This window comes from Acidovorax sp. PRC11 (assembly GCF_031844105.1).
Taxonomy (GTDB): Bacteria; Pseudomonadota; Gammaproteobacteria; order Burkholderiales; family Burkholderiaceae_C; genus Paracidovorax.
Genome location: NZ_JAUZUQ010000006.1, coordinates 222,429 through 276,507 on the forward strand (window position 1 = coordinate 222,429; position 54,079 = coordinate 276,507).

General features: G+C 69.5%; 47 protein-coding genes (1 of these 47 running past the window's edge). 36 read left to right on the forward strand and 11 right to left on the reverse strand.

What is annotated here, in order from left to right:
- From Q9R47_RS09300 to dgoD, 13 genes are all read left to right on the forward strand, one after another.
- Nucleotides 1-1,336 carry the 3' portion of an aldehyde dehydrogenase family protein gene (locus Q9R47_RS09300; protein WP_311232920.1) on the forward strand. 107 nt of this gene lie to the left of the window's left edge, so 1,336 of the gene's 1,443 nt are visible here — the last part of the coding sequence; the start codon falls outside the window, past its left edge; it ends in the stop codon at nucleotides 1,334-1,336.
- A 68-nt stretch (nucleotides 1,337-1,404) separates the two neighbouring features.
- Nucleotides 1,405-2,373, forward strand: a complete 969-nt coding sequence (locus Q9R47_RS09305; protein ID WP_311232921.1) for an ABC transporter substrate-binding protein — start codon at nucleotides 1,405-1,407, stop codon at nucleotides 2,371-2,373.
- Between the two features lie 115 nt (nucleotides 2,374-2,488).
- Nucleotides 2,489-3,559, forward strand: coding sequence for a multiple monosaccharide ABC transporter substrate-binding protein (chvE, locus tag Q9R47_RS09310; RefSeq protein ID WP_311232922.1), 1,071 nt, complete (start codon nucleotides 2,489-2,491; stop codon nucleotides 3,557-3,559).
- 147 nt (nucleotides 3,560-3,706) lie between these two features.
- Nucleotides 3,707-5,224, forward strand: a complete 1,518-nt coding sequence (gene mmsA / locus Q9R47_RS09315; protein ID WP_311232923.1) for a multiple monosaccharide ABC transporter ATP-binding protein — start codon at nucleotides 3,707-3,709, stop codon at nucleotides 5,222-5,224.
- A gap of 1 nt (nucleotide 5,225) precedes the next feature.
- On the forward strand, nucleotides 5,226-6,458 hold the full coding sequence (gene mmsB, locus Q9R47_RS09320) for a multiple monosaccharide ABC transporter permease (RefSeq protein WP_311232924.1): 1,233 nt from the start codon (nucleotides 5,226-5,228) through the stop codon (nucleotides 6,456-6,458).
- Nucleotides 6,459-6,463: 5 nt separating this feature from the next.
- Nucleotides 6,464-8,035, forward strand: coding sequence for a sugar ABC transporter ATP-binding protein (locus Q9R47_RS09325; protein ID WP_311232925.1), 1,572 nt, complete (start codon nucleotides 6,464-6,466; stop codon nucleotides 8,033-8,035).
- Nucleotides 8,028-9,083, forward strand: coding sequence for an ABC transporter permease (locus tag Q9R47_RS09330; protein WP_311232926.1), 1,056 nt, complete (start codon nucleotides 8,028-8,030; stop codon nucleotides 9,081-9,083). The genes Q9R47_RS09325 and Q9R47_RS09330 overlap by 8 nt, the downstream gene beginning before the upstream one ends.
- Nucleotides 9,080-10,099, forward strand: coding sequence for a galactofuranose ABC transporter, permease protein YjfF (gene yjfF, locus Q9R47_RS09335; protein WP_311232927.1), 1,020 nt, complete (start codon nucleotides 9,080-9,082; stop codon nucleotides 10,097-10,099). Before Q9R47_RS09330 ends, yjfF begins: the two co-directional genes overlap by 4 nt.
- Nucleotides 10,100-10,151: 52 nt before the next feature.
- Entirely contained in the window at nucleotides 10,152-11,885 is a 1,734-nt protein-coding gene (locus tag Q9R47_RS09340) for an IlvD/Edd family dehydratase (protein WP_311232928.1), read from the forward strand.
- Nucleotides 11,886-11,905: 20 nt separating this feature from the next.
- Nucleotides 11,906-12,844 carry a dihydrodipicolinate synthase family protein gene (locus Q9R47_RS09345; RefSeq protein WP_311232929.1) on the forward strand — a complete coding sequence of 313 codons (939 nt, stop codon included), beginning with the start codon at nucleotides 11,906-11,908 and terminating at the stop codon, nucleotides 12,842-12,844.
- A 10-nt stretch (nucleotides 12,845-12,854) separates the two neighbouring features.
- On the forward strand, nucleotides 12,855-13,919 hold the full coding sequence (locus Q9R47_RS09350) for a 2-dehydro-3-deoxygalactonokinase (RefSeq protein ID WP_311232930.1): 1,065 nt from the start codon (nucleotides 12,855-12,857) through the stop codon (nucleotides 13,917-13,919).
- The gene (locus tag Q9R47_RS09355; protein WP_311232931.1) at nucleotides 13,916-14,647 is read left to right on the forward strand and encodes a 2-dehydro-3-deoxy-6-phosphogalactonate aldolase; all 732 of its coding nucleotides are present in this window, start codon (nucleotides 13,916-13,918) and stop codon (nucleotides 14,645-14,647) included. Before Q9R47_RS09350 ends, Q9R47_RS09355 begins: the two co-directional genes overlap by 4 nt.
- A gap of 13 nt (nucleotides 14,648-14,660) precedes the next feature.
- The gene (gene dgoD / locus Q9R47_RS09360) at nucleotides 14,661-15,809 is read left to right on the forward strand and encodes a galactonate dehydratase (RefSeq protein ID WP_311232932.1); all 1,149 of its coding nucleotides are present in this window, start codon (nucleotides 14,661-14,663) and stop codon (nucleotides 15,807-15,809) included.
- Nucleotides 15,810-15,819: 10 nt separating this feature from the next.
- Here the strand turns inward: dgoD and Q9R47_RS09365 are convergent, their stop codons facing one another.
- From Q9R47_RS09365 to Q9R47_RS09380, 4 genes are all read right to left on the reverse strand, one after another.
- Nucleotides 15,820-18,135, reverse strand: coding sequence for an FUSC family protein (locus Q9R47_RS09365; RefSeq protein WP_311232933.1), 2,316 nt, complete (start codon nucleotides 18,133-18,135; stop codon nucleotides 15,820-15,822).
- 98 nt (nucleotides 18,136-18,233) lie between these two features.
- On the reverse strand, nucleotides 18,234-19,895 hold the full coding sequence (locus Q9R47_RS09370; RefSeq protein WP_311232934.1) for a methyl-accepting chemotaxis protein: 1,662 nt from the start codon (nucleotides 19,893-19,895) through the stop codon (nucleotides 18,234-18,236).
- A 196-nt stretch (nucleotides 19,896-20,091) separates the two neighbouring features.
- The gene (locus Q9R47_RS09375) at nucleotides 20,092-20,817 is read right to left on the reverse strand and encodes a response regulator (protein WP_311232935.1); all 726 of its coding nucleotides are present in this window, start codon (nucleotides 20,815-20,817) and stop codon (nucleotides 20,092-20,094) included.
- A 56-nt stretch (nucleotides 20,818-20,873) separates the two neighbouring features.
- Nucleotides 20,874-21,500, reverse strand: a complete 627-nt coding sequence (locus Q9R47_RS09380; RefSeq protein ID WP_311232936.1) for a response regulator — start codon at nucleotides 21,498-21,500, stop codon at nucleotides 20,874-20,876.
- 127 nt (nucleotides 21,501-21,627) lie between these two features.
- Here Q9R47_RS09380 and Q9R47_RS09385 point away from each other — a divergent pair, with 127 nt between their 5' ends.
- The 14 genes from Q9R47_RS09385 to tolA all read left to right on the forward strand — a co-directional run bounded on the left by Q9R47_RS09385 (nucleotide 21,628) and on the right by tolA (nucleotide 34,429).
- Entirely contained in the window at nucleotides 21,628-22,011 is a 384-nt protein-coding gene (locus Q9R47_RS09385) for a response regulator (RefSeq protein ID WP_311232937.1), read from the forward strand.
- Nucleotides 22,011-22,850: an ABC transporter substrate-binding protein gene (locus tag Q9R47_RS09390; protein ID WP_311232938.1), complete on the forward strand. Its 840-nt coding sequence runs from the start codon at nucleotides 22,011-22,013 to the stop codon at nucleotides 22,848-22,850. Before Q9R47_RS09385 ends, Q9R47_RS09390 begins: the two co-directional genes overlap by 1 nt.
- The gene (locus Q9R47_RS09395; protein ID WP_311232939.1) at nucleotides 22,847-25,378 is read left to right on the forward strand and encodes an ATP-binding protein; all 2,532 of its coding nucleotides are present in this window, start codon (nucleotides 22,847-22,849) and stop codon (nucleotides 25,376-25,378) included. The genes Q9R47_RS09390 and Q9R47_RS09395 overlap by 4 nt, the downstream gene beginning before the upstream one ends.
- A 123-nt stretch (nucleotides 25,379-25,501) precedes the next feature.
- Nucleotides 25,502-25,783, forward strand: a complete 282-nt coding sequence (locus Q9R47_RS09400) for a DUF427 domain-containing protein (RefSeq protein ID WP_311232940.1) — start codon at nucleotides 25,502-25,504, stop codon at nucleotides 25,781-25,783.
- Between the two features lie 403 nt (nucleotides 25,784-26,186).
- Nucleotides 26,187-26,489 carry a 2Fe-2S iron-sulfur cluster binding domain-containing protein gene (locus Q9R47_RS09405; RefSeq protein ID WP_311232941.1) on the forward strand — a complete coding sequence of 101 codons (303 nt, stop codon included), beginning with the start codon at nucleotides 26,187-26,189 and terminating at the stop codon, nucleotides 26,487-26,489.
- 90 nt (nucleotides 26,490-26,579) lie between these two features.
- Entirely contained in the window at nucleotides 26,580-28,136 is a 1,557-nt protein-coding gene (locus tag Q9R47_RS09410) for a DUF2235 domain-containing protein (RefSeq protein WP_311232942.1), read from the forward strand.
- A gap of 98 nt (nucleotides 28,137-28,234) precedes the next feature.
- A complete protein-coding gene (gene ribBA / locus Q9R47_RS09415) occupies nucleotides 28,235-29,356 on the forward strand; it encodes a bifunctional 3,4-dihydroxy-2-butanone-4-phosphate synthase/GTP cyclohydrolase II (protein WP_311232943.1) in 1,122 nt (373 codons plus the stop codon).
- 6 nt (nucleotides 29,357-29,362) lie between these two features.
- Nucleotides 29,363-29,827 (forward strand): 6,7-dimethyl-8-ribityllumazine synthase, encoded by a 465-nt coding sequence (ribH, locus tag Q9R47_RS09420; protein WP_019701156.1) that lies wholly within the window; start codon nucleotides 29,363-29,365, stop codon nucleotides 29,825-29,827.
- Complete coding sequence (gene nusB, locus Q9R47_RS09425; RefSeq protein WP_311232944.1) at nucleotides 29,824-30,381, forward strand: transcription antitermination factor NusB; 558 nt, start codon at nucleotides 29,824-29,826, stop codon at nucleotides 30,379-30,381. Before ribH ends, nusB begins: the two co-directional genes overlap by 4 nt.
- 110 nt (nucleotides 30,382-30,491) lie before the next feature.
- Nucleotides 30,492-31,679 carry a pyridoxal phosphate-dependent aminotransferase gene (locus Q9R47_RS09430; RefSeq protein ID WP_311232945.1) on the forward strand — a complete coding sequence of 396 codons (1,188 nt, stop codon included), beginning with the start codon at nucleotides 30,492-30,494 and terminating at the stop codon, nucleotides 31,677-31,679.
- A gap of 25 nt (nucleotides 31,680-31,704) precedes the next feature.
- Nucleotides 31,705-32,127, forward strand: a complete 423-nt coding sequence (gene ybgC, locus Q9R47_RS09435; protein WP_311232946.1) for a tol-pal system-associated acyl-CoA thioesterase — start codon at nucleotides 31,705-31,707, stop codon at nucleotides 32,125-32,127.
- Entirely contained in the window at nucleotides 32,124-32,831 is a 708-nt protein-coding gene (tolQ, locus tag Q9R47_RS09440) for a protein TolQ (protein ID WP_311232947.1), read from the forward strand. The genes ybgC and tolQ overlap by 4 nt, the downstream gene beginning before the upstream one ends.
- Before the next feature lie 40 nt (nucleotides 32,832-32,871).
- A complete protein-coding gene (locus tag Q9R47_RS09445) occupies nucleotides 32,872-33,297 on the forward strand; it encodes an ExbD/TolR family protein (RefSeq protein WP_311232948.1) in 426 nt (141 codons plus the stop codon).
- Nucleotides 33,298-33,373: 76 nt separating this feature from the next.
- Nucleotides 33,374-34,429, forward strand: a complete 1,056-nt coding sequence (gene tolA / locus Q9R47_RS09450) for a cell envelope integrity protein TolA (protein WP_311232949.1) — start codon at nucleotides 33,374-33,376, stop codon at nucleotides 34,427-34,429.
- A 225-nt stretch (nucleotides 34,430-34,654) separates the two neighbouring features.
- Here tolA and Q9R47_RS09455 read toward each other — a convergent pair whose 3' ends face one another.
- Nucleotides 34,655-35,989, reverse strand: a complete 1,335-nt coding sequence (locus tag Q9R47_RS09455; RefSeq protein ID WP_311232950.1) for an MFS transporter — start codon at nucleotides 35,987-35,989, stop codon at nucleotides 34,655-34,657.
- Between the two features lie 277 nt (nucleotides 35,990-36,266).
- On the opposite strand from Q9R47_RS09455, the gene cyoA reads away from it, so the two are divergent.
- The 8 genes from cyoA (at nucleotide 36,267) to Q9R47_RS09495 (ending at nucleotide 43,756) form a co-directional block, all read left to right on the forward strand.
- Complete coding sequence (gene cyoA, locus Q9R47_RS09460) at nucleotides 36,267-37,313, forward strand: ubiquinol oxidase subunit II (protein WP_311232951.1); 1,047 nt, start codon at nucleotides 36,267-36,269, stop codon at nucleotides 37,311-37,313.
- A gap of 56 nt (nucleotides 37,314-37,369) precedes the next feature.
- Nucleotides 37,370-39,376, forward strand: a complete 2,007-nt coding sequence (gene cyoB, locus Q9R47_RS09465; protein WP_311232952.1) for a cytochrome o ubiquinol oxidase subunit I — start codon at nucleotides 37,370-37,372, stop codon at nucleotides 39,374-39,376.
- Entirely contained in the window at nucleotides 39,369-40,001 is a 633-nt protein-coding gene (gene cyoC / locus Q9R47_RS09470; RefSeq protein ID WP_311232953.1) for a cytochrome o ubiquinol oxidase subunit III, read from the forward strand. Before cyoB ends, cyoC begins: the two co-directional genes overlap by 8 nt.
- Before the next feature lie 2 nt (nucleotides 40,002-40,003).
- On the forward strand, nucleotides 40,004-40,438 hold the full coding sequence (gene cyoD / locus Q9R47_RS09475; RefSeq protein ID WP_311232954.1) for a cytochrome o ubiquinol oxidase subunit IV: 435 nt from the start codon (nucleotides 40,004-40,006) through the stop codon (nucleotides 40,436-40,438).
- A 64-nt stretch (nucleotides 40,439-40,502) separates the two neighbouring features.
- Nucleotides 40,503-41,315 (forward strand): SURF1 family protein, encoded by an 813-nt coding sequence (locus tag Q9R47_RS09480; protein WP_311232955.1) that lies wholly within the window; start codon nucleotides 40,503-40,505, stop codon nucleotides 41,313-41,315.
- The gene (locus Q9R47_RS09485; protein WP_311232956.1) at nucleotides 41,281-42,693 is read left to right on the forward strand and encodes an ATP-binding protein; all 1,413 of its coding nucleotides are present in this window, start codon (nucleotides 41,281-41,283) and stop codon (nucleotides 42,691-42,693) included. The genes Q9R47_RS09480 and Q9R47_RS09485 overlap by 35 nt, the downstream gene beginning before the upstream one ends.
- Nucleotides 42,683-43,216 (forward strand): response regulator transcription factor, encoded by a 534-nt coding sequence (locus Q9R47_RS09490; RefSeq protein ID WP_311232957.1) that lies wholly within the window; start codon nucleotides 42,683-42,685, stop codon nucleotides 43,214-43,216. Before Q9R47_RS09485 ends, Q9R47_RS09490 begins: the two co-directional genes overlap by 11 nt.
- A gap of 48 nt (nucleotides 43,217-43,264) precedes the next feature.
- Nucleotides 43,265-43,756, forward strand: a complete 492-nt coding sequence (locus tag Q9R47_RS09495; protein WP_311232958.1) for a hypothetical protein — start codon at nucleotides 43,265-43,267, stop codon at nucleotides 43,754-43,756.
- Nucleotides 43,757-44,189: 433 nt separating this feature from the next.
- Here Q9R47_RS09495 and Q9R47_RS09500 read toward each other — a convergent pair whose 3' ends face one another.
- The 4 genes from Q9R47_RS09500 to Q9R47_RS09515 are packed head-to-tail and all read right to left on the reverse strand — an operon-like array spanning nucleotide 44,190 to nucleotide 51,784.
- Entirely contained in the window at nucleotides 44,190-44,567 is a 378-nt protein-coding gene (locus Q9R47_RS09500; protein WP_311232959.1) for a hypothetical protein, read from the reverse strand.
- A gap of 7 nt (nucleotides 44,568-44,574) precedes the next feature.
- Complete coding sequence (locus tag Q9R47_RS09505) at nucleotides 44,575-49,365, reverse strand: RHS repeat-associated core domain-containing protein (protein ID WP_311232960.1); 4,791 nt, start codon at nucleotides 49,363-49,365, stop codon at nucleotides 44,575-44,577.
- An 8-nt stretch (nucleotides 49,366-49,373) separates the two neighbouring features.
- Entirely contained in the window at nucleotides 49,374-50,495 is a 1,122-nt protein-coding gene (locus Q9R47_RS09510) for a 3-oxoacyl-ACP synthase (protein ID WP_311232961.1), read from the reverse strand.
- On the reverse strand, nucleotides 50,492-51,784 hold the full coding sequence (locus Q9R47_RS09515; RefSeq protein WP_311232962.1) for a hypothetical protein: 1,293 nt from the start codon (nucleotides 51,782-51,784) through the stop codon (nucleotides 50,492-50,494). The genes Q9R47_RS09510 and Q9R47_RS09515 overlap by 4 nt, the downstream gene beginning before the upstream one ends.
- Before the next feature lie 71 nt (nucleotides 51,785-51,855).
- Between Q9R47_RS09515 and Q9R47_RS09520 the strand changes: the two genes are divergently transcribed.
- Entirely contained in the window at nucleotides 51,856-52,848 is a 993-nt protein-coding gene (locus tag Q9R47_RS09520; RefSeq protein WP_311232963.1) for a DUF2169 domain-containing protein, read from the forward strand.
- Between the two features lie 7 nt (nucleotides 52,849-52,855).
- Here Q9R47_RS09520 and Q9R47_RS09525 read toward each other — a convergent pair whose 3' ends face one another.
- Both Q9R47_RS09525 and Q9R47_RS09530 read right to left on the reverse strand, forming a co-directional pair.
- Complete coding sequence (locus Q9R47_RS09525; RefSeq protein ID WP_311232964.1) at nucleotides 52,856-53,305, reverse strand: hypothetical protein; 450 nt, start codon at nucleotides 53,303-53,305, stop codon at nucleotides 52,856-52,858.
- A gap of 29 nt (nucleotides 53,306-53,334) precedes the next feature.
- Nucleotides 53,335-54,079 (reverse strand): bacteriophage T4 gp5 trimerisation domain-containing protein (locus Q9R47_RS09530; protein WP_404977121.1); only part of this gene is annotated, 745 nt, incomplete at its 5' end.

Consider the following 54,079-nt stretch of genomic DNA (forward strand, 5'->3'; position numbering starts at 1 on the left):
GGTGGCCGAATATGCGCGTGCCGACCGCAACCAGGCCGGCCAGGCGGTGCGGGCCGCCGCGGATGCGCTGCGCCACTGGGGCCGCACCGCGCCCCGGCGCCGCGCCGACGTGCTCGACTTCGTGGGCAGCGAGCTGCTGGCGCGCAGGGACGAGCTGGGCACGCTCCTGGCGCGCGAAGAGGGCAAGCCCCTGTCCGAGGCCGTGGCGGAAGTGGTCCGCAGCGGCCACATCTTCAAGTTCTTCGCGGGCGAGGCGCTGCGCGCCCCTGGCGAGCTGGCGGCGTCCATGCACCAGGGCGTGCAGGTGGAAATGACGCGCGAGCCGGTGGGCGTGGTCGGCGTGCTCTCGGCCTGGAACTTCCCCTTCGCCATTCCCGCCTGGAAGATCGCGCCGGCCCTGGCCTTCGGCAATGCGGTGGTGTTCAAGCCGGCCGAACGGGTCCCGGCCTGCGGCTGGGCGCTGGCCGAGATCATCGCCCGCAGCGGCCTGCCGGCGGGTGCGTTCAATCTCATCATGGGCAGCGGCCGTGAAGTCGGCCAGACCCTGGTCGACCACCCCCTCGTCGATGCCGTGAGCTTCACCGGCTCGGGCCCGGTCGGCGCACGCATCCTGCGTTCGGCAGCCGCTCGCGGCGCCCGGGTGCAGCTGGAGATGGGCGGCAAGAACCCGCTGGTGGTACTGGCCGACGCAGACCTGGAGCACGCCGCGGAATGCGCGCTGCAGGGTGCCTACGGCTCGGCAGGACAGCACTGCCAGGCCTCCAGCCGCATCGTGGTCGAGGCCCGCGTGCACGACGACTTCGTGGACCGCCTGCACCGGCGCTTGGCGGCCCTGCCGGTGGGCCACGCACTGGAGCGTGGCACCGGCATGGGGCCGGTGGTGGACGAACGCCAGCTGGCGCAGGATCTCGAGCACATCGCGAGAGCCCGCCAGGAGGGCGCGGAGCAGGTCTTCGGCGGAGAGCGCATCGAACGCCCCACGCCGGGCCACTACCTGAGCCCGGCGCTGTTCCTCGCGCGCCCCGAGCACCGGATCGCCCGCGACGAAACCTTCGGCCCGATGGCCTGCGTGCTGCGCGCGGACGATTACGAACACGCCCTGGCGCTCGCCAACGACACGCCCCGCGGCCTGTGCGCGGGCATCTGCACGACCTCGCTGAAGCATGCCATGCACTTCAAGCGGCATGCCCGCGCGGGCATGACCATGGTGAACCTGCCCACGGCCGGCGCGGACTTCCAGGGCGATCGCCGGGAGCCGGGCCACAGCCCGCGCGAGCGGGGCCGCCATGCGGCGGAGTTCTTCACCACGGTCCGCACGGGGTACATGCTGGCCTGAGCCGCCGGCCCCGCCCCTCCCCTTTTTCTACGGTTCCCCTCACAACACCACAAAGACAGGAGACGAAGATGACGAAACTGACCCGACGGACACTGGCCGCGGCCCTCGCATGCGTGCCCGCCGCCACCCTGCTGCCCTCGGCCGCCTGGGCGCAGAAGCCCATCGTGCTGGGCTTCAGCCAGGTCGGCGCGGAAAGCGAATGGCGCACCGCGAACACCGAATCGATCAAGTCCGCGGCCAAGGACGCGGGGATCGAGCTGAAGTTCTCGGATGCCCAGCAGAAGCAGGAGAACCAGATCAAGGCCCTCCGCTCGTTCATCGCCCAGCGCGTGGACGTGATCGCGTTCTCGCCGGTCGTCGAATCGGGCTGGGAGCCGGTGCTGCGCGAGGCCAAGGCCGCCAAGATCCCGGTGGTGCTCACGGACCGCGCCGTGAACGTCAAGGACACCTCGCTCTACGTCACCTTCATGGGCTCGGACTTCGTGGAAGAAGGCCGCAAGGCCGGCCGCTGGCTGGTCAAGAAGATGAAGGACAGCAAGGGCGACGTGAACATCGTCGAGCTGCAGGGCACGGTGGGCTCGGCCCCGGCCATCGACCGCAAGAAGGGCTTCGAGGAAGTCATCAAGGCCGACGCGAAGTTCAAGATCATCCGCTCGCAGACCGGCGACTTCACCCGCGCCAAGGGCAAGGAAGTGATGGAGGCCTTCCTCAAGGCCGAGGGCAAGAAGATCAACGTGCTGTACGCGCACAACGACGACATGGCCATCGGCGCGATCCAGGCCATCGAGGAGGCCGGCCTGAAGCCTGCCAAGGACATCACCATCATCTCCATCGATGCCGTGAAGGGCGCCTTCGAGGCCATGATGGCCGGCAAGCTCAACGTGACCGTCGAGTGCAGCCCGCTGCTCGGCCCGCAGCTGATGGCCGCCGTGAAGGACATCAAGGCCGGCAAGCCGGTGCCCAAGCGCATCGTGACGGAAGAAGGCATCTTCCCCATGGAAACCGCCGCCCAGGAATTCCCCAAGCGCAAGTACTGAGGGCGACAGAACCCCGACCTGTCCGCCCCCCAGTGTCCCACGGGCCTGCCGGCGCCACGCAGGCGGCCCGCCCTTTCCCCGATCCGCCACACCCATAAAAACCAGGAGACCACCCGTGAAAAGAAACTTTCTGAAGACCGCCGCCGCCGTCCTCGCCCTGTGCGCCGCCGGCAGCATCACCGCTGCACATGCCGAGGACAAGGGCAGCATCGGCATTTCCATGCCCACCAAGTCCTCGGCCCGCTGGATCGCGGACGGCGACAACATGGTCCGGGTGCTCAAGGAGCGCGGCTACAAGACCGACCTGCAGTACGCCGACGACGACATCCCCAACCAGCTCGCCCAGATCGAGAACATGGTCACCAAGGGCGCCAAGGTGCTGGTGATCGCCTCGATCGACGGCACCACGCTCTCGCGCGTGCTGCAGAGCGCGGCCGACAAGGGCGTGAAGGTCATCGCCTACGACCGCCTCATCAAGGGCTCGAAGAACGTCGACTACTACGCCACGTTCGACAACTTCCAGGTCGGCGTGCTGCAGGCCCAGTCCATCGTGGACAAGCTGGGGCTGAAGCAGGGCAAGGGCCCGTTCAACATCGAACTCTTCGGCGGCTCGCCCGACGACAACAACGCCTTCTTCTTCTACGACGGCGCCATGAGCGTGCTGCAGCCCTACATCGACAGCGGCAAGCTCGTCGTGCGCAGCAAGCAGACCGGCATGAACAAGGTCGGCACGCTGCGCTGGGACGGCGCGACGGCCCAAGCCCGAATGGACAACCTGCTGTCGGCCTACTACGGCAAGGACAAGCTGGACGCCGTGCTCTCGCCGTATGACGGCATCTCCATCGGCATCCTCTCGTCCCTCAAGGGAGTGGGCTACTGCACGGCCCAGCAGCCCTGCCCCATCGTCACCGGGCAGGACGCCGAGGTGCCCTCGGTCAAGTCCATCCTGAAGGGCGAGCAGACCTCCACCGTGTTCAAGGACACGCGCGAGCTCGCCAAGGTCGCCGCCAACATGGTGGACGCCGTGCTCACGGGCAAGCAGCCCGAGATCAACGACACCAAGACCTACAACAACGGCGTGAAGGTCGTGCCCTCGTACCTGCTCAAGCCGGTGCTGGTCGATCAGTCGAACTGGAAGAAGGTCCTGGTGGACAGCGGCTACTACAAGGAATCGCAGATCAAGTAACGGGCTGGAGCGCCACCCTTTTTGGAAGGGGTGGCGCCCTCAGGCGTGGTGCAGCAGGCAGTGGCGCCCTCCAGCCGGGGAGCGCCGCCGCTGCATCAGGCCGCCCCGACGATTTACCTTCAGCGATGTCCATCGGACGGCAAGACCATGCTTCTTGAAATGCGGAACATCCGCAAGACCTTCCCCGGGGTGGTGGCCCTGGACCGCGTGAACCTGCGCGTGCAGGCCGGCGAGATCCACGCCATCGTGGGCGAGAACGGCGCGGGCAAATCCACGCTGATGAAAGTGCTCTCCGGCGTCTATCCGCACGGCAGCTACAGCGGCGAGATCGTCTTCGATGGCGAGGAACGGCGCTTTTCCGGCATCCGCGACAGCGAGCACCAGGGCATCATCATCATCCACCAGGAACTGGCCCTGGTGCCCCTGCTCTCCATCGCCGAGAACATCTTCCTGGGCAACGAGACCGCCCGCCACGGCATCATCGACTGGATGGAAGCGCACGCCAGGACGCAGGCGCTGCTGCGCAAGGTGGGCCTGCAGGAATCGCCCGAGACCCTGGTGGGCCAGCTGGGCGTGGGCAAGCAGCAGCTCGTCGAAATCGCCAAGGCGCTGTCGCGCCAGGTGCGCCTGCTGATCCTGGACGAACCCACCGCCAGCCTGAACGAGAACGACAGCCAGGCCCTGCTGGACCTGCTGCTGGAGCTGAAAAGCCAGGGCATCACCTGCATCCTCATCTCCCACAAGCTCAACGAGATCTCGCGTGTGGCCGACTCCATCACCGTGCTGCGCGACGGCAGCACGGTGGAGACCATGGACTGCCGCGCCGCGCCCATCAGCGAGGACCGCGTCATCCAGGCCATGGTCGGCCGCGAGATGGCCGACCGCTATCCGCCGCGCACGCCCGAGATCGGGCCCGTGGCCTTCGAGGTGCGCGGCTGGCAGGCCTACCACCCGCAGCGGCCCGAGGCGCCCTTCCTCAAGGGCATCGACCTGCAGGTGCGGCGCGGCGAGATCGTCGGCATCGCCGGCCTGATGGGCGCGGGCCGCACCGAGCTGGCCATGAGCCTCTTCGGCCGCTCCTGGGGCCGGCGCATCAGCGGCGAGGTGCTGATGGACGGGCGCCCCGTGGACGTGGGCACCGTGGAAAAAGCCGTGCGCCAGGGCCTCGCCTACGTGACCGAAGACCGCAAGGGCAACGGCCTGGTGCTGAACGAGGACATCCAGTTCAACATCTCGCTGGCCCACCTGCAAGGCGTTTCCACCGCCGGCGTGATCGACGCCGGCGCGGAGTATGCGGTGGCCCAGGGCTTCCGCGAGCGCCTGCGCATCCGCTCCTCCGGGGTGGACCAGAGGACGCTCAACCTCTCGGGCGGCAACCAGCAGAAGGTGGTGCTGGGCAAATGGCTCTTCACCCGCCCCGAAGTCCTCATCCTCGACGAGCCCACGCGCGGCATCGACGTGGGTGCCAAATACGAGATCTACACCCTCATCGCGCAGCTCGCCGCCGAAGGCAAGTGCGTGATCGTGATCTCCTCGGAGATGCCCGAGCTGCTGGGCATCACCGACCGCCTCTACGTGATGAACGAAGGCCTCTTCGTCGCCGAGATGCCCACGGCCCGGGCATCGCAGGAAAAGATCATGAGCGCCATCGTGAAAGCCCACTGACATGTCTTCCATGACCTCTACGCCCTCCCCCTCCTCCACCGCGGCCGAAGCATCGGCCGGGCCCGCGCGCGCCGCCCGTTCGCCGCTCGACCACGCCCGCCACCACCTGCGCGAATACGGCATGCTGATCACGCTGGTCGCCATCATGGGCTTCTTCCAGTACATGACCGACGGCACCCTGATGGAGCCGCTGAACCTCACCAACCTGCTGCTGCAGAACAGCTACATCGTCATCATGGCGCTGGGCATGCTGCTAGTGATCGTCGCCGGACACATCGACCTGTCGGTAGGCTCGGTCAGCGGCTTCATCGGCGCGCTGGCGGCCGTGCTCATGGTGCAGTACCAGTGGCACTTCGTTCCCGCCACGCTGGTCTGCCTGCTGTGCGGCGGCGTCATAGGCGGGCTGCAGGGCTGGTTCGTGGCGTTCTCGCGCATCCCGTCCTTCATCGTCACCCTGGCTGGCATGCTGGTCTTCAAGGGGCTGGCGCTGGCGCTGCTGGCCGGGCAGTCCGTGGGGCCGTTCCCGGAATCCTTCCAGCGCCTGAGTTCCGGCTTCATCCCCGACTTCTTCAACATGCAGGGCCTCAAGGTGACCTCGCTGCTGCTGGGCGTGGCCGTGGCCGCCGCGCTGGTGGTGGCGGGCATCCGCGCGCGGGCCAACCGCGTGCGCCATGGCGTGCAGGTGGAACCCGCAGCGTTCTTCGTCGCCCGCAATGCGGTGTTCGCCACGCTGATGGTGTATTTCAGCTACCTGCTCGCCTCCTACAAGGGCCTGCCGAACGTGCTGATCGTGATGGCGCTGCTGGTCGTGCTGTTCGACTTCGTCGCCAGCCGCACCACCATCGGCCGGCGCATCTACGCCATGGGCGGCAACGAGAAGGCCGCCAAGCTCTCGGGCATCAAGACCGAGCGCCTGTCGTTCTACGCCTTCGTGAACATGGGCGTGCTGGCGGCGCTCGCCGGCCTGGTGTTCGCGGCCCGGCTGAACACCGCCACGCCGAAGGCGGGCCTCGGCTTCGAGTTGGACGTGATCGCGGCCTGCTTCATCGGCGGGGCTTCGGCCTCGGGCGGCGTGGGCAAGGTCATGGGTGCGGTGATCGGCGCTTTCATCATGGGTGTGATGAACAACGGCATGTCCATCCTGGGCATCGGCATCGACTACCAGCAGGTCATCAAGGGCGTGGTGCTGCTGGCCGCCGTGCTGGTGGACGTGTACCACAAGAACAAGGCCTGACCGCCATGGACCCGATCCTGCAAGCCCCCGCCACGGCAGCCACCGCAGCTGCTGCAGCGCCGGCGCCGGTGCTGGAACTGGCGGGCATCCGAAAGCAGTTCGCCGGCGTGCCGGTGCTGCAGGACGTGCAGCTGCGGCTCTACCCCGGCGAGATCCACGCGCTCATGGGGCAGAACGGCGCGGGCAAGTCCACGCTGATCAAGGTGCTCACGGGCGTGCTCAAGGCCAGCGGCGGCGAGATGCGCCTGGCCGGCCAGCCGGTGTGGCCCGACTCGCCGCTGGCGGCCCAGCGCCTGGGCATCAGCACGGTCTACCAGGAGGTCAACCTCTGCCCCAACCTGTCGGTGGCCGAGAACATCTTCGCCGGCCGCTATCCGCGCCACGGGCTGGCGCAGGGCTGGCGGATCGACGGGGCGCGGATGCAGCAGCGCGCACACGAACTGGTCGCCCGCATCGGGCTGGACATCGACGTGACGTGCCTGCTGTCCGACTATCCCGTCGCCGTGCAGCAGCTGGTGGCGATCGCGCGGGCGCTCAGCATCGATGCGCGGGTGCTGATCCTGGACGAGCCCACGTCGAGCCTGGACGACGACGAGGTGCGCAAGCTGTTCGAGGTGCTGCGCCGCCTGCGCGCCGAGGGCCTGTCCATCGTCTTCGTCAGCCATTTCCTGAACCAGGTCTATGCCGTGTCCGACCGCATCACCGTGCTGCGCAACGGCACCTGGGTGGGCGAATGGCTGGCCGCGGACCTCGGCCCACAGGCGCTGATCGCCGCCATGCTGGGCCGCGAGCTGGTCGCGCAGGCCGCCCATGCGCCGGCGCCGCAGGATGCGGGGGCCACGCCGGCGCCCGCGCTGCTGCAGGCCGAGGGGCTGGGCCAGGCGGGGCAGCTGCAGCCGCTGGACCTGCAGATCCGGCCCGGCGAAGTCGTCGGGCTGGCCGGGTTGCTGGGCGCGGGACGCACCGAGCTGGCGCGCCTGCTGTTCGGGCTGGAGCAACCCGACCGCGGCATGCTGCGCATCGACGGCCGCGCCGTGGCCTTCGCCAACCCCATGGACGCCATCCGGCAGGGCCTGGCCCTGTGCCCCGAAGAGCGCAAGACCGACGGCATCGTGGCCGAACTCTCGGTGCGCGAGAACATCGCGCTGGCGCTGCAGGCGCGCATGGGGGTGGGCCGCTTCCTCTCGCGGCCCGAGCAGGCCGCCCTGGCTGAGCGCTACGTGCAGCTGCTGGGCATCAAGACCGCCAGCATCGAAACGCCCATCGGCCTGCTGTCGGGAGGCAACCAGCAGAAGGCCATCCTGGCGCGCTGGCTGGCGACCGAGCCGCGCCTCCTGATCCTCGACGAGCCCACCCGCGGCATCGACGTGGCCGCCAAGCAGGAAATCATGGACCAGATCCTGCGCCTCGCGCGGTCCGGCATGGCCGTGCTCTTCATCTCGTCCGAAATGAGCGAGGTGGTGCGCGTGGCCCACCGCATCGTGGTGCTGCGCGACCGCCGCAAGGTGGGCGAGCTGCCCGCCGGCAGCAGCGAGGACGTCATCTATGCACTCATCGCAGACCACGAGCATGCCTGATTCGCGCCCTTCCCCCTTCCACCCCGCCGCGCTGCTGCGCCACCGCCTCGCCTGGCCGGTGATCACGCTGCTGCTCCTGCTGGCCGTCAACACGGCCTTCAACCCGGGCTTCCTGCACATCGAATGGCGCGACGGCCATTTCTACGGCAGCCTGATCGACATCCTCAACCGCGCCGCGCCCCTGGTGCTGGTGTCGCTGGGCATGACCATGGTGATCGCCACGCGCGGCATCGACATCTCGGTGGGCGCCACGGTGGCCATCGCCGCGGCCGTGGCGGCCTGGCTGATCGGCGGATCGGTCTCGGCCACCGAAAGCCACTTTCCGCTGCCGGTCGCCATCCTGGGCGCGCTCGGCGTGGCGCTGCTGTGCGGCCTCTGGAACGGCGTGCTGGTGGCCAGGGTGGGCATGCAGCCCATCATCGCCACGCTGATCCTGATGGTGGCGGGCCGGGGCATCGCCCAGCTCATCACCGACGGGCAGATCATCACCATCTACTACACGCCCTATTTCTTCATGGGCGGCGGCTACCTGGCCGGGCTGCCGTTCTCGCTCTTCGTGGCGGGAGCGGTGTTCGCGGTGCTGTATCTGGCCGTCACGCGCACGGCCCTGGGCCTCTTCATCCAGGCCGTGGGCGTCAACCCGACGGCGGCGCGGGTGGCCGGAGTGCAGGCGGGCCGGCTCATCCTGGCGGCCTATGTGTTCTGCGGCGTGTGCGCGGGCATCGCGGGCCTGCTCATCAGCTCCAATGTGAAGAGCGCGGACGGCAACAACGCCGGCCAGTTGATGGAACTGGACGCCATCCTGGCCGTCACGCTGGGAGGCACGGCCCTCACCGGCGGCCGCTTCAGCCTCGCCGGCAGCGTGATCGGCGCGCTCATCATCCAGACGCTCACCTACGCCATCTATTCGCTGGGCGTGCCGCCCGAAGTCAACCTGGTGGTCAAGGCCGTGGTGGTGTTCGTGGTCATGCTGCTGCAGTCGCCCGAATTCCGCGCCCAGGCGGGACTGCTGGTACGCCGCCCCGCTGCCCGGAGGGCCCTGCCATGAGCGCCGTCATGCCCCCCGCCACGACCGCCGCATCATCCGGCGCACGCGGCCCGCGCCTGAACGCCCGGTACCTGCCGCTGGCCGCCACCATCGCGCTCTTCGTGGCCATGGCCACGCTGGGCTCGGTGCGCTACACGGGCTTTTTCTCGGCCCAGGTGTTCCTCAACCTGCTGATCGACAACGCCTTCCTCATCATCGTCGCGGTGGGCATGACCTTCGTGATCCTCTCGGGCGGCATCGACCTGTCGGTGGGCGCCGTGGTCGCGCTGACCACCATGGTGTTCGCATCGCTGGTGGAGCGCCACGGCTGGAGCCCCGCGGCGGCCGTGCCCGTGGTGCTGGCGATGGGCCTGGGCTTCGGCGCGTTCATGGGGCTGCTCATCGAGCGCTTCCGCCTGCAGCCCTTCATCGTCACGCTGGCCGGCATGTTCCTGGCCCGGGGCCTGTGCTACCTCATCAGCATCGACTCCATCAGCATCACGCACGAGGGCTATTCGGAACTCGCGCAATGGCGCCTGCAGCTGACCGAGACCGCCTCCCTCTCGCTGGGCGCGCTGATCGCCATCGCCGTGGTGCTGGCCGGCATCTTCGTCGCGCACTGCACGCCCTTCGGCCGCGCGGTCTACGCGGTGGGCGGCAGCGAGCATTCGGCGGTGCTGATGGGCCTGCCCGTGCGCTCCACGCTGGTGGGCGTCTATGCCCTGTCGGGCCTGTGCTCGGCCCTGGCCGGCGTGGTCTTCACCTTCTACATGCTCTCGGGCTACGGCCTGCATGCCGTGGGCATGGAGCTGGACGCCATCGCCGCCGTCGTCATCGGCGGCACGCTGCTCACCGGCGGCGTGGGCTACGTGGCCGGCACGCTGTTCGGCGTGCTGATGCTCGGAATCATCCAGACGCTCATCTCCTTCGACGGCACGCTCAGCTCGTGGTGGACACGCATCGCCGTCGGCGTGCTGCTGTTCGTCTTCTGCCTGCTGCAGCGCCTGCTCACGCGCCGCTCCGGCCGGCGGCGATGACCGCCGCCGCCTTTTTCCGCTTCCTTTCCCCGCATCCCTCCCGAGCCCCAAGATGACTACTCCCCCGCGCAAACTCCGCTCCGCCGAATGGTTCGGCACGGCCGACAAGAACGGCTTCATGTACCGCAGCTGGATGAAGAACCAGGGCATCCCGGACCACGAATTCGACGGCCGCCCGATCATCGGCATCTGCAACACCTGGTCCGAGCTCACGCCCTGCAACGCGCACTTCCGCAAGATCGCCGAGCACGTCAAGCGCGGCATCTACGAAGCGGGCGGCTTCCCGGTCGAATTCCCGGTGTTCTCCAACGGCGAATCCAACCTGCGCCCCACCGCCATGCTCACGCGCAACCTGGCCAGCATGGACGTGGAGGAAGCCATCCGCGGCAACCCGATCGATGCGGTGGTGCTGCTCACCGGCTGCGACAAGACCACGCCCGCGCTGCTGATGGGCGCGGCCAGCTGCGACGTGCCGGCCATCGTGGTCACGGGCGGGCCCATGCTCAACGGCAAGCTGGCGGGCAAGGACATCGGCTCGGGCACGGCCGTGTGGCAGCTGCACGAATCGCTGAAGGCCGGCGAGATCACCGAGCACCAATTCTTCGCGGCCGAGTCCGGCATGTCGCGCTCGGCCGGTACCTGCAACACCATGGGCACGGCCAGCACCATGGCCTGCATGGCCGAATCGCTGGGCACCTCGCTGCCGCACAACGCCGCCATTCCGGCCGTGGATGCGCGCCGCTACGTGCTGGCGCACATGTCCGGCAAGCGCATCGTCGAGATGGCGCACGAGGGGCTCACGCTCTCGAAGATCCTCACGCGCGAAGCCTTCGAGAACGCCATCCGCACCAATGCCGCCATCGGCGGCTCGACCAATGCCGTCATCCACTTGAAGGCCATCGCCGGCCGCATGGGCGTGCAGCTCGACCTGGAGGACTGGACCCGCATCGGCCGCGGCACGCCCACGCTGGTGGACCTGCAGCCCTCGGGCCGCTTCCTGATGGAAGAGTTCTACTACGCGGGCGGCCTGCCCGCCGTGCTGCGCCGCCTGGGCGAGAACGGCCTGCTGCCCCATCCCGGCGCGCTCACCGTCAACGGCAAGAGCCTCTGGGACAACGTGCGCGAGGCGCCCCAGTACAACGACGAGGTGATCCGCCCGCTCGACAACCCGCTGATCGCGGATGGCGGCATCTGCATCCTGCGCGGCAACCTCGCGCCGCGCGGCGCGGTGCTCAAGCCCTCGGCCGCCACGCCCGAGCTGCTCCGCCACCGGGGCCGCGCCGTGGTGTTCGAGAACCTGGAGCACTACAAGGCGCGCATCGTCGACGAGGACCTGGACATCGACGAGACCTGCGTGATGGTCATGAAGAACTGCGGCCCCAAGGGCTACCCCGGCATGGCCGAGGTGGGCAACATGGGGCTGCCGCCGAAGCTGCTGCGGCGCGGCGTGAAGGACATGGTCCGCATCTCCGACGCCCGCATGAGCGGCACGGCCTACGGCACCGTGGTGCTGCACGTGGCGCCCGAGGCCGCGGCCGGCGGCCCGCTGGCCGCCGTGCGCGACGGCGACTTCATCGAGCTGGACTGCGAACAGGGCCGCCTGCACCTGGACATCAGCGACGAGGAACTGGCCGCGCGCCTGGCCGAGCTGGCCGCCATCGACCACGGCGGGCGCGGCGGCTACCAGCGCCTCTACGTCGATCACGTGCTGCAGGCCGACGAGGGCTGCGACTTCGATTTCCTGGTGGGGTGCCGCGGTGCTGCCGTCCCTCGCCACTCACACTGACCATTGCGCCCATAGATTCCATGCCAGCAACACACTCTGCCCAATCCCCCCGCTACCGCGGCATCTTCCCGGTCGTGCCGACCACGTTCCACGAGGACGGCGGCCTCGATCTGGAGAGCCAGAAGCGCTGCCTGGATTTCATGATCGATGCCGGCGTCGATGGCCTGTGCATCCTGGCGAATTTCTCCGAGCAGTTCTCGCTGTCGGACGCGGAGCGCGAGACGCTCACGCGCACGTCGCTGGAGCACGTGGCCGGCCGGGTGCCGGTGATCGTCACCACCACCCACTACGGCACCCGGGTATGCGCCGAGCGCAGCCGCGCCGCGCAGGACATGGGCGCCGCCATGGTCATGGTGATGCCGCCCTACCACGGCGCCACCTTCCGCGTGCCCGAGGCGCAGATCCACGCGTTCTACGCCCAGGTGTCCGACGCGATCGACATTCCCATCATGGTGCAGGACGCCCCGGCCAGCGGCACGGTGCTGTCCGCCCCGTTCCTCGCCTGCATGGCGCAGGAGATCGAGCACCTGGCCTACTTCAAGATCGAGACGCCCGGTGCCGCCAGCAAGCTGCGCGAGCTGATCCGCCTGGGCGGCGACGCCATCGAAGGCCCCTGGGACGGCGAAGAAGCCATCACCCTGCTGGCCGACCTGGACGCGGGCGCCACCGGCGCGATGACGGGCGGCGCCTTCCCGGACGGCATCCGTCCCATCATCGAGGCCCACCGCCAGGGCGACATGGACCAGGCCTTCGCGCTCTACCAGCGCTGGCTGCCGCTCATCAACCACGAAAACCGCCAGGGCGGCATCCTCACGGCCAAGGCACTGATGAAGGAAGGCGGCGTGATCGCCTGCGAGGCCGGCCGCCACCCGTTCCCGCCCATGCACCCCGAGGTGCGGCGCGGCCTGATCGACATCGCGCGCCGGCTCGATCCGCTGGTGCTGCGCTGGGCCCGCTGAGCTGCAAGCCATGAACGGCTCCGCCGCCGACCTCCAGGGCACCCGCCTCGTCGCGCTCGACTGGGGCACCAGTTCGCTGCGCGCCTACCGCCTGGGCGACGGGGCCCGCGTGCTGGAACTGCGCCATCGTCCCTGGGGCATCATGCATCTGCCCCCGGCGCCGGCCGGCGCCGACGCCAGCCCCGAAGCCGCCTTCGAGCGCGCCCTGCAGGACACCTGCGGCGACTGGCTCGCCGCCGCGCCGCACCTTCCGCTGCTGGCCTGCGGCATGGTGGGCAGTGCCCAGGGCTGGCGCGAGGCGCGCTACCTGCACACCCCCACCTCGCTCGACGCGCTGGCCCAGGGCCTGACCCGCGTGGAGCGCCCCGGCGGCCAGCCGCTGCACATCGTGCCCGGCCTGCTGCAGCCCGGCGAGCTGCCCAACGTGATGCGCGGCGAAGAGACCCAGGTGCTGGGCGTGCTGGCCCTGCGGCCTGCCGAGGACGCCTGCCCCTGGCTGGTCGGCCTGCCCGGCTCCCACAGCAAATGGGTGGTGGCGCAGCATGGCGGCATCGCGGGCTTCCACACCTTCATGACCGGCGAGGTCTTCGCCGCCCTGCGCAGCCACACCATCCTGGGCAAGACCATGGCCGCAGCCGCGGCACCAGGCGCGCAGGACGGCGCCGTGCCAGACGACGCAGCCTTCGTGCGCGGCCTGCAGGTGGCGAGCGGCAGCGATGCCGGCCTGGGCCTGCTCTCTCACATCTTCAGCACGCGCACGCTGGGCCTCACCGGCGTGCTGCCCGCCGGCGCCCAGGCCGACTATCTCTCGGGCCTGCTGATCGGCCACGAGGTCGCGGCACTCGCCCGCGTGCATCCGCCGGGCGGCTCGGCGGCGCCTGTCCAGTCCCTGCTCTGCGGCGAGCCCGACCTGTGCCGCCGCTACGCCCTGGCCCTGCGGCTGCAGGGCTTCGCGGAGCCCGCCATCGCCGCGCAGGCCACGCCCACCGGGCTCTGGCAGATCGCCCAGGCCGCCGGGCTGCCGGCCCCGGGCGCGCCGCAGCAACCATCTTCCGCAGAAAGCCTTGCCGCATGACCCCCATCGACCACACCCTGTTCCACGCCCTGCAGCGCTGCGGCCTCATCGCCATCCTGCGCGGCATCCAGCCCCATGAGGCCGAGCCCATCGGCCAGGCCCTCTACGACGCGGGCTTCCGCATCATCGAGGTGCCGCTCAACTCGCCGGAGCCACTCTCCAGCATCCGCGCGCTGCGCAACGTCCTGCCGGCCGACTGCGTGGTGGGAGCGGGCACCGTGCTGTCAGCCCAGGACTGCGCCGACGTGGCCGAGGCCGGCGGGCAGATCATCGTCATGCCGCACAGCGATGCGGCCGTGATCCGCGCCGCGCGCGCGGCGGGTCTCGCCTGCGCGCCCGGCGTGGCCACGCTGACCGAGGCCTATGCGGCGCTGGCCGCCGGCGCCAGCCTGCTCAAGCTCTTTCCGGCCGAGGCCCTGCCCCCGTCCGTGCTGAAAGCCTGGCGCGCCGTGATCCCGCCCAGCGTCGCGCTGGCGCCCGTGGGCGGCATCGCGCCCGAAAGCATCGCGGCCTATGCGGCCGCGGGCGCCAGCGGCTTCGGCCTGGGCTCGGCCCTGTACCGCCCCGGCAACGGCGCCGCCGACGTGGCCCGCAAGGCCGTGGCCTTCATCCAGGCCTGGCACGAGGCCTACGGCATGGCGCGCACCTGCGGACAGGGCACCGCGCCCGGCGCCGCGGCGGCGGCCCCGGCCGCCCGCCCCCCGCTCAACGCCGCCACGGTTTCCTGACATTTCCCCCACCATGAAGATCACCCGACTGACCACGTTCCTGGTGCCCCCGCGCTGGTGCTTCCTGAAGATCGAGACCGACGAGGGCATCGTCGGCTGGGGCGAGCCCGTGCTCGAAGGCCGCGCCCACACCGTGGCCGCCGCCGTGGAGGAACTGGCCGACTACCTCGTCGGCAAGGACCCCCGCCACATCGAAGACCACTGGACGGTGCTCTACCGCGGCGGCTTCTACCGCGGCGGCGGCGTCCACATGAGCGCGCTGGCCGGCATCGACCAGGCCCTCTGGGACATCAAGGGCAAGGCCCTGGGCGTGCCGGTGTCCGAACTGCTGGGCGGCCAGGTGCGCGACAGGATCCGCGTCTATAGCTGGATCGGCGGCGACCGGCCGGCGGAGACCGCGCGCCAGGCCCGTGATGCGGTCGGCCGCGGCTTCAGCGCCGTGAAGATGAACGGCACCGAGGAGATGCAGTACGTGGACAGCTTCGACAAGGTGGAACGCTGCCTGCAGAACGTGGCCGCAGTGCGCGAGGCCGTGGGTCCCCACGTGGGCATCGGCGTGGATTTCCACGGCCGCGTCCACCGGCCCATGGCCAAGGTGCTGATCAAGGAACTGGAGCCCTACAAGCTCATGTTCATCGAGGAGCCGGTGCTCAGCGAGCACGACGAGGCGCTGAAGGAGATCGCCCGCATCTCTTCCACGCCCATCGCGCTGGGCGAGCGGCTCTATTCGCGCTGGGACTTCAAGCGCGTGCTGCAGGAGGGCTATGCCGACATCGTGCAGCCCGACCCTTCGCACGCCGGCGGCATCACCGAGACGCGCAAGATCGCCTCGATGGCCGAGGCCTACGACGTGGCCCTGGCCCTGCACTGCCCGCTGGGCCCGATCGCGCTGGCGGCCAATCTGCAACTCGATGCCGTCTGCTACAACGCCTTCATCCAGGAGCAGAGCCTGGGCATCCACTACAACCAGGAAAACGACCTGATGGACTACGTGTCCAACCCCCAGGTCTTCGCCTACCAGGACGGCATGGTCACCATTCCGCGCGGGCCCGGCCTGGGCATCGAGGTCAACGAGGACTACGTGCGCGAACGCGCCCGGCAGGGCCACCGCTGGCGCAACCCGGTCTGGCGCCACCGGGACGGAAGCTTCGCCGAGTGGTAGGCCGCCGCGCCTAGTGCCCCGGCGCGTCCGGGGGCGCCGGGGAACCGGCGGGCGCCATGGCGTCGAGTGCCGCCACCCGCACCTGGGCCGCACGCTCCGTCGCAAGCCCCAGCCGGCGGATGAGCCACGGCCCGAGGTCACCGTCCTGGGGGTCGGGCCAGCCTTGCGCGTCGCCGGACACCAGGGGGCCCGGCACCGGGAGCGGAGCGGCATCGGGCGCGCCCTCCAGCCACTGCGTGACCGCCAGCGCGGTCTGCGCGAGGGGTGCCTGCAGCGCCTCGGCATCGAGCCGGCCGCGCCGCAGCAGCAGCATGGTCTTGATCGCCGTCAGCTGCGCCAGCAACTGGTAGCAGCGTGCCTGCAGCCGCTCCAGCGCGGCCACCGGCGGCTGCACCGCGCGCGGCTCGGCCATGGCGCGCTGGGTGGCCTGCACCAGGGCCGACAGGCTGTCGTACGCCTCCCGCCGCGCGAGCCGCCACGCCAGCTCCGGAGCGTTGTCCACCGCATGCAGCTGCCCGAGGGCCAGCGCCTCGCGGGCGTGCCGGGCCTGGGCCGCGAGCGTCCGCTGCACCAGCGCCGGGATCTGGGAGCGCTCCCACGACGGCAGCACGTAGGCGAACGCCCAGGCGATGCCGGTGCCGATCAGCGTGTCCGCCAGCCGCTCCAGCAGATCGATGGCGGTGCTGCCGCTGCCGCCGCCATGCAGCATGTGCGACTGCACCAGCCCCAGCACCGTGGCCGCCACGGCGGTGACGAGGTAGCGGCGCACGGCGAACCCGTGCGCCACCGCCTGCGCGATCGTCAGGCACAGGATGAGCTGCCAGGCGGAGAGATGCGAGGCCAGCACGCCCGCCGCCAGCACGCAGCCCAGCAAGGTGCCGGCCACGCGGCTGTTGCGGCGCTCCAGCGTCTGCGCCAGGCTGCCGCGCAGCACCACGACGATGGTCAGCAGGATCCAGTAGGCGTGCGTCCCCCACGGCAGCGACTGGGCCACCACGAAGCCGGCGGCCAGGGCCAGGGCCGCGCGCACGGCATGGCGCAAGGGCGGCGCATCCCAGCGCCAGAGCGTCGCCAGGGGCGCCCACGACCAGGCCGTGGGGCTCACGAACATCTGCCAGCTGGCGCGCACCACCGCCAGGTTCGGCGGCGCGTCGCCCCGCGCGAGCGCGTTCAGGCGCAGCGCCTCGTCGTTGATATGGCCCACGCGGTCCGCCAGGCCCCGGGCCAGCGCATGCGGAGACGGCCCGCCCACGGCCTGCGCGGGCAGCGGATCGCTCCAGCGCAGTCGTGCGAGCGCGGGCCGCGCGTCGGTGAACGGGTCCGGCCGGCCGCCCCGCAGCAAGGCGTCCGCCATGTGGGCCAGCTCCCTGGCCACGTCGTGCAGCACCCCCCGCAGCGCATGCAGCACCGGGACGTGGCCCGGATGGGCCTTGAGCGTTTCCACGTCGAGTTCGCAGGCCAGCAGGTGGTCGCGCATCTCCAGCACCAGCAGCAGCATGCCCGCCAGGCGCTGGCGCCGCGGCGTGGTGGGAGACTCCAGCACGATGTTGCGCGCGGCCTGCAGCTGTTCGGCCAGCGCGGCCTGGCGCTGCAGCAGCAGGCCGGTGAGCGCATGCGGCTCTTCGGCCCCCGCGGCACGCACCCCGGCTTCCTCGTCCGCATGCGCCGCGCCGTGCGCCGGGGCGGTGGCATCCGCCGCCGCCGTGCCGGCATGCGCGCCGTCGAACAGCCGCGCCTGCGCGCGCATCAGGGCCGCCAGCGACAGCAGGGTATCGGCCACGAACTGCACGCGGTAGCGCGCGTTCAGCAGCCGATTGGCCGCCACGGCATAGAGCACGTACAGCCCCGCGCCCAGCGCGAAATGCGCCGTGATCGCCAGCGCCGCGGGCAGCGGATCGGCGCCTGCCGGCACCCGCGACGCAGCCGCCATCGAGAAGATCATCGAGAACATCACCGCCACGGCGATGGGAATGCCGCGGCGGCCCCAGGCCATCGCGAGGAACGCGAGGAAGGTGCCGGGCACCAGCAGCAGGCCCAGATGCAGCGGATCGCCATGCAGCCACTGCACCGCGAAAAAGAGGGGGATGCCCAGCAGCGGCGCCGGCAGCATCTGCCACAGCTTGCCGCGGCGCGGCCCGGGCAGATCGGGCGGCGAACAGACGACCACGCCGACCGAGGCGGCCGCGGCCGCCGCGGGACCGAGCCAGGCATGCACCAGCACGGAGATGAGCAGCAGCCCGAGCGCCACGGACAGGCCGTTGGCCACGTAGTGGCTCAGGGCCACGCGCAGGGCCGAACGCAGACGGTGATTCGATAGACGCCTCATAGCCCGCCGAGGTTACTGCAGCGCGGCACGCCCCGCGGGCCCCTGCCCGGGATCCGGCAGTGCGGTGCCCGGAGCCGCGCGCGCCGCTGCGGCATGCGCTAAGCCAGCGCGCCCGCGCCGAGGACGAGGCGCGGCGCCGCCGGTGTGCGCGGCGCCGCCATGCGCGGAACGTCCGCCGCCGGCGCGTGACCGGATCCGGGCATTTCCCCGCCCTGCAGCCGGAACACCGCCACCGCGGCCACCAGCCGGTCGGCCTGGGCCCGCAGCGCATCGGCGGCCGCGGCGCTCTGCTGCACCAGTGCCGCGTTCTGCTGCGTGACCTGGTCCATCTGCGTCACCGCCTCGCCCACCTGCCCGACGCCCGCGCTCTGCTCGCGGCTCGCCACGCTGATCTCGGAGACCACCTCCGTCACGCGGCGGATGGAATCGACCACCTCGGTCATGGTCTCGCCGGCCTGGTCCACCAGTTCCGAGCCCTGGCGCACCCGCTCCACGCTGGCGGTGATGAGGCCCTTGATTTCCTTGGCGGCCTCGGCGCTGCGCTGCGCCAGGCTCCGCACTTCCGACGCCACCACCGCGAAACCGCGGCCCTGCTCGCCGGCCCGCGCGGCCTCCACGGCGGCATTCAACGCCAGGATGTTGGTCTGGAACGCGATGCCGTCGATCACGCCGATGATTTCCGCGATCCTGCCGCTGCTCTCGTCGATGCCGCGCATCGTGCGCACCACCTGCGCCATCACCGCGCCGCCGCGCGCGGCGACGTCGGAGGCGCTCTGCGCGAACCGGCTCGCCTGCTGCGCATGGTCGGCGTTCTGCCGCACGGTGGCGCCCAGCTCGTCCATCGACGCCGCGGTCTCCTCCAGCGCACTGGCCTGCTGCTCGGTGCGTGCGGAAAGGTCGTTGTTGCCCTGCGCGATCTCGGCCGAGGCCGTCGCCACGCTGTCGGACCCTTCGCGCACGGTGGACACCACGCGCGTGAGGGCCCGCTGCATCTCGGCCATGGATGCCAGCAAGGGGCTGAATTCGTCCCGCGCACCGTCCACCACCGGCACGGTCAGGTCACCATCCCGCACGCGCTCGACCACCCGGCGCGAATCCGCCACGCGGCGCTTGAGCAGATGCGCCATGTAGCCGGAGAAGACCATGAGGCCCAGCGCGATCGCCACCACCAGCACCAGCAGTTGCCGGCGGGTCTTCAACGCATCCGCCTGGACGCTGGTGATTTCCGAGCGCAGCATGGCGGTCTGCCGCTCGCGCTCCTTGCCCAGCCAGGCCAGGAGGCGGTTGCGCATGGGAATCGTCTCGCCCACGAGCACCGCCACCGCCTCCTCGGTGCGGCCTTCGACGGCCAGCTTCAGGTTGCGGTCCGCGATGGGTTTGAACTCCTGCTCCAGCGCCTGCCAGACGTGGATGAAGTCATCGCGCGCCTTCGGGTCCTGCAGGTCTGCGAGGAACGCGGCATCGTTGTCGGCGATGCGCTGGTATTTCGTGTCGATGTCGGCCAGCGTCGCCCTGATCGCCTCCGGCGACCGCACCAGCATGGCGTGGCGGATCTGCAGGGAGATCTGCGTGATGCTCAGCTCGATGGCGGCGATGCGCGTGAGCTGGGGCACGCGCACATGCTCTGTGGCATGGGCCAGCGCCCCCACGTTGCCGAGCTGCACCCAGGCCATCGCCGCGGCGCCCGTCAGCGCCAGGATGAGAATGATGCTGACTGCGTACAGCCGTTTTGCGATGCCTATGCGAGAAAAAGCGGTCATGTTGGAATACTTCTGGTGTGCGGGGGCAGGCTGCGCCGCAGGGGCAGCGGTGGCCGGAAATGCATGCAAATGATATGAACGATCGGTCACGCAGGTAATTACATCCATCAATTCCGTGGCATCAGTCGGAGATGAATCCAACCAGGATTTCTCCATATTCCCCAGCATGGAACACCGGCCTGCATGCCGGCTGCGCTCAGCGCGGAGCCAGCAGTCGCTCGCGCAGGAGGCCCCAATGGCCGCGCAGCGCGTCGGCCCGTCCTTGAAGAGCAGCCTCTTCCATGAGACGGGCCAGCGCGGCGTCCTCCGCCCGGCCCAGAGCGCGCAGAACGCCCGCCAGGCTGTGGCCCAGACGGCGCAATGCCTTCAGGTCGGCGGTCTGCAGCGCGCGCTCGCCGTCCGCGGCATCGCGGACGAACTGCGCCAGGCAGGCGGTGCGGTACTGGTGGAACAGCACGGAATCGCCGCCGAAGTATTCCCGGATCGCGGCCTGCACCGCGTCGGCGGACGCCGCGTCCTGCGCACCGTCCACGGTGTGGATGGGCGGTTCGGCGGGAGCCGCCGCGGCCAAGTGGTCCGCCAGCGCTTCCCGCACGCAGCCTTCGAGCACCGCGACGGCCACCGGCTTGTCGAGCGCGCGCCAGGCGCCACAGTCGAGCAGATCCTGCCGCACCGCATGGTCGAGCCCGGCGCTGAGCACCACCACCCGCGCGCCGGCAGCCAGTGCGGGCGTGGCCTGCAGGCGGTGCAGCAGTCCGACGCCCGACTCCCCGGGCATCATCAGATCGGTGATCACCAGCGCCGCACGGTTCGCCTTCAGCCACGCGAGCGCCGACTCGACGCACGGGCACACGTGCACCGACACGGGCAGCCGGTCGAGCGCCATCTCCACGAAGCGCGCGACCGAGGGGTCGTCTTCCACCAGAAGAACGACCGGTGTCGGCGAAGCCGCTCCCGGGCCCATGGGATGGCGGCCGCTCAGCCCCGGACCGCGGCCGACAGGCAGTCGCGCAGGGCGCCCGGCAGTTCCGCCACCAGGGCGGGCTTCTGGATGACCGGCAGCCCCTGCAGCGCGAACGCGTAGGGCGCGCGCTCCTCTTCGGTGAGCGACGTCACCACGACGAGCTGCACGCGGGCGAACTGCGCGTGCGAGCGCAGGCTGGTGATGAGCGCGGCGCCGTCCAGTCCCGGCAGCAGGATGTCGACGATCAGAACGTCCGGCTCGAGCTTGCCGCACATGGCCAGGCCGGCGATGCCGTCGCTGGCGATGTGCAGCGCGACCTCCGGGAACTGCTGCTCGAGCAGCAGCCGGATGAGGTTCTGGTAGTGGACCGAATCCTCGATGAGCAGCACCTTCGGCCGGCCCGAGAAGCCGCCGCGCATCGGCGCCGCGCCCGGGGACGATGCCGCCCCGCCCACCTCCCGGCTGCGCAGCCAGCGCTCGACCGAATCCCGCGAGATGCGGCGGTGGCCGCCAGGGGTCTTCCACGCTTCCAGTTCGCCCCGGTCCACCATCAGCTGAATGGACCGGACGGCCATGCCTAGCAATTTGGCGGTTTCCAGGGTGGTGTAGTGGTCTGGCAGGGGTACTTCGGAATTCGGCATAGTTGACATTGTGCCCGTGCGCGGTGCTCAACAGGCTCTGCCGTGGCACAACTATATGAAAGCAGCACTTGCATACGTCAAATCTAATAAATATGATTCACGCTTTGCTTGCGCACTTGCGTATTTCATGAAAACTGTCCTGATCGTCGACGACCACGCGGAAATCCGCCGCCTGCTGCGCATGACGCTGGAAGACCAGGGGCTGACGCTGCACGAGGCCGACAGCGGCATGGCGGCCCTGGCCATGGCGCACACCCAGCGTCCCGACATCGTGCTGCTCGACGTGATGATGCCCGGCGGCATCGACGGCCTGGAAGTCTGCCGCCGCATCCGCAGCACGCCGTCGCTCGCGCACATGCAGGTGATCATGCTCAGCGCCCGCGACAGCATGCGCGACCGGGACGCCGGACTGCAGGCCGGCGCCGACGAATTCATCGCCAAGCCGTTCAGTCCTGCACAGATCGCCGAGAAGGTGCTGTGCCCGCGGCGCTCCCCGGTCGCGGCCCGTTGATGGAGCCCTACCCCAGCGGCACTGCGCGCCTTCGCCGCGGGCACCGTGCCGCGGCGTGGGCGCGCTCCCTGCTCGTGGCCGCCGTCCTGGCCTGCGCGGGGTCCGCCGCGCCCGCGGGACCGGTCGCCGACCGCGTGCGGGCCACCGGCGTGGTGCGGGTCTGCATCTGGCCCAGCTACCACGGCGTGAGCTACCGCAATCCGCGCACGCTGCAGCTGACCGGCATCGACATCGATCTGTCGCGGCAGTTCGCCGCCGACCTCGGAGTGCGGCTGGATTACGTGGATTCCACCCACGAGACCCTCGTGGAAGACCTGACGGAGCACCGCTGCGACGTCGGCATGGCGGGCATCGGCATGCTGCAGCCGCGCATGCAGGCACTGGGGTTCAGCCGGCCCTACCTCCAAAGCGGCCTGCTGGCCGTCACCACCAAGAGCAACCCCGTGGTGCGGGACTGGGACGACATCGACCAGCCCGGCGTGGCCATCGGCGTGCAGAACGGCGCATCGATCCTGCCGACCGTCCAGGGGTACTTCCGGCGCGCCACCGTGGTGCGCGTGCCCGCGTCCCGCACGCGGGAGCGCGAGCTTGCTGCGGGCCGCATCGACGTGTTCCTGACCAACGACATCTACGCGCGCCAGCTCGTGGAAAGCGCCGACTGGGTGCGGGTGGTGACGCCGCCTTCGGAGGTGCTGCGCATTCCGTTGGCCTACCCGGTGCGCCTGGGGGATGCGGAATGGATCGCCGCCGTGGACGACTTCGTGGCGCGCATCAAGGGCGACGGCCGGCTGGCCGCGGCGGCGCAGCGCCACGGCCTCGGCGCGCTGGTGGTGCCATGATCCGGCGCTGCTTCCTGCACAGTGTGCTGCTGCGGGCCGGCGGCCGCTGCATCGCACGGCGCGGCGCCCTGCCCGCGAGCACCGTGGTGCTCGCCGTCGGGCTGCTCGCGGCGGCGGCCGCGCTCACCGGCGCCCTGGTCGTGAGCCTGGGCGACCTGCGCGGCGCCTTCGCCACCAGCGAAAGCCAGGCCCAGTTGCTGGCCCGCGTGCTCGAAGACCAGACCACGCGCACTTTCGAAGCCGGGGAAATGGTGCTGTTCAGCCTGTCGCAGACGCCGTCGCTGCAGGCCGGGGCCGCCGACCGGGACGGCACGGAGAACGCCATGCGGCAGGTGCTCACGGCACTGACCTTCGCGCGCAGCGTCGCCGTGGTGGACCTGGAAGGCCAGGTGCTGGCGAGCACCGACCCGGCCGCCTCCGGCATTCGCATCGACACCGCCCGGCTCGGGCCGCTGCCCGCGGCGCGGATCCAGCGCATCGGTCCATTGTTCCCGGGACGCGGCCTGGAAAACCTCAGCGGCGACGCTGCCGCGGCCTCCATCCCGCCAGGGCTGGCATTCATCCCGCTGATGTACGGCTTCCGCGATGCCGCCGGCACGCCGCTCGTGCTCATGGCACTGATCAACCCGGACGCCCTCTCGAACTTCCAGTACCTCGCGCTGGAGGCACTCTCCTACGACGCCGTGATCGCGTCGGACGACGGCCAGGTGCTGGCGTCCTCGATCTTCGTGCGCGACCTGCCCCTGCACGACGTGTCGTCGCTGCCGGTGTTCAACAGCCTGCTGCCCCACCACGAGCGCGGCAGCTACACCGGCCCGGGCGTGCTCGGCCCCGACCGCATCGTCGCCTACCGCGCCTCCCGCAGCCGTCCGCTGGTGGTGATCGTGGAAGAGCCGAAGAGCGCCGCCTTCGCGCGCTGGTTCGCGGGCTACTACCCATTCCTGGCGGTGGAGGCGACCATGGTCCTGCTCGCGCTGTCGCTCACCTGGGTCGCCTGGCGCAGCCTGCGCTCCCGGGAGGCCGCCCGCCGGGCCGTCGATGTCGCGCAGGAGCGCATCGTGCGCAGCGAACGCGATCTCGCGCTGCTGCTGCGCAGCGTGCAGGAGCTGATCTTCCGCACCGACCCGGACGGCGCGATCACTTACGTGAACGCGCGCTGGACGGCGCTCAGCAGCCAGCCGCCCACCGCCGCCATCGGCCTGCGGCTGCAGGACCTCGTCCAGCCGGACAGCCGTGAACGCGTGGCCGCGATGCTCGCCCCCGAGTCCGGCGCCGCGGTGCGCACGCGCCAGGTGCGGCTGCTTTCCCCGCAGGGCGGCGAGCGCGTGCTCGACGTGGCCGCGGTTCCGCTGTGCGCGCCGGACGGAGCCCTGCTCGGCTTCGTCGGCAGCGCGGTGGACGTCACCGAGCGCGAGCAGGCCTACCACCGCCTGCGCGCGCAGCTCGCCTTCCAGAACCTGCTGCTGGAAACCAGCCCGCAGCCGATGATGCTCACCGACCGGTGCCACCGCGTCGTCCTCGTCAACCGTGCCTGGGAGCAGGCGATGGGCCGCCACCGCGACCGCATCGTCGGCGAGTGCCTGGAACTCTACCCCGGCGAGACTGCCGACGACGCAGCCATCGCCGAGGGCGGCGGCGGCAGGACGCTGGAGATGGACCTTCCCTACGGCGACGGCGTGCGGCGCGCGACGCGCGTGCTCAAGGCCGCCGTGGAGGTCGACCGCGGCGAAGTGACGGGCGTGCTCAGCATCCTCATGGACATCAGCGAGTTCCGCGAGGCCGAGCGCGCGATCCGCGAGGCGCACGACGCGGCCGCGGAGTCGGCGCGTACCCGGTCCGAGTTCGTCGCCAACATGAGCCACGAACTGCGCACGCCGCTGCAGGCGATCATCGGCTTCGCCGAGCTGGGCACCGCGCGCACGCAGGAGGCGCGGCTGTGGTCGATGTTCACCGACATCCATGCGGCGGGCCGCCGCCTGCTGGCACTGGTCAACGACCTGCTCGACGTCGCCAAGATCGAAAGCTCCATCGGCACCTTCCACCTCGAGCGCACCGATCTGCGCGGGCACGTGCGCACGGTGGCGCGCGAGCTGGAGCCGCTCGTCGCGTCGCGGCGGCAGGAACTGCGCATCGATCTGCCGCAGTGCCCGCTCGTCGCCAAGGTGGACCCGCAGCGCTTCCAGCAGGTGGTGCGCAACGTGCTCGCCAATGCCATCAAGTTCTCGCCCGACGGCTCCTGCGTGCAGCTGCGCGCGGCCGCCGATTGCCAGGACATGATCCACATCGAGGTGGAGGACCAGGGCCCCGGCATTCCCGAAGCCGAACTGGAACGCATCTTCGAGGCCTTCGCCCAATCGAGCGCCACGCGCAACGGCTTCGGAGGCACGGGACTGGGCCTGGCGATCTGCCGCAAGATCGTCGAGGCGCTGCAGGGCCGGATCCATGCGCGCAACATCGAGGGCGGGGCCGTGTTCCACATCGAACTGCCCGCCCGCGGCCCCTCGGAAGCCAGCCCCTCGCCGCAGTGAGCGCGCCCGGCCGGCAGCGCGCGGCCACCTGAAAACCGGGTATGGTGCAGGCGTGGCGGAGGCCCCCGGCGTCCGCGCCTGCCAGCGTGCAGCCCCATTCACCTCCAACCCGGTCCCATCACCATGAAAGCCACCTGGAACGGCGTGGTCGTCGCCGAGAGCGACGACACGGTCCTCGTCGAGGGCAACCACTATTTCCCCGAGAGCGCGCTGAAGTCCCAGTACTTCACGTTCAGCAACCACCGCACCACCTGCCCCTGGAAGGGCCAGGCGACCTACCGGTCGCTGCTGGTCGACGGCGAACTCAATGCAGATGCCGCCTGGACCTATGCCGATCCCCTTCCGGAGGCCGAACAGATCCGCGGACGCTTCGCCTTCTGGAAAGGCGTCAAGGTCGAGGCCTGAACGCAGGAGGGGCGCCCTCCCCCTCCCGGTGCCGGCCCTGCCGGATTCCCCGCGCCCCCGGCCCCGAAAACGGTGCATACGGTTATCCCTGCGGGCGTTGGACAATCATGTGGATAACCCGGGACAGGCGCTGTACGGCCGATGCAAGTGGTTGATTTCAAAGGAAACCCCACGCGCTGCCTATTTTTTGTGCAGCGCCTGCGCCGATGTTCCCCCGTTATCCCTCCCGGCGCTGGACAACTGTGTGGATAACACGGGATCAGCGCTGTATGACAGGGATAAGTCATTGATTCACAAGGGATAGTTCTGCGCTGCCCAATTTTTGTGCAGTGGGCAACCTGCTCCGCCATACCCTCGCCCCCGTCTTTAGCGGCCGTTTTTCCGATCCGTTTTCTCTGCTCCCATGACGTCTCCGTCCACCTCCCGAGCCCCGTTCTTCATCGCCCGCGTCGGCACCGACGGCACCCAGTGCGATGCGTGGCCCGAACAGACCCTGCTGCAATCCATGGAACAGGGCGGCATCGACTGGCCCAGCTCCTGCCGCAACGGCACCTGCCGCACCTGCATCGGCGTCCTCGCCGAAGGCACCGTGCGCTACGCGATCGAATGGCCGGGCCTGTCGGCGGAGGAAAAGGCCGAAGGCTGCGTGCTGCCCTGCGTGGCCTACCCCACCAGCGACCTCCATCTCGAAGGCCCGGCGGTGTAGCGGCCACGGGAGCATCCGCCCCCTTGCGGCACTCCCTGCGATTTCGACAGAATGGTCCACCCTCCGGGGACAACAAAGGGAGAGAGGACCATGACCGACACCACCCATGCGGTGCCGCGGCCCCGTGCCGCCGGCGCCGGCCACCCCACGCGCGACGACATCCTGCGCGAATGCATCGCGGCCGAAGCCCGGTGGGCCGAAAGCCCCGGGCGCAACCTGGTGCTGCTCTTCGACGGCACGGGCAACATCCTCGGCAACGACCAGGACACCAACGTCGTCAAGCTGCTGCGCATGTTGCACAAGGGCCCCGATCCCGACGGGCGGGCGCCCGAGCAGCTCGTCTACTACGACCCCGGCGTGGGCACGGACAACGTGTTCCCGCCCGACTCCTTCTTCGGACGGGTGAGCGAACGCGTCGAACGGCTCGCGGGCCTCGCGCTCGGCAGCGGGGTGTTCCCCAACATCGCGGGCGCGTACGAATTCCTGGTGCGCACCTACCGCGATGGCGACCGCATCTACCTGCTGGGCTTCTCGCGCGGAGCCTTCACCGCGCGGGCCGTCGCCGGCATGCTCAACATGTACGGGCTCATCCATACGGAAGGACTGCCCCTGCTCGACAACATGGTGCGCATCTATTTCGCGCCCCCGCGCCGGGACAACCCCTCCGGCACGCGCCAGCGCGAGGACTTCGCGCGCGACGTGGTCGAGAACTTCGCGCGCGGCCGCACGCCGCTCGTGCATTTCGCGGGGGTGTGGGACACGGTGGAATCCATCGGCGGCCCACTGATCGGCCTGAAGATCAGCAACTCCGCGGACTTCGCGAACAAGCGTTTCGTGCACGTGCGGCACGCGATGTCGCTGCACGAGTCCCGCCAGCCCTACGCGCCGCGCCGCTACGAAGACCCCCATTTCAGCGCCCGCGAACTGCCGTACCGCAGCTTCGCGCAGCGCTGGTTCCGCGGAGTGCACAGCGACGTGGGCGGCTCGTACGCGCGCGACGGCCTGTCCCGCATCACCCTGCGCTGGATGGCCGAGGAAGCCTTCGCGCAGGGCCTGCGGATGGACCGCAGCCAGCTGCAGCCGGGCGATCCGCACACGCCCATGCACGACCAGGCCTACGACTGCCCCCTCTGGGCGTGGGCCGGCCTGAACGCGCGCCGGCGCGAACCCGGCGACGTGGTGGACCCGAGCGCCCTGCCCCTCGCCGCGGCCGTGCCCGCGCAGCACCTGCCGCGCACCCAGCCCTGGCGGGCGATCGGCTGGGTGCTGCCGGTGGCCGTGGCCGCGCTGTGGGCCGCCCGCGGCGAGGCGCGCGCTGTCGACATCGCCTTCGCCATCGCCTGCGTGGCCTGGGTCGCCTACCCGGTCGCCTGGGCGCTGCGGCGGCTGGTGGCGCAGGCGGTGCCGCGGGGCCGGCAGCTCGGCTGGCTTGCGCGCCATGCGCATTGGGCCATGCGGCTGTTCGCGGCGGGAGAACTGGCGCTGGGGTGCATTCCGGACACGGGCTGGCCGACCGTCACCACCCTGCTCGTGGGCACCCGGCTGCTGTCCCTGGCGCTGCTCGCGGGGGTACTGCTGTTCGGCGCCCTGGCGGACGGGCCGGGTACCGGTAGCCCTTCCGGTTCGGGCATGGGCGGGCTGCACTAAAATCGCACCTTTCCCCGGCGCCCCACCGCGCGCCGCGCCCGCCACCGGCCCGGCCGCGGCGCGGCCCGCCCGCCGCGGACCACCGAAAGCCTGCCCCCATGAACACCCCCCTCCCCCCCGCGTCCATCGCCCCGGTCGAAGACATCGTGGCCGAGATGCGCGCGGGCCGCATCGTCATCCTCGTGGACGAGGAAGACCGCGAGAACGAAGGCGACCTGGTCCTCGCGGCCGACCACGTCACGCCCGAAGCGATCAACTTCATGGCGCGCTTCGGCCGCGGCCTGATCTGCCTCACGCTCACGCGCGAGCGCTGCGAGCTGCTGCGCCTGCCGCCCATGGTGGCGCGCAACGGCACCAAGATGGGCACCGCCTTCACCGCCTCCATCGAGGCCGCAGAAGGCGTGACCACCGGCATCTCCGCCGCCGACCGCGCCCGCACCGTGCAGGCCGCCGTGGCGCCCGATGCCAAGGCCTCCGACCTGGTGCAGCCCGGCCACATCTTCCCGCTGCAGGCGGTCGATGGCGGCGTGCTCATGCGCGCGGGCCACACCGAGGCCGGCTGCGACCTGGCCGCCATGGCCGGCTGCAGCCCGTCCGCCGTCATCTGCGAGGTCATGAAGGACGACGGCACCATGGCCCGCCTGCCCGACCTGCAGCAGTTCGCCGCCGAACACGGCCTGAAGATCGGCACCATCGCCGACCTCATCGAATACCGCAGCCGCCACGAGACGCTGGTGCAGAAGGTGGGCACGCGCCCGCTGCAGACGGCCGCCGGCGAATTCATCGCCCATGCCTTCCGCGACGGCCCCAGCCAGTCGGTCCACATCGCGCTGGTGCGCGGCAGCTGGGGCGAACACGACAGCGTCCCGGTGCGCGTGCACGAGCCGCTGTCCGTGCTGGACGCGCTCGAAGTGGGCCGCGACATGCACTCCTGGGACCTGGACGCGAGCCTGCGCCACATCGCCCAGCACGGCAGCGGCGTGGCCGTGCTGCTGAACTGCGGCGAGAGCGCCGAACAGCTGCTGGCCCAGTTCGACGGCACGGCGCGCGCCTCGCATGCGCCCGAACGCGGCCGCATGGACCTGCGCACCTACGGCGTGGGCGCGCAGATCCTGCGCGAATGCGGCGTCACCCGCATGCAGCTCATGGGCCAGCAGCGCCGCCTGCCCAGCATGACCGGCTACGGCCTCGAGATCACCGGATACATCCCCAAGGAATAACACACCATGTTTGGCGCAGACAAAGGAACCGCGGACAGGCTCGACGGCAGGAAACTGCAGATCGGCATCGTGCAGGCCCGCTTCAACGAAGGCATCACCGAGGCCCTGGCGGCCGCATGCCGCGAAGAGCTGCTCGCCCTGGGCGTGCAGGAGAAGAACATCCGCCACGTGCGGGTGCCCGGCGCGCTCGAAGTGCCGCTGGCCCTGCAGGCCCTGGCCGAGCAGGACGAATACGACGCGCTGATCGCGCTGGGCTGCATCATCCGCGGCGAGACCTACCACTTCGAACTCGTCGCCAACGAATCCGGCGCGGGCGTGACGCGCGTCTCGCTCGACACCCAGACCCCGATCGCCAACGCCATCCTGACCACCGAGAACCTGGAGCAGGCCGTGGCCCGCCAGACCGAGAAGGGGCGCGACGCGGCCCGCGTGGCCGTGGAGATGGCGAACCTGCTGGAGGAGCTGTCTTGAGCGACGATTCCGCCTCCCCTCCGGCGCCCGGCGGCGCCAAGCGCCCGCCGCGCCAGGTGCGCACCGGCACCACGGCCACCGGAGCGCGCAAGGCCGCCTCCAAATCGGCCCGCAGCCGCTCGCGCGCGTTCGCGCTGCAGGCGCTCTACCAGCACATCGTGGGCCGCAACGAAGCCACTGCGATCGACGTGTTCACGCGCGACCTCTCCGGCTTCCACAAGGCCGATGCCGCGCACTACGACGCGCTGCTGCACGGCTGCATCGAGAACGCCGGGGCGCTCGACGCCCTGATCCAGCCGAAGCTCGACCGCACGCTGGCCGAGCTGTCCCCGATCGAGCACGCGACGATGTGGATCGGCGTCTACGAATTCCAGAACTGCCTGGACGTGCCGTGGCGCGTGGTCATCAACGAATGCGTCGAGCTCGCCAAGGAGTTCGGCGGCACCGACGGGCACAAGTACGTGAACGGCGTGCTCAACGGCCTCGCGCCCACGCTGCGCGCCGCCGAGGTGGGCGCCGACCGCGGCCCGGGCGCCGCGCCGTCCGCGGACTGACCGGCCTGCCCCATCCGCCGCCGCCGCTGCAGCGGCCGTCCGCGCCGCACGGGCGGACGGGCGCGCCGGCTCCGCCTCCGCCTTCACCTCCTTCTCCTTCCCGCACCGCCATGAAGTTCTCCTCGCGCGCCGAGCGCATCGAACCCTTTTACGTGATGGAGATCGCCAAGGCCGCGCAGGCCCTGGCGCGCGAGGTGGCGCAGGGCCCGGAGCCGATGATCTTCCTCAACATCGGCGAACCCGACTTCACCGCACCGCCGCTGGTGCGCGAGGCCGCCGAGCGCGCGCTGCAACGCGGCACCACGCAATACACCAACGCACTCGGCCTGGAAGCGCTGCGCGAACGCATCGCCGGCTGGTATGCCGAGCGCTTCGGCGTGGCGGTGCCGGCACGGCGCATCGTGGTCACGGCGGGCGCCTCGGGCGCGCTGCAGCTCGCCTGCCTCGCGCTCATCGAGCAGGGCGACGAGATCCTCATGCCGGACCCGAGCTATCCCTGCAACCGGCATTTCGTGAGCGCGGCGGACGGCCGGGCGGTGATGGTGCCCTCCACCGCCGAAGAGCGCTTCCAGCTCAGCGCCGCCAAGGTCGCCGCCCACTGGGGCCCGAAGACGCGCGGCGTGCTGCTGGCCTCGCCCTCCAACCCCACGGGCACCTCGATCGCGCCCGATGAACTGCGCCGCATCCATGCCGAAGTGCAGTCGCGGGGCGGCACCACGATCATCGATGAGATCTATCTCGGCCTCTCGCACGACGAGGCCTTCGGCCAGACCGCGCTGGCGATCGGCGACGACATCGTCAGCATCAACAGCTTCAGCAAATACTTCAACATGACCGGCTGGCGGCTCGGCTGGATGGTCGTGCCCGAGGCCATGGTGCCGGTGGTCGAGCGCCTCGCCCAGAACCTGTTCATCTGCCCGAGCACCGTGGCGCAGCATGCGGCGCTGGCCTGCTTCGAGCCCGAGAGCATCGCCGAGTACGAACGCCGCCGCGCCGAGTTCAAGGCCCGCCGCGATTACTTCATTCCCGCGCTCGAGTCGATCGGCCTGCCTGTGCCCGTGCGGCCGGACGGCGCCTTCTACGCCTGGGCCGACTGCACCGCCGCCGCGCGGCGCCTCGGCGTGGAAGGCAGCTGGGCGTTCGCCCACGAGGTGATGCAGCGCGCGCACCTCGCCGTCACGCCCGGGCGCGACTTCGGCAGCCATGCGCCCGAAACCTTCGTGCGCTTTTCCACGGCCAACTCCATGGCCCAGCTGCAGGAGGCCATCGCCCGGCTCTCCCGGCTGCTGGCGGCCTGACGCGGCGGCTCCGCCAGGCACTCCCATGAGCTTCGAATGGCCCGTGCGCATCTACTGGGAAGACACGGATGCCGGCGGCATCGTCTTCTATGCCAACTACCTGCGCTTCTTCGAGCGCGCACGCACCGAGTGGCTGCGCTCCCTCGGGCTCGGGCAGCAGCAATTGCGGGAACTCACGGGCGGGATGTTCGTCGTAACCGACGCACGGGTCCGCTATCTGCGTCCCGCGAGGCTCGACGATGAACTGATTGTTACGGCCGTGCTCGAAGAAAGCGGGAAGGCATCGCTGACAATACGCCAGCGGGCGCTCCTGAAAACGGAGCACATGACACAATCGGATGCGGTGCTGCTCTGCGAGGGCACCGTCCGCATCGGATGGGTCGACGGCGCCACCCTGCGCCCGGCCCGCATTCCCGGCCACCTTCTGGAACAACTCTCACCATCATGAATTCGCAAGACATGTCCATCCTGCACCTGGTGCTCAATGCCAGCTGGGTGGTGCAGCTCGTCATGGCGCTGCTGATCGGCGTGTCCGTCGCCAGCTGGGCCGCCATCTTCCGCAAGCTGTTCGCGCTCAAGCGCGTGCGCTCCCTCAACGACGATTTCGAGCGCGAGTTCTGGTCGGGCACCAGCCTGAACGACCTGTACGCGAGCGCCGCGCAGAACGCCAAGAGCGCCGGTCCCATGGAGCGCATCTTCGCGAGCGGCATGCGCGAGTTCCAGAAGCTGCGCGAACGCCGCATCACCGACCCGGGCACGCTGCTCGACGGCGCGCGCCGCGCCATGCGCGCGAGCTTCCAGCGCGAAATGGACGTGGTCGAATCCAGCCTCTCCTTCCTCGGCTCGGTCGCCTCGGTGAGCCCGTACGTCGGCCTCTTCGGCACCGTCTGGGGGATCATGCACGCCTTCACCGGCTTCGCGGGCATGGAACAGGTCACGCTCGCCACCGTGGCGCCCGGCATCGCCGAAGCCCTGGTGGCCACCGCCATCGGCCTGTTCGCCGCCATCCCCGCCGTGGTCGCCTACAACCGTTTCGCGCGCGACATCGACCGCGTGGCGATCCACCAGGAAACCTTCATCGAGGAATTCTCGAACATCCTGCAGCGCAACCTGGGCGCGCACCCGGCGCCCGCCTCCGCATCGGGCCACTGACCGGCCGCCCCTTTCCGCCCGCAGCAAGGAATCCCCTCCCATGCCCACCATGGCCTCGCGCGGCGGCAGCCGCCGCCGCTCGATGAACGAGATCAACATGGTCCCGTTCATCGACGTGATGCTGGTGCTGCTCATCATCTTCATGGTGACCGCGCCCATGCTCACCCCCAGCCGCATCGACGTGCCCTCCGTCGGCAAGGGCGCCAAGCCGCCCAAGTCCTTCGGGCAGGTGATCGTGCAGAAGGACGGCAGCCTGCAGCTCAAGACGGGCGACCTCGAACGCCCGGTGACGCTCAAGGAACTCGGCGCCGCCGCCAAGACCTGGCAGGCCACGCAGGAAGAAGGCACGCCGGTGCTGATCACCGCCGACAAGGGCGTGACCTACGAATCCGTGGTCAAGGCCATGGATGCGCTGCAGCGCGCGGGCGTGCAGCGCGTGGGCCTCACTGTCAAGTCGGGCGGCTAGGCGCACCCGCGTCTCCACCGCTCAGCCCGTTTCCCCTTTTTTCGCCGCGCCCCTTCCGGAGCCGTTTCCGAACGCGATGCACGCCCACAACGACCGAGACCAGTTCGCCCCCACGCGTCCGCCGGGACGCCTGCGCGCCGTCGCGCTGGCGGTTCTGGTCCACGCCGCGCTCATCGGCGCCCTGACCTGGGGCGTGAACTGGAAGACCAGTGCGGACCAGCCCGCCATCGAGGCCGAGATCTGGTCCCCCTTGCCGCAGCAGGCCGCCCCGGCCGCGGTCGCCCCGCCGCCACCGCCGGTGCCGGTGCCGCAACCCGCGCCGCCTCCGCCGCCTGCCCCGGCACCCCCCCCCCCCCCCCCCCCCCCCCCCCCCCCCCCCCCGAAGGCCGCCGCCGCGCCCAGCGAGGCGGACATCGCCATCGAGCGCGAGAAGAAGCGGCTCGAACAGGAGAAGAAGGAGCGCCAGCTCCAGGCCGAGCGCGACCGCAAGGAGCGCGAGCGCAAGGAACAGGCCGAGCAGGACAAGAAGGAACGCCAGCAGAAGGAAAAGGCCCAGCGCGAGAAGGAACAGCAGCAGCAGCAGCAGCAGCAGCGCGAGAAAGAGCAGCGCGAGAAGGAACGCCGCGAGCAGCAGGAGAAGCAGGACAAGCTGGAGAAACAGCAGGCCGAGAAGGAACGGCAGGAGCAGCTGCAGAAGAAGCAGGCCGAAGACAAGCGCAAAGCCGAGGAAAAGCGCAAGGCCGATGCGGCCGAAGCCAAGCGCCTGGAAGCGCAGCGCCAGGAGAACATCCGCCGCATGCAGGGCATGGCAGGCGCCACGGGCGGCGAGACCGCCACCGGCAACGCCCAGCGCAGTTCCGGCCCGTCGGGCAGCTATGGCGGCAAGGTCGCGGCCAAGGTGCGGCCGAACATCGTCTACCCGGACGCGATCTCGGACAACCTGAACACCCAGGTGGAAGTGCGCGCATCGCCGGACGGCACCATCGTGGGCATCCGCATCACCAAGTCCAGCGGCAACAAGTCCTGGGACGACGCCGTGGTGCGCGCGCTCGAGAAGACCGACACCCTGCCGCGCGACGTGGACGGCCGCGTGCCGTCATCGCTGTCGATCGGATTCCGGCCGAAGGACTGAGCCGGTCAGCCCGGGCCGCCTGTCCGGTCCCGGAACGGCCATGCACACGCCGCGCGCCCCGTGGGTGCCGCACGCCCCGGCCCACCCTGACGGATCGTTCTTCCCGCACCCGTGAAAACGGGCCCCGTCGTTGAACAGGACCCGTCGATGTGCGGCACGACGCAGGAGGCAGTTCCTGCAATGGCGGGATGCGGACGCGCCCGCCGGCGCATCCGGGGGCCCGCCTTACGCCTCGCGGCGTTCGATCCAGCGGTTGATCTTCAGCGCCAGGAGCGTGCAGACCGCGCCCGAGAGCAGGTAGACGCACACGGCCACCAGGCCGAACTTGGCCGACAGGCCGAGCGCCACCAGCGGAGCGAACGCAGCGCCCACCAGCCAGGCCAGATCGGCCGACAGGGCCGCGCCGGTATAGCGGAAGCGCGGCGAGAAGTTCGCCGTCACGGTGCCCGACGCCTGGCCGTACGACAGGCCGAGCAGGATGAAGCCGACGATGATGAAGATGTTGTTGCCGGTCGTGCCGCTGCTCAGCAGCCAGGGCGTCACGAGGCTGAACAGGCCGATCAGGCAGGCCATCACGCCCAGCGTGTTGCGGCGGCCCACCCGGTCCGCCAGGCTGCCGGACACCACGATGGCCAGCGCCGCGCAGAAGGCGCCCGCGATCTGCACGCCCAGCACGTGGACGATCGACTGCTCGGAATACATCGAGATCCAGGACAGCGGGAACACCGTCACCATGTGGAAGAGCGCGAAGCTCGCCAGCGCGGCGAAGGCGCCCAGCAGCACGTTGCGGCCTTCGTTGCGCATGAGCTCCACCGCGCCGACGGGCGCCAGCTCACGCTGCTGCAGCAGGTCGGTGTACGACTGGCCCACGATCAGCCGCAGCCGGGCGAACAGCGCCACCACGTTGATGGCGAAGGCCACGAAGAACGGGAAGCGCCAGCCCCAGTCCAGGAACTCCTGCACCGAGAGGTTGCTGTAGAGGTAGGCGAACAGGCTGGCCGCGAGCACGAAGCCCACCGGAGCCCCGAGCTGGCCGATCATGGCGTACCAGCCGCGGCGCTCCTTGGGGGCCGACATCGCCAGCAGCGAGGGCAGGCCGTCCCAGGTGCCGCCCAGTGCCAGGCCCTGGCCGATCCGCAGCGCGACGAGCGCGATGATGGCGCCCTGGCCCGCATTGTTGTAGCTCGGCAGGAAGGCCATGCCGGCGGTGGAGGCGCCCAGCAGGAACAGCGCGATCGTCAGCTTGGTGCCGCGGCCCCAGCGCCGCTGCACGGCCATGGAGATGGCGGTGCCGATCGGACGGACCACGAACGCCAGCGCAAAGATGGCGAACGCCATCAGCGTGCCGTCGAGCCGCGAGAGGAACGGGAACAGATAGGAGGGGAAGACCAGCACGCACGCCAGCCCGAAGACGAAGAAATCGAAATACTCGGACGACCGGCCGATGATCACCCCCACGGCGATGTCGCCGGGCGATGCTTCTTCATGGGTGTCCGCATGGGACAGGGATTCCTCGTGATGGAAATCCCCGGAAGGATAGGTAGCGGCTGACCCACTCATATGAAAGCTCCTGGATTCATGCTGAACACGGCTTCCGTTCTACTCTTCGGTTCGCCCCCCTACAAGGCGACTTTTCCCCTACCGGGGGTCGGACAAACCCTTACACTCCCATGGTTTTGCGCCCATCGGCCCGCAGGCCGCGCCAGCGCATACCGGAGGCCCGCGCTTTGACCTTGGACAAAATGTCCAATCGACACGGCCCACCAACGTATTACATTTGCCCCATCCTGTAATCCGCGTTTGCCCTAAACGCGCTTTTGTTACGCCCACCCCAAGCATGTCGAAAACCATGAAACTCCGCGGGCCCGCATGGCTCGGCGCGGCCGCCCTGGCTGCCGGCCTCGCCGGCTGCAGCAAGGCCGTCGTCCTCAATCCGGCGGGCGACGTCGCCGCGCAGCAAGGCCAGCTCGTCGTCACCGCGACGCTGCTGATGCTGATCATCATCGTGCCGGTGATCCTGCTCACCTTCCTGTTCGCATGGAAGTACCGCCAGGCCAACACCGAGGCCGATTACGATCCCGACTGGCACCACTCCACCACGCTGGAGCTGGTGATCTGGACGGTGCCGCTCATGATCATCATCGCGCTGGGCGCGCTGACTTGGATCAGCACCCACAAGCTCGACCCCTACCGGCCCCTGGACCGCATCGACGCCGCCCGGCCGCTGCCGGCCAGCGTCAAGCCGCTGGAGATCCAGGTCGTGGCCATGGACTGGAAATGGGCGTTCTTCTACCCGGAGCAGGGCATCGCGACGGTGAACGAAGTGGCCGCCCCGGTGGACCGCCCCATCGTCTTCAAGCTCACGTCCACGTCCACGATGAACGCGTTCTACGTGCCGGACTTGGCCGGCATGATCTACACCATGCCCGGCATGCAGACCGAGCTGAACGCCATCATCAACAAGGCGGGCGTCTACCACGGCTTCTCGGCGCACTACAGCGGCCCGGGCTTCTCGGGCATGACGTTCAAGTTCCACGGCCTGAAGGACGGTGATTTCGACAAGTGGGTCGCCGACGTGAAGGGCACCGGCAAGGCACTCGATGCCAAGACGTACCTGGCCCTGGCAAAGCCCAGCGAGCGCAACCCCGTGGAGCGATTCGCGTCGGTCGAGGCCGGCCTCTACGACAAGGTGCTCAACCGCTGCGTGGAAGACGGCAAGATGTGCATGCACCACATGATGGCCATCGACGCGAACGGCGGCGAGGCCTACCTCAAGGCCGTGGGCCTGAACCTGCCGCAGGACGTGTGCACGGCCGAGAACTCCGCCCGTGTGATCGCCTCCCTGGAAACGCGCGACGCCACGCGCGCCCCCACCCCGCAATGACCCTGTAGGGCCTGCTGCGCGCGAGCGGCGCAGGCCCCCTTCAGAAGAGACCCGTTATGTCCTCCGAACAAATCTCCGCCTCCCACTGGGCCCTGGGACGGCTCACCTGGGACTCCGTGCCGATGGCGCACGAGCCCATCGTGCTGTGGACCTTCATCGCCGTGGTGCTGGGCGGCCTCGCCGTCTTCGCCGCGGTCACGCGCTTCCGCCTGTGGGGCCCGCTGTGGCGCGACTGGGTGTGCAGCATCGACCACAAGAAGATCGGGATCATGTACATGATCCTCGGCATCGTGATGCTGCTGCGCGGCTTCGCCGACGCGGTGATGATGCGCCTGCAGCAGTCCATCGCCTTCGGCGACAACATGGGCTACCTGCCGCCACACCACTACGACCAGATCTTCACCGCCCACGGCGTGATCATGATCTTCTTCGTGGCGATGCCGCTCGTGACCGGGCTGATGAACTACGTCGTGCCGCTGCAGATCGGCGCGCGCGACGTGGCCTTCCCGTTCCTGAACAACTTCAGCTTCTGGATGACCACGGCCGGCGCCATCCTGGTGATGATCTCGCTGTTCCTGGGCGAGTTCTCCACCTCCGGCTGGCTGGCGCTGTCGAACCTGGGGGCGCAGAACCCGGGGACCGGGCTGGATTACTACATATGGGCGCTGCAGGTCGCGGGGGTGGGTACGACGCTCTCGGGGATCAACCTGATCGTCACCATCATCAAGATGCGCGCGCCCGGCATGAACCTGATGAAGATGCCCATCTTCACCTGGACCTCGCTGTGCACCAACGCCCTGATCGTGGCCTCGTTCCCGGTGCTGACGGCCGCCCTGGTGCTGATGTCGCTCGACCGCTACGTCGGCACGAACTTCTTCACGAACGACTTCGGCGGCAACCCGATGCTCTACGTGAACCTGATCTGGATCTGGGGCCACCCCGAGGTCTACATCCTGGTGCTGCCCGCCTTCGGCATCTTCTCCGAAGTGGTGGCCACCTTCTGCCGCAAGCGCCTGTTCGGCTACACCTCGATGGTGTACGCCACGGTGGTGATCACCATCCTGTCCTACCTCGTGTGGCTGCACCACTTCTTCACGATGGGCTCCGGCGCGAGCGTGAACACGTTCTTCGGCATCACCACGATGATCATCTCGATCCCGACGGGCGCGAAGATCTTCAACTGGCTGTTCACGATGTACAAAGGCCGCATCCGCTTCGAGCTGCCCATGATGTGGACCGTCGCGTTCATGGCCACCTTCGCCATCGGCGGCATGACCGGCGTGCTGCTGGCCGTGCCCCCGGCCGACTTCGTGCTGCACAACAGCCTGTTCCTGATCGCCCACTTCCACAACGTGATCATCGGCGGCGTGCTGTTCGGCCTGTTCGCCGGCATCAACTACTGGTTCCCGAAGGCCTTCGGCTACAAGCTCGACCGCACCTGGGGCCTGCGCTCCTTCTGGCTGTGGGTGGTGGGCTTCTGGGTCGCGTTCGCGCCCCTCTACGTGCTCGGCCTGATGGGCGTGACGCGCCGCGTCAACCACTTCGAAGACCCGTCGCTGCAGATCTGGTTCATCATCGCCGCCATCGGCGCCGGCATCATCGCCCTGGGCATCGCCTGCTTCCTGATCCAGCTGGTGGTGAGCTACCTCAAGCGCGACGAACTGCGCGATTTCACGGGCGACCCGTGGGACGCCCGCACGCTGGAGTGGGCCACGTCGTCGCCCCCGCCGCAGTACAACTTCGCGTTCACGCCCTACGTGCACGAGATCGATGCCTGGTGGGACATGAAGAAGCACGGCTACAAGCGTCCCCTGGCCGGCTACCAGCCGATCCACATGCCGGCCAACACCGGCGCGGGCGCGGTGATCTCCGGCTTCTCGCTGGTGCTCGGCTTCGCGCTGATCTGGCACATGTGGCTGCTCGCGGGCGTGTCGTTCCTGGGCATCGTGCTGGCCGCGATCATCCACACGTTCAACTACAAGCGCGACTTCTACATCCCTGCCGATGAAGTCAACAAGACCGAAGAAGCCCGCACACTCCAACTCGCCCGCTCCCATGTCTGATATCCGTTACCAAGCAGGCGCCGCAGGCGCCCTGGCTGCCCGCGACTACCATCTCGCGGAGGAGCCCCATCCAGAGAACGGCACCGCGCTCGGCTTCTGGCTCTACCTGATGAGCGACTGCCTCATCTTCGCGGCGCTGTTCGCCACCTACGGCGTGCTGGGCCGCAGCTACGCGGCCGGCCCCACCGGCGCGCAGCTGTTCGACCTCTCGCTGGTGGCCATCAACACGGCCTTCCTGCTGCTGTCGTCCATCACCTTCGGCTTCGCGATGCTGCAGAAGCAAAAGGGCAACGTGCGCGGCACGCTGGGCTGGCTGGCGATCACCGGCCTGTTCGGCCTGTGCTTCCTGGGCCTCGAGCTCTATGAGTTCCACCACCTGATCCACGAAGGCGCCGGCCCGCAGCGCAGCGCCTTCCTGTCGGCCTTCTTCACGCTGGTGGGCACCCACGGCCTGCACGTCACCTTCGGCCTGATCTGGCTGGTGGTGCTGATGGTCCAGATCGGCAAGCACGGCCTGATCCCCGCCAACAACCGCCGCCTGATGTGCCTGTCGATGTTCTGGCACTTCCTGGACGTCGTGTGGATCGGCGTCTTCACCTTTGTGTACCTGATGGGGGTGCTGTAACCATGTCCGCACAGAATTCGCACGCACACGCACATGCCCATGCCCACGACGGGCACGACGGCCACCACCACGACGATGGCCCGCACAGCACCTTCTCCGGCTACATGACCGGCTTCGTGCTCTCGATCATCCTCACCGCGATCCCGTTCTGGCTCGTGATGGCCAAGGTGATCTCCGACCGCAGCACGGCCGTGCTGGTGCTGGGCGCCTTCGCCGTGGCGCAGATCCTCGTGCACATGGTGTGCTTCCTGCACATGAACGGCAAGGTCGAGGGCGGCTGGACCATGCTGTCCACCATCTTCACCGTGGTGTTCGTGGCGATCGCCATCGCCGGCACGCTGTGGGTCATGTTCCACATGAACACGAACATGATGCCGGAGCACACCATGCCCGCATCCACCGCGCCGCTGCCCCCGCCGGTGAACAACGCGCCCTGACGGCACGGTGGTGCAAGGCAGTACGGAGGCCGGCCCGCGCCGGCGCTCTCCCCTCCTGAAGGCGATGCTCATCCTGGTGGGCATCGCCTTGTTTTTGGGCTTCATGGCCCTGGGCACGTGGCAGGTGCAGCGCCGGGCCTGGAAGCTCGCGCTGATCGAGCGCGTGGACCAGCGCGTGCATGCCGCGCCGGTGCCCGTGCCGCCTCCGGCCCAATGGCCGCAGATCGACGCCGCGCGCTACGAATACCTGCCCGTGGAGGCCACCGGCCGCTGGCTCGCGGACCGGACGGTACTCGCCCAGGCCACCACCGAACTGGGCGCCGGGTTCTGGGTGATGACCCCGCTGCAGCAGGCCGACGGCACGCAGGTGCTGGTGAACCGCGGCTTCGTGCCGCAGGACCAGCGCGCGCGCTGGCTGCCGGGCGGCGACGCGCTCGCCGCGGCCGATGCAGTCCCCTCGGCGGCGGCGGCCGGCGCGCCCGTGTCCGTGCAGGGCCTGCTGCGCCTGAGCGAGCCGGGCGGCAGCCTGCTGCGCGCCAACGACCCGGCCGCGCAACGCTGGTACTCGCGCGACGTGGCCTCCATCGCGGCGGACCGGCAACTGCCGCGCGCCGCGCCGTTCTTCATCGACGCGGGCCTGCCCGCGAAGCGGCCGGCGGCGCCAGCGGCCGCGGAGGGTGCGGTGGCGAGCGCCGGTCCCTGGCCCCGCGCCGGCCTGACCGTGATCCGCTTCCCCAACAGCCACCTCGTGTACGCCCTCACCTGGTATGGGCTCGCGCTGATGGTTGTCGGCGCGGGCTGGTATGTGGCACGCTACGAGTTTCGCTCGCGCGCAGCCGACCGTGCCCTCCACCCCTCCGACCGCTCCACGTCCTGATACCGGTCCGGGCGCCGTCCCGCCCGCGGCGCCCGGCGCCAGGCCATCTGCGGCGCAACCCGCCGCGCCGTCGGTGCGCAACGCCCGCTACGCGAATGCCGCCGCGGGGCTCAAGAACCTGCACCAGCTCATCCAGCTGCGCTGGGTGGCGGCCATCGGGCAGATCTTCACCATCGAGGTCGCCTACTACAGCCTCGCGCTGTCGATGCCCGTGCACGAGATGCTGCTGGTGGTGGGCTGCCTGGTGCTCTTCAACATCGTGAGCCTGCTGCGCTGGCGCACGGGGCATTCCGTGCGGCAGGTGGAGCTGTTCCTCGCGCTGCTGATCGACGTGGCCGTGCTCACCGTGCAGCTCTACCTGAGCGGCGGCACCGGCAATCCGTTCGTCTTCCTCTACCTGCTGCAGATCGCGGTCGGCGCGGTGCTGCTGCGCGGGTTCTACATCTGGTCCATCGTCGCGATCACCACCGCCTGCTTCGCGGCGCTGTCGCGCTTCAACCTGCCGCTCACGCTGTCCGCGGACCTGCACCTGGGCCTTGCGAGCCCCTACCTGCTCGGCCTGATGGCGTGCTTCCTCCTCAACGCGATCCTGCTCGTGATCTTCATCACCCGCATCGAGCGCAACCTGCGCCAGCGCGACGCCCGGCTGGCGGCGGCGCGGCAGCGCGGCCTGGAAGAGGAGCACATCGTGCGCATGGGCCTGCTGGCCTCGGGCGCGGCGCACGAGCTGGGCACGCCGCTCTCGACCATGGCCGTGATCCTGGGCGACTGGCGGCACGACGCGCGCCTGGCCGCCGACCCGGTGCTTCAGGACGAGATCGCCGAGATGCAGACGCAGGTGCAGCGCTGCAAGGCCATCGTGAGCGGCATCCTGCTGTCGGCCGGCGAGACGCGCGGCGAGGCCTCGGCCCAGACCACGGTGCGGACCTTCGTCGACGCACTGGCGCGCGACTGGCGCGCCACCCGCACCATCGCCGCCTTCGAGTACGAGAACCGTTTCGGCGCCGATACGCCCATGGTCTCGGACACCACGCTGCAGCAGATGGTTTTCAATGTGTTGGACAATGCCCGGGACGCCTCGCCGGATTGGGTGGGCATGGTGGCCGAGCGCGATGCGGACACCCTGCGCATCACCGTCACCGACGCCGGCCCGGGGTTCGATCCCGCCATCCTCATGCGGCTGGGCAAACCGTACCAGTCGAGCAAGGGGCGCCCCGGCGGCGGGCTCGGGCTCTTCCTGGCCATGAACGTGGCGCGCACCCTGGGCGGCAGCGTGACGGCGCGCAACCTGCCCGAGGGCGGCGCCGAAGTCACCATCCGCCTGCCCCTGTCGGCGATCGCGCTGCCCGCCACCGGACCCGCACACCATGGACGATGAACGCCTGCTGCTGATCGTGGAAGACGACGAAGCCCTCGCCCGGACGCTCGCGCGCTCCTTCGAGCGCCGCGGCTACCGCGTGCTGCAGGCCGACAGCCTGGCGGGCGTGGAGGCGCTGCTCGAATCGCACGATCCGGACTACGCCGTGGTCGACCTGAAGCTCAAGGGAGAGGCGTCCGGACTGGCCTGCGTGCAGAAGCTGCACGCCTGCAATCCCGAGATGCGCATCGTGGTGCTGACGGGCTTCGCCAGCATCGCCACCGCGGTCGAGGCGGTGAAGCTCGGCGCCTGCCACTACCTCGCCAAGCCCTCGAACACCGACGACATCGAGACCGCCTTCGGCCTCGCCGAAGGCAACACGGAAGTCGAGCTGACCAACCGCTCCAGCTCCATCAAGACGCTCGAATGGGAGCGCATCCACGAAGTGCTGGCCGAGACCGACTTCAACATCTCCGAGGCCGCCCGCCGGCTGGGCATGCACCGCCGCACGCTCACGCGCAAGCTGGGCAAGCAGCGGGTGTGATCGGGATGGCCCGCTGGGAGCGGCTCGCGCGATCCAGGCTTTTTGCGCTTGCCCTTCGGCGGGGCGCTCGCGGTACCGCACAACCCGCGCCTCCACGATCTGGTGCTCTGGGCTGTAGCGGTAGTGCTGCACCGTGTGCCAGCCGATGCGGCGCTCGATGGTGTTGCCGTGCAGGTCGTAGGTGAAGCGCAGGTCCTGGTACACCGCCAAGCGGTTGTAGGGCACCACGTCCCGCTGGCCCACGCCGCCGCTGGACTGCGCGCCGCCCCGGTTCGGGTTCAGCAGGTTGCCGGCCGGGTCGAACGCGAAGGCTTCGCGCTCGGTGGGCTGTTGTGGCTGTGGCGTGCCGTCGCCGCGCTGCGCGGCCAGGATGCGGCCCAGCGGGTCGTAGCGGTAGTGGCTGTCGCCGCGCAGGCCATCCCGCGTGGCGATGAGGTTACCCGTGGGGTCGTAGCGGTAGTGCCGCGCGATGCGGTCGCCCGAGGGCAGCTGCGGCACTGCGGGCAGGCCCTGGTCCCGGTCCCGCAGTGCCTGCTGTGACGGCATGCCCGGCTGGCCCTGCAGCGCCTGCCGCCGCCCCCCCTTGTGCGCCACCAGCCGGCCCATCGGGTCCCAGCCGTAGCGGCTCTCCAAGGCCCCCTGCGTGCGCTCGATCTCCTGGTGCAGCGCATCGCGTTCGATGTCCGAGAGCACGTGCCCGTCCACGCGGATCTGGTGCAGGTGGCCCGAGCCGTAGTAGAGCCATTGCACGTGCCGGCCGCCGGGCATGCGACTGTCCGTGCGGTTGCCCAGCGCGTCATAGGCATGGCGCCAGGCATAGCGGCCCAGGGTGCCGGCCCCGTCCGGTGCCAGGTGCTCCTGCACTTCCTCGACGAGGCGCGAGAGCGGGTCGTAGGCGAAATGCACCCGGGCATCGGCGTTGCAGGCCTGCCGCATGCTGCCCAGCAGTCCCTACATGTCTTCAGCAAACTTTTTAATCAATCATCGACACGTCAAAAGACTCGCCGTTGTCATCAATAATGTTGTCGCATGATATTTGAATAGCATTATCAGCCGGATCCGCAAATCTTGCCGCATAGTTCAGGCGCAACATATCCGTGACAATTTCCACATCTACCCCATAATCTTTTATCCGCCTTGCGATAGAAGGAAGGTTTTTTGACACAATAAAGCTTAGAACGATGCTGTCACTTCTTTTTTGCCTTTTTTCAGGATAAAAATACAACCCCACCCGGGGATATTCACCATTTACAAGAGCGCCCTCAAAATCCGAATCAAAGCCCAATATATTTTTATAAAAATCACGAACTTCATCAATCTTGACTTTGGAGACTGGTATATGAAAAAACATGAACAAATCAATACCTCCCGCGAGACTTTGGGCGTGCACTCGTTTTAGAAGAAGCGCGAGCTCTGGCTATAGCACACCTGCTACCCTTGAAAACTCTTGCATTAACCCTCGACAATGCCTTTTTCTCTGCAGCATAGAAAGGACTTCTATTTGCCGCCTCATCCGTGCCTATATCTATAAAATCTGCTCCTTTTTGAGCCTGCTCCCTAATCCATTTAGCATTCCCGGCAACGGCTTTTTGCTCCCATTCTTTCCCGTAATCTCTAGGCCCTACGCCTGCCTGAGACCGGGCTTCTTTATCGATTCCACCCCACGATTTTTTAATCGTAACAAATTCGTGGCAAGGAAATTTTGATCGCATTTCATTCGCATAGGATTCAACAGCCGCTTGCCCTTCGCCAATAATTACATACGTTGTCAATCCTAGCGGGTCCACCCAAATCAAAGGATTTGGAGCATACGAGGATAAATTGACCCCGCCCTTAAGCCCAATTGGATCCTGATGCACAAACCGCCCGGTCACCGGATCGTAGTACCGAAACCGGTTGTAGTGCAGCCCCGTCTCCCCATCAAAATACTGCCCCTGGAACCGCAGCGGCTGCTCCACAAAGCTCAGCGCCTGCACTTCTCCCTTCGCCGTCAGCGCCAGAGGCCGCTCCACCTGGGTGAACACCACCGCGTCGTCCGTGCCCGTGTGCATCACCTGCAGCGCCAGCGTCTGCCCCCATACCTGGTAACTCGCCGCCCAGACGATGCGGCCCTGCTCGTCCGTCAACTCCTGCGGCGCGCCGATCTGGTCGCATTGGTAATAGTAGGCGGCAAAATCCTTGGGTCGTGCCCCCTCTTTCTCTTTCTCTGCGGCCTCGCCTTTCCACTCCGACTCCAGCTTCGCCAACGGCACGAAGCTGTCGGGCTCGTAGAGGTACTCCGAGAGCCTGCTGCCCCGCAGCTCCCCCGCCAGCAGATCCCCGTCATAGAGAAACGCCGTTCGCCCGAACGCATCCCGCTTCTCGATGCGCCGGCCCAGCGCGTCGTAGCGGTACTGCGTGACCTGCTCCGTGGCCGCAGGCGCATGCTCTGCGCTGGCATGCCCCTCGGCCGGTCGTTCGCGGTACCGCACGACCCGTGCCTCCACGATCTGGTGCTCCGGGCTGTAGCGGTAGTGCTGCACCGTGTGCCAGCCAATGCGCCGCTCGATGGTGTTGCCGTGCAGGTCATAGGTGAAGCGCAGGTCCTGGTACACCGCCAGGCGGTTGTAGGGCACCACGTCCCGCTGGCCCACGCCGCCGCTGGACTGCGCGCCGCCCCGGTTCGGGTTCAGCAGGTTGCCGGCCGGGTCGAACGCGAAGGCTTCGCGCTCGGTGGGCTGTTGTGGCTGTGGCGTGCCGTCGCCGCGCTGCGCGGCCAGGATGCGGCCCAGCGGGTCGTAGCGGTAGTGGCTGTCGCCGCGCAGGCCATCCCGCGTGGCGATGAGGTTACCCGTGGGGTCGTAGCGGTAGTGCCGGGCGATGCGGTCGCCCGAGGGCAGCTGCGGCACTGCGGGCAGGCCCTGGTCCCGGTCCCGCAGTGCCTGCTGTGACGGCATGCCCGGCTGGCCCTGCAGCGCCTGCCGCCGCCCCACCTTGTGCGCCACCAGCCGGCCCATCGGGTCCCAGCCGTAGCGGCTCTCCAAGGCCCCCTGCGTGCGCTCGATCTCCTGGTGCAGCGCGTCGCGTTCGATGTCCGAGAGCACGTGCCCGTCCACGCGGATCTGGTGCAGGTGGCCCGAGCCGTAGTAGAGCCACTGCACGTGCCGGCCACCGGGCATGCGGCTGTCGGTGCGGTTGCCCAGCGCATCGTAGGCATGGCGCCAGGCGTAGCGTCCGAGCGTGGATTCCCCACCCGGCGCCAGGTGCTCCTGCACCTCTTCGGTGAGGCGCGAGAGCGGGTCGTAGGTGAAGTGCACGCGGGCATCGGTATTGCCGGCGTGCAGCATGCGGCCCAGCAGGTCGTAGGCGAAGGTGGTGAGGCCGCTGCCGGCGCCCTCTTCCATGCCGTCCGGCCCCAGGTGCGCCTTGGCGACGAGGCGCCCCACGGCATCGCGGCGGAACACGGTGCGTTTGGGCAAGGGTGCCGCGGGATCGGGATCGTAGGGGGTGTCCAGCGGCTGGCGGGCATCGCGCTCTTGCAGTTCGGCCAGCTCGCCCGCGGCGTTGTAGCGGTAGCGCTGGATCCGGCCGTCGAAGCCGACTTCTTCGATGAGGTTGTCCGCCGCGTCGTAGGTGAAGCGAGTGGTGGCGCCGTTCTCGTTCTGCAGCGCCACCAGGCGGCCCACGGCGTCGTGCTGGTAGCGCAGCGTGCCGCCCAGCGCATCCTGGCGCTGCACGGGCTGGTCGAGCCCGTTGTAGGCGTAGCGCGTGGTGGCACCCTGCGGATCGGCGTAGCCCGTGAGGTTGCCCTGCGCATCGTAGTCGTAGCGGTGCTCCGCGCCGTCGGGCGAGCGCACGTGGCGCAGCCGGCCCAGCGCGTCGTGGCGGTAGTGGGTGGTCTGGCCGAGGGTGTCGGTGGCGGTGAGCAGATTGCCGAGCGTGTCCCAGGTGTAGCGCGTGGTCTGGCCGGAGCAGTCGGTATAGGCGACAAGCTGGCCGGCATCGTCCCACAGCAGGCGGCGGGTTTTGCCGTGCGCGTCCTCGATGGCCACGGGCAGGCCGCGTGGGTCGTAGCGCCAGCGGGTGGCATGGCCCAGCGGATCGACGCGCTCGGCGAGGTTGCCGCGCTCGTCGTAGTGCTGGCGCCAGACGTGGCCCAGCGCGTCGGTGATCTCCACCGGCAGGTCGAGGTGGCCGTAGGCGAGGCGCGTGGTGGCGCCGGCCGCGTCGGTCACGGCCAGCAGGTTGCCGCGCGCATCGAAGCGCCAGCGCGTGGCCCGGCCGAGCGCGTCGCGGGCTTCCTCGGGGTTGCCGGCAGCGTCCAGGCGGGTTTCGGTGCGCACGGGGCGTCCGTCGGGGCCGGGCTCGGTGATGGCGACGACTTCGTGCGCCGCGTTGTATTCGTAGCTGCTGCGCCGGCCCAGCGCATCGGTGACGTGGGTGGTGCGCCGGCCCAGTTCGTAGTCGAAGCGCGTGTCCAGCAGGCCAGGCGTGTCCGTCCAGGTGCGCACGACGCGGCCGCCCGCATCGTGGCGGCTCCATTGCTGGTGATGGGTAAAGCCGTTGCGGGTGGCGTAGGCCACCATCAGGTGATGGCGGTAGCGGTAGCGCGCGGTGCCGCCCAGGGCATCAGCCGCCTCGACGAGGTTGGCGCGCGGATCGCCGGACTCGTTGCCTTCGGTGCCGTAGGCGTAGCGCGCGAGCACGCCTCCTGCGTGCTGCACGCCGTCCAGCACGCGCGGCTCGAGGTGGATGGCCAGCAGTAACTGGTCCGGCGCACCTTCCTCTGCGCTCCATTCGAAGCGCAATTGCCGGCCCGCACTGTCCGTGAGGCCCAAAGGACGCGGCGCGATGCCGTCGGCGCCCGTGGCGTCGTAGGCGGGATAGCGCAGCGTGACGGCGTTGCCGTTGCGATCGGCCATGCGCGCCAGCGGCAGGCGCCACTGGCCGGGCACGGGGGCCGCGAATTCATGGCGCAGGCCGTCGGTGGATTCGATGCTCCAGCCGCCGCCCTCGTGGTGCCGCACGGTGATTTTCTCGCGCGCATCGAAATGGCTGGCGCCGCGCGGCAGCATCGGCAGACGCACGAGGCGGCCACGCGCATCGTAGTAGTGCACGGCGTCGTAGGCCAGCGCCAGCTCGATGGAGAGCGGCGTGCTCCAGCCCCAGCCGAGCCAGCCCGGGCGCCGGTCGCTGGAGCGGTAGAAGCGGCGCCATGCGATCGGCAGCGGGCCGGGCAGCTCGAAGTCGGTGTCGGCGAGGATCTTGGCGCCGGTGGCGAAGATGACGGGGTGGCAGGTGCCGAGCTCGCAGGACGGCTGCGGCATGTGGCCCGGCCGCGCGTCGTCCATGATGGTGCCCGGTGCGTTGGGGTTGACCTGGTTGTCGCCCCGGTTCGCCACGGGCTTGGGTTTGCCCTTGGCCCGCTTGACGATTTTGCCCAGCACGAAGCCGATGGTGACCGAGGCGACGCCGTTGGCGATGACTTCGGCGATCTGGTCGATCTTGTCATCCGTGAGCGGCGGGGTCAGCAGCTCCTGCACTTCCTTGGCCAGTTCCGCCACCTGAACGGCCGACTCGGCCATGGCAGCGCCGCCCACCACGAGGTTCACCCCGGGAATGAGCTTGCCCACCAACTTGAGTGCCGGGCCGATGAGTACGCTCGGGTCCGTGAGGCTTTCGCCCAGGGCCGCGAGTTGGTCGCCGAAGGCGCCGGGCAGCTTCTCGATGACCTTCTGGGCTAGCTGGTCGTACGGGCCGGGCAACGCCTTCATGGCCAGCCGCATGGCCCATCCCGGCTGGATCACCAGCGCATTGCTCTTGGTGGTATCGAACGAGCGCACGCTGCCCCGGCTCTCGAACTTGGTGTCGCTGCTGTAGCTGGTGGGCTCGGCCGCGCCGCCCACCACGGTGGACTTGACGCCCGCGATGCCGCCCAGGCGGTCGGGCGTGGCGGGTATCGATTCGAAACGGCTGCCGGCGATCGCCACGGGCTGGCCGTCGATCTTCAACGTGGCGGTGCCGTTCTTGAGGCCCGGCCCGTGCGCCATGTTCAGGATCGGCACCGGCGGGCCGTTGGGCTTGGGGAACACGGGGTTCACCGGGCCCGGAATCATCGCCGGGCTGCGGCCCTCGTGGATCGCTCTGCGGTCGTTGACGAACGTGGCCATGGCGCTGCTCAGGAGGTGATCGGAAGGGCACTGCGCCCCGCGCCGGCACTGGGCTGCACCGGCCGCGCAGGGTCCCAAGTGGCGACCCAGGCGGCGGTGCGGGTGGACAGGCCGGACACGGTCTGCAGGCCCGCATGGCCTGCGAGGCGCGTGGGCATGACGGGATGGGTCAGTGCCTGGCGCATTTCATGGAAGAGGGAGAGCATGAGCGGCACCCAGGCGGCGCCCACTTCGCCCAAAAAGGCCGCCGGCTCCCGCGCGGGAGCGAGCCCGCCGTCCGCAGCGAAGGCAGCCGACAGGCTGGCCCGTTCGGCGCCGCGCCAGGCCGAACCATCCATGTCCGACCAGTAGGCCTGCAGCGCGTCGGCGGGCATGCGCGCGGCCTGCAGGGCGGCGCGGCTGGCCTGGATCAAGGCGCGGCCGTCCAGCAGCGACGCCTCGCCCACGCGCGAGGCCGGCTCTTCGGCAAAAGCCGGCGGGTACACGGTGGCGAACTCCCCGGACGCGGGCGTGCGGGCTAAGCGCACAAAGGCGGCGGCCTCGGACGCGACGAAGCCTTCGCAGTGGCCGGCCACCTGCACCCAGCGGCGCTGGTAGAGCACCGGCACCACGGCCGGGTCGGCCAGGCTGTCCACGCCGCCTACGAGCACCTCGGGCACGTCGGGGTGCGCATGCATGAAGCGATAGGCGCTGGCGAGAGCGTCGGCACCGCCCACCGCGCCGCTGGCATGCAGCGTGAGCGGCAGGAATTCGAGGGCGAGATCCAGCGCGCGCGGCAACTCCAGCGCGAAGCGGTCGGTGTCGATGCCGCCGGGCAGCTCGGCCCAGGGCTCGGGCAGCGCCATGAACAGCGGGATCGGCCGCCGCAGGGGCCAGCCCGCAGCGGGCGACGGCCCGGAGCGCAGGGCCTCGTGCAGCGCAGGGGCGGCGAGACGCAGGAGGCGCTCCGTGCCTGTGCAGGCCGGATCGATGCCGGGCACGCGCGAGAGGGTGGCGCGGTGCTCGGCCTGTCCTTCGATGGCCTGCCGCGTGAAACCGGACAGGCCCGCGGCGAGGCTGCTGGCGGTCTGCCAGGCACGGGTGCCGATGGGAGTGCATGCGCCGGTGCCGGCGATGGAGAGAGGCGTCATGGCTGGGGCTGCGCGGCGCCGAAGGCCGCCCGTTCCAGGACCGAGGCCGTTGCGACGGCCAGGCCCTGGACGGGCATCAGGTCGTCGGCGTCGATCCAGAGCGCGCCGGCAAGGCGCGATGCGTGTTCGAAATGGAGCAGTTGGCGCAGGGGCGCGCCGACCAGCGCTGTGGATTCCTCCAGCGCCACGTGGCTGCGGGCGCGGCCCAGGCGCAGCGCCGGCCCGTCCAGGGGCAGCGCGGCCAGTGCCGCGTCCGCCTGCCCGGCGCGCCCGGGCGCGGGCCGCGCCACGTCGAACAGCCCGTCGACCGGCGTGCTGGTCAGCAGTGCCACGGCGTCGGCCAGCGTACGACAGGCGTCTTCATCGGCCCAGGGGGTGTAGGCGGCAAGGTGGCGCAGCAGCGGCACGTCGCCCACCAAAGCGGCCGCCTGGCACTGCAGGCCCCAGGGCATGGCGGGATGGCGCCCCTCGCGCAGGGCGACGGCGAGTTCGTAACCCTCGCGCGCGGCCAGCAGCGCCAGGGCCGCGGGCGATTCGGGCGTGCGGGCCAGCACGGCGCGGGCGGCAGGAGTTTCCTGGGTGCTGCCCATCAAGGCAAGGGTCGCCAGCGCGGCTTCGGTGTCGTTCCCCTGCTCCACCGCGGCCAGGGCCCGGGCCTCGTCGCCGCGGCCGGTGCAACGCCAGCCGCAGAGCACGGCCATACCGCCCGGCAGCGAGGCAGCCCAGGGCGCGACGGCCTCCGCGAACGCGTCCGACACCGCGGGCCGGGCAATCGCCAGCCGCAGCAGCAAGCGGCCGATGGGGGTGCGTTGCGGGTCTTGCAGATCGGCCAGCAGCGCCACGCGCGGCGCGAGGTAGTCTCCCACCGCGCCGTCGAAGGCGAAGCGCAAGGCATCGAAGACCGCGCCCGGCTGGGCCTGCAGGTACTCGCCGCCCAGACGGGCGACCCCGCCCCCGGTGCGGCCGAGCTGCAATTGCAGTACCTCCAGACAGGCGAGCGCGAAGAAGCGCGAGGGCTCGTGCAGGGTTTCGTCGCCCGCGGCGGCGATGGCGTCGCGGCAGGCGGGCAGCAGCTCGGGCGCATGCGCCAAGTGCTGTTTGAGCCCGGCCAGCGCCTGCACGATCGCATCGTCGAACACGGCGATCGCTGCCGGCCGGGCCGCCGAGCGCGGCAGCAGGTGGCTGCGGCGCCAGTACTGGGTGACGAGCGACCGCGCCATGCGTGCGGACGGATCGGTCCAAACGGGAAGATCGGTGGCCCGCGGGACGGGCAGTTCGATGACGTTCATGCGGCTAGGCACGCCGCAGGCTGCGGCGCGCGTGGGATCAAAGACAATGCCGGGCAGGAGGACCCCACCCGATGCTGGACAACCTGACGCCGTTCGCCGCGGAACTGCTGCCGGGCCACGGGCCGGATGGCAGCGCATGCCGCACACTGGTGATCAAGGCGACGCTGGACTTCGCCGGACGGCCCGTGGCCCAGGGCGGCGCACTGCCGATCTACCGCGGCGACGAGTTCTTTCGCGAGCGCGGCCTGCAGGACGCCGTGCGGCACGAGGCTGATCTGGCCCCGTTCAAGCCCCGGGTGGACGTAGTGTTCAACGGCTTCGCCTACGCACCCGGGGGACGCCCGTCGGCCCGGTTCGACGCAGGCCTGTCGGTCGGTGCGGAGACGCGCACGCTGCGCATCTACGGCCGGAGGGTATGGCGGCGGCGCATGGGCGTGTTCCCAGTGGCGGAGGACGTGGAGCCCGCGCTGCGCGTGCCGCTGGTGTACGGCCTCGCGTTCGGCGGCCAGGATGCGGAAGACGCCACCGCTTTCCATGCCGACAATCCTTCGGGCACCGGTTTCAGCGCCGGAGTGCCGCGGGACGGTGCGCCGCTGCACCAGATCGAATGGGCGGACGCGCCGGTGCGCCTGCCCTCGGACAGCGATCCGCCCGCTGGGTTCGGCTGCGTGGGGCGCACCTGGCTGCCGCGGCGCACCCTCTGGGGCAGCTACGCTCCGCAGGAACTGCAGCAGGCGCCCGGGCTCATCGCACGCATGCCCGCCACCTTCGATCCGGCGGCCTGGAACTGTGCGCATCCGCGCATGCAGTTCACGCCGGCCCAGGTGCGGCCGGGCACGCGTATCCGCTGGAGGCACTTGTGCGCCCACGGCGAGGGAGAGGCCACCGTGCCCGGCCTGCAGCCGGCTGTGTCCTGGACCGTGCGGGGCGAGCGCGGAACCATCCACCCCGCGTTCGACACGCTCGTACTGGAGCCCGAACACAGCCACATGGTGCTGGTCTGGCGGCACACGTTCGACAAGGGCTCCGCCCGTTATCTGGAGGGCTTGCAGGTGCATCTCTGACGGGCGCTCAGTTGATGCGGACCTCGGCCGCATCGATGTCCACGAGATCGCGCGCATCGTGCTCGATCTTGAGCGCCACGAGCCGCGCCAGGCCCTGGCCAGTGAGCCGCAGGGACGCTTCGCCGCAGGAAAGCACCACGGCATCCTGCGACTGCAGGCGGATCGTCCGCTGGCTCCAGGGCACGGCGGGCGACGGTGCCAGTACCGCCGTGATGACGGCCTCGCCGCCTGCACGCACGGCCAGCAGCACCTCGTCCCCCGGCACCAGTTCCGGCAGCAGCACGCCCACGGAGGCACCGGTGGCAGCATCCGGCCCTGCGCCGGGACAGTCCACCGCATAGCGGTCCGGGGCCAGCGTCCCGGTGACGCGACCGGCACGCAGAACCGGCGCAGCGCCGGCATCGGCACGGGGCGCGGCATCGTCCGCGGGAATGGAAATGGCGTGCGCATATGCCATCGGAACCCTCCTCTCCTGCTGGTCCCGCCTCACGCGGGGTTGACGTGGCTGTCCGGCGACGAGACCGTCACCTTGGAGCTGCCCGCGATGGAAATCGTCTGGCCGTTGATTTGCACCGTGCCGTCGCTCGTCATGCGCAGCACGGCCTTGCCGCACTGGATCTCGATCGCATCGCCGACCTGAACGGACATCTCCTTGCCCACCGTGAGCGTACGCACCTCGCCCACGGTAGTGGCGGAGTTCTTGCCCACGTTCTCCGTGTAGTTGTCGGAGGTTTCGTCCTTGCGGTCCGCGCCGACTTTCGTGGCCTGGCTCTGCCCGACGGTGACGGAGCGGTTCACGAGCACGTTGGTGGACTGGTTCAGCCCCACGTTCACCACCATCGCCGCGCCCACGTTCACGTTGTAGGCCGCGCCGATGTTCACCATCTTCGCCAGGCCCACGTTCTGCAGGTAGGCGAGGCCAATGGTCTCGGTCTTGAAGCTGCCCACCTTGATCGACCAGTTGTTGCCGATCTTGTCCTTCTCGTTGCGGCCGATGGTCTTCGTGCGGTTCTTGCCGATGGACACCGTCTCATCGATGCCGACGTCTTCCCGGCGGTTGTCGCCGATGCTGATGGTCTCGTCGTGGTCCACCCGCTCCGTGCGATTGTTGTGCACGGTGATCTTCTCGTCGCGGTCGACAGTCTCCGTACGGTCGCGGTGGATGACGTTGGTCTCGTCCCGGTCAATGGTTTTTCGGCGATCCTGTCCCACCCACTTTTCTTCATCGTTT

Excerpts from the sequence above, each read along its gene's own strand:
- Q9R47_RS09305 (WP_311232921.1), top strand. The coding sequence starts at position 1,405 with ATGACGAAACTGACCCGACGGACACTGGCCGCGGCCCTCGCATGCGTG.
- mmsA (WP_311232923.1), top strand. The coding sequence starts at position 3,707 with ATGCTTCTTGAAATGCGGAACATCCGCAAGACCTTCCCCGGGGTGGTG.
- mmsB (WP_311232924.1), top strand. The coding sequence starts at position 5,226 with ATGTCTTCCATGACCTCTACGCCCTCCCCCTCCTCCACCGCGGCCGAA.
- Q9R47_RS09325 (WP_311232925.1), top strand. The coding sequence starts at position 6,464 with ATGGACCCGATCCTGCAAGCCCCCGCCACGGCAGCCACCGCAGCTGCT.
- Q9R47_RS09330 (WP_311232926.1), top strand. The coding sequence starts at position 8,028 with ATGCCTGATTCGCGCCCTTCCCCCTTCCACCCCGCCGCGCTGCTGCGC.
- yjfF (WP_311232927.1), top strand. The coding sequence starts at position 9,080 with ATGAGCGCCGTCATGCCCCCCGCCACGACCGCCGCATCATCCGGCGCA.
- Q9R47_RS09340 (WP_311232928.1), top strand. The coding sequence starts at position 10,152 with ATGACTACTCCCCCGCGCAAACTCCGCTCCGCCGAATGGTTCGGCACG.
- Q9R47_RS09345 (WP_311232929.1), top strand. The coding sequence starts at position 11,906 with ATGCCAGCAACACACTCTGCCCAATCCCCCCGCTACCGCGGCATCTTC.
- Q9R47_RS09350 (WP_311232930.1), top strand. The coding sequence starts at position 12,855 with ATGAACGGCTCCGCCGCCGACCTCCAGGGCACCCGCCTCGTCGCGCTC.
- Q9R47_RS09355 (WP_311232931.1), top strand. The coding sequence starts at position 13,916 with ATGACCCCCATCGACCACACCCTGTTCCACGCCCTGCAGCGCTGCGGC.
- dgoD (WP_311232932.1), top strand. The coding sequence starts at position 14,661 with ATGAAGATCACCCGACTGACCACGTTCCTGGTGCCCCCGCGCTGGTGC.
- Q9R47_RS09365 (WP_311232933.1), bottom strand. The coding sequence starts at position 18,135 with ATGAGGCGTCTATCGAATCACCGTCTGCGTTCGGCCCTGCGCGTGGCC.
- Q9R47_RS09370 (WP_311232934.1), bottom strand. The coding sequence starts at position 19,895 with ATGACCGCTTTTTCTCGCATAGGCATCGCAAAACGGCTGTACGCAGTC.
- Q9R47_RS09380 (WP_311232936.1), bottom strand. The coding sequence starts at position 21,500 with ATGCCGAATTCCGAAGTACCCCTGCCAGACCACTACACCACCCTGGAA.
- Q9R47_RS09385 (WP_311232937.1), top strand. The coding sequence starts at position 21,628 with ATGAAAACTGTCCTGATCGTCGACGACCACGCGGAAATCCGCCGCCTG.
- Q9R47_RS09390 (WP_311232938.1), top strand. The coding sequence starts at position 22,011 with ATGGAGCCCTACCCCAGCGGCACTGCGCGCCTTCGCCGCGGGCACCGT.
- Q9R47_RS09395 (WP_311232939.1), top strand. The coding sequence starts at position 22,847 with ATGATCCGGCGCTGCTTCCTGCACAGTGTGCTGCTGCGGGCCGGCGGC.
- Q9R47_RS09400 (WP_311232940.1), top strand. The coding sequence starts at position 25,502 with ATGAAAGCCACCTGGAACGGCGTGGTCGTCGCCGAGAGCGACGACACG.
- Q9R47_RS09405 (WP_311232941.1), top strand. The coding sequence starts at position 26,187 with ATGACGTCTCCGTCCACCTCCCGAGCCCCGTTCTTCATCGCCCGCGTC.
- Q9R47_RS09410 (WP_311232942.1), top strand. The coding sequence starts at position 26,580 with ATGACCGACACCACCCATGCGGTGCCGCGGCCCCGTGCCGCCGGCGCC.
- ribBA (WP_311232943.1), top strand. The coding sequence starts at position 28,235 with ATGAACACCCCCCTCCCCCCCGCGTCCATCGCCCCGGTCGAAGACATC.
- ribH (WP_019701156.1), top strand. The coding sequence starts at position 29,363 with ATGTTTGGCGCAGACAAAGGAACCGCGGACAGGCTCGACGGCAGGAAA.
- Q9R47_RS09430 (WP_311232945.1), top strand. The coding sequence starts at position 30,492 with ATGAAGTTCTCCTCGCGCGCCGAGCGCATCGAACCCTTTTACGTGATG.
- ybgC (WP_311232946.1), top strand. The coding sequence starts at position 31,705 with ATGAGCTTCGAATGGCCCGTGCGCATCTACTGGGAAGACACGGATGCC.
- tolQ (WP_311232947.1), top strand. The coding sequence starts at position 32,124 with ATGAATTCGCAAGACATGTCCATCCTGCACCTGGTGCTCAATGCCAGC.
- Q9R47_RS09445 (WP_311232948.1), top strand. The coding sequence starts at position 32,872 with ATGCCCACCATGGCCTCGCGCGGCGGCAGCCGCCGCCGCTCGATGAAC.
- tolA (WP_311232949.1), top strand. The coding sequence starts at position 33,374 with ATGCACGCCCACAACGACCGAGACCAGTTCGCCCCCACGCGTCCGCCG.
- Q9R47_RS09455 (WP_311232950.1), bottom strand. The coding sequence starts at position 35,989 with ATGAGTGGGTCAGCCGCTACCTATCCTTCCGGGGATTTCCATCACGAG.
- cyoA (WP_311232951.1), top strand. The coding sequence starts at position 36,267 with ATGTCGAAAACCATGAAACTCCGCGGGCCCGCATGGCTCGGCGCGGCC.
- cyoB (WP_311232952.1), top strand. The coding sequence starts at position 37,370 with ATGTCCTCCGAACAAATCTCCGCCTCCCACTGGGCCCTGGGACGGCTC.
- cyoC (WP_311232953.1), top strand. The coding sequence starts at position 39,369 with ATGTCTGATATCCGTTACCAAGCAGGCGCCGCAGGCGCCCTGGCTGCC.
- cyoD (WP_311232954.1), top strand. The coding sequence starts at position 40,004 with ATGTCCGCACAGAATTCGCACGCACACGCACATGCCCATGCCCACGAC.
- Q9R47_RS09480 (WP_311232955.1), top strand. The coding sequence starts at position 40,503 with ATGCTCATCCTGGTGGGCATCGCCTTGTTTTTGGGCTTCATGGCCCTG.
- Q9R47_RS09490 (WP_311232957.1), top strand. The coding sequence starts at position 42,683 with ATGGACGATGAACGCCTGCTGCTGATCGTGGAAGACGACGAAGCCCTC.
- Q9R47_RS09500 (WP_311232959.1), bottom strand. The coding sequence starts at position 44,567 with ATGTTTTTTCATATACCAGTCTCCAAAGTCAAGATTGATGAAGTTCGT.
- Q9R47_RS09505 (WP_311232960.1), bottom strand. The coding sequence starts at position 49,365 with ATGGCCACGTTCGTCAACGACCGCAGAGCGATCCACGAGGGCCGCAGC.
- Q9R47_RS09510 (WP_311232961.1), bottom strand. The coding sequence starts at position 50,495 with ATGACGCCTCTCTCCATCGCCGGCACCGGCGCATGCACTCCCATCGGC.
- Q9R47_RS09515 (WP_311232962.1), bottom strand. The coding sequence starts at position 51,784 with ATGAACGTCATCGAACTGCCCGTCCCGCGGGCCACCGATCTTCCCGTT.
- Q9R47_RS09520 (WP_311232963.1), top strand. The coding sequence starts at position 51,856 with ATGCTGGACAACCTGACGCCGTTCGCCGCGGAACTGCTGCCGGGCCAC.
- Q9R47_RS09525 (WP_311232964.1), bottom strand. The coding sequence starts at position 53,305 with ATGGCATATGCGCACGCCATTTCCATTCCCGCGGACGATGCCGCGCCC.